Origin of the sequence: Gracilibacillus ureilyticus, from assembly GCF_900111195.1 — a bacterium.
Taxonomy (GTDB): Bacteria; Bacillota; Bacilli; order Bacillales; family Amphibacillaceae; genus Gracilibacillus; species Gracilibacillus ureilyticus.
Genome location: NZ_FOGL01000001.1, coordinates 115343 through 173013, shown reverse-complemented (window position 1 = coordinate 173013; position 57671 = coordinate 115343). Strand labels below are relative to the sequence as shown.

56 protein-coding genes (2 of these 56 running past the window's edge) are annotated in these 57671 nt (G+C 37.0%); all 56 read right to left on the bottom strand.

Going from position 1 to position 57671, the window contains the following annotated elements; all coding sequences use genetic code 11:
• A protein-coding gene (gene mutS, locus BMW36_RS00870) for a DNA mismatch repair protein MutS (RefSeq protein WP_089738043.1) crosses the window boundary here: on the bottom strand, positions 1-2507 show its 5' portion. The gene continues 97 nt to the left of window position 1, outside the view; 2507 of the gene's 2604 nt are visible here — the first part of the coding sequence; its start codon is at positions 2505-2507; the stop codon falls past the left edge of the window.
• A 397-nt stretch (positions 2508-2904) separates the two neighbouring features.
• Positions 2905-3471 carry an outer spore coat protein CotE gene (locus BMW36_RS00865; RefSeq protein WP_089738041.1) on the bottom strand — a complete coding sequence of 189 codons (567 nt, stop codon included), beginning with the start codon at positions 3469-3471 and terminating at the stop codon, positions 2905-2907.
• A 210-nt stretch (positions 3472-3681) separates the two neighbouring features.
• Entirely contained in the window at positions 3682-4098 is a 417-nt protein-coding gene (locus BMW36_RS00860; protein ID WP_089738039.1) for a YlbF/YmcA family competence regulator, read from the bottom strand.
• Positions 4099-5676, bottom strand: coding sequence for a tRNA (N6-isopentenyl adenosine(37)-C2)-methylthiotransferase MiaB (gene miaB, locus BMW36_RS00855; RefSeq protein WP_089738037.1), 1578 nt, complete (start codon positions 5674-5676; stop codon positions 4099-4101).
• Between the two features lie 79 nt (positions 5677-5755).
• Positions 5756-6673 carry a dipeptidase gene (locus BMW36_RS00850; RefSeq protein WP_089738035.1) on the bottom strand — a complete coding sequence of 306 codons (918 nt, stop codon included), beginning with the start codon at positions 6671-6673 and terminating at the stop codon, positions 5756-5758.
• Between the two features lie 73 nt (positions 6674-6746).
• Complete coding sequence (locus BMW36_RS00845; protein ID WP_089738033.1) at positions 6747-7007, bottom strand: stage V sporulation protein S; 261 nt, start codon at positions 7005-7007, stop codon at positions 6747-6749.
• 218 nt (positions 7008-7225) lie between these two features.
• Positions 7226-8023 carry a TIGR00282 family metallophosphoesterase gene (locus BMW36_RS00840; protein WP_089738031.1) on the bottom strand — a complete coding sequence of 266 codons (798 nt, stop codon included), beginning with the start codon at positions 8021-8023 and terminating at the stop codon, positions 7226-7228.
• A gap of 62 nt (positions 8024-8085) precedes the next feature.
• On the bottom strand, positions 8086-9648 hold the full coding sequence (rny, locus tag BMW36_RS00835; RefSeq protein WP_089738029.1) for a ribonuclease Y: 1563 nt from the start codon (positions 9646-9648) through the stop codon (positions 8086-8088).
• 297 nt (positions 9649-9945) lie between these two features.
• Entirely contained in the window at positions 9946-10992 is a 1047-nt protein-coding gene (recA, locus tag BMW36_RS00830; protein WP_089738027.1) for a recombinase RecA, read from the bottom strand.
• Between the two features lie 176 nt (positions 10993-11168).
• Positions 11169-12425: a competence/damage-inducible protein A gene (locus BMW36_RS00825; protein ID WP_089738025.1), complete on the bottom strand. Its 1257-nt coding sequence runs from the start codon at positions 12423-12425 to the stop codon at positions 11169-11171.
• Positions 12422-13000: a CDP-diacylglycerol--glycerol-3-phosphate 3-phosphatidyltransferase gene (pgsA, locus tag BMW36_RS00820; protein ID WP_089738022.1), complete on the bottom strand. Its 579-nt coding sequence runs from the start codon at positions 12998-13000 to the stop codon at positions 12422-12424. The genes BMW36_RS00825 and pgsA overlap by 4 nt, the downstream gene beginning before the upstream one ends.
• A 131-nt stretch (positions 13001-13131) precedes the next feature.
• Positions 13132-14028, bottom strand: coding sequence for a helix-turn-helix domain-containing protein (locus BMW36_RS00815; protein WP_089738021.1), 897 nt, complete (start codon positions 14026-14028; stop codon positions 13132-13134).
• Positions 14029-14323: 295 nt separating this feature from the next.
• Positions 14324-14581 carry a DUF3243 domain-containing protein gene (locus BMW36_RS00810; RefSeq protein WP_089738019.1) on the bottom strand — a complete coding sequence of 86 codons (258 nt, stop codon included), beginning with the start codon at positions 14579-14581 and terminating at the stop codon, positions 14324-14326.
• Positions 14582-14666: 85 nt separating this feature from the next.
• Positions 14667-15386, bottom strand: coding sequence for an elongation factor P 5-aminopentanone reductase (ymfI, locus tag BMW36_RS00805; RefSeq protein WP_089738018.1), 720 nt, complete (start codon positions 15384-15386; stop codon positions 14667-14669).
• A 15-nt stretch (positions 15387-15401) separates the two neighbouring features.
• The gene (gene yfmH / locus BMW36_RS00800) at positions 15402-16688 is read right to left on the bottom strand and encodes an EF-P 5-aminopentanol modification-associated protein YfmH (RefSeq protein WP_089738016.1); all 1287 of its coding nucleotides are present in this window, start codon (positions 16686-16688) and stop codon (positions 15402-15404) included.
• Positions 16689-16692: 4 nt separating this feature from the next.
• A complete protein-coding gene (gene yfmF, locus BMW36_RS00795) occupies positions 16693-17952 on the bottom strand; it encodes an EF-P 5-aminopentanol modification-associated protein YfmF (RefSeq protein WP_342707237.1) in 1260 nt (419 codons plus the stop codon).
• A gap of 211 nt (positions 17953-18163) precedes the next feature.
• The gene (locus BMW36_RS00790) at positions 18164-18886 is read right to left on the bottom strand and encodes a GntR family transcriptional regulator (RefSeq protein ID WP_089738011.1); all 723 of its coding nucleotides are present in this window, start codon (positions 18884-18886) and stop codon (positions 18164-18166) included.
• Positions 18887-19005: 119 nt separating this feature from the next.
• Complete coding sequence (locus BMW36_RS00785; RefSeq protein WP_281242973.1) at positions 19006-21333, bottom strand: FtsK/SpoIIIE family DNA translocase; 2328 nt, start codon at positions 21331-21333, stop codon at positions 19006-19008.
• Between the two features lie 149 nt (positions 21334-21482).
• Positions 21483-21689 carry a YlzJ-like family protein gene (locus BMW36_RS00780; protein WP_089738007.1) on the bottom strand — a complete coding sequence of 69 codons (207 nt, stop codon included), beginning with the start codon at positions 21687-21689 and terminating at the stop codon, positions 21483-21485.
• Positions 21689-22414: a ClpP family protease gene (locus tag BMW36_RS00775; RefSeq protein WP_089738005.1), complete on the bottom strand. Its 726-nt coding sequence runs from the start codon at positions 22412-22414 to the stop codon at positions 21689-21691. The genes BMW36_RS00780 and BMW36_RS00775 overlap by 1 nt, the downstream gene beginning before the upstream one ends.
• Positions 22415-22521: 107 nt before the next feature.
• A complete protein-coding gene (gene dapA / locus BMW36_RS00770; protein ID WP_089738004.1) occupies positions 22522-23391 on the bottom strand; it encodes a 4-hydroxy-tetrahydrodipicolinate synthase in 870 nt (289 codons plus the stop codon).
• Between the two features lie 39 nt (positions 23392-23430).
• On the bottom strand, positions 23431-24666 hold the full coding sequence (gene dapG, locus BMW36_RS00765) for an aspartate kinase (RefSeq protein ID WP_089738002.1): 1236 nt from the start codon (positions 24664-24666) through the stop codon (positions 23431-23433).
• A gap of 13 nt (positions 24667-24679) precedes the next feature.
• The gene (gene asd / locus BMW36_RS00760) at positions 24680-25729 is read right to left on the bottom strand and encodes an aspartate-semialdehyde dehydrogenase (protein ID WP_175480312.1); all 1050 of its coding nucleotides are present in this window, start codon (positions 25727-25729) and stop codon (positions 24680-24682) included.
• Positions 25730-25834: 105 nt separating this feature from the next.
• Positions 25835-26419, bottom strand: a complete 585-nt coding sequence (locus tag BMW36_RS00755; RefSeq protein ID WP_089738000.1) for a dipicolinate synthase subunit B — start codon at positions 26417-26419, stop codon at positions 25835-25837.
• A gap of 99 nt (positions 26420-26518) precedes the next feature.
• Positions 26519-27397, bottom strand: coding sequence for a dipicolinic acid synthetase subunit A (dpaA, locus tag BMW36_RS00750; protein WP_089737998.1), 879 nt, complete (start codon positions 27395-27397; stop codon positions 26519-26521).
• A 135-nt stretch (positions 27398-27532) separates the two neighbouring features.
• Entirely contained in the window at positions 27533-27769 is a 237-nt protein-coding gene (locus BMW36_RS00745; RefSeq protein WP_089737995.1) for a YlmC/YmxH family sporulation protein, read from the bottom strand.
• Positions 27770-27790: 21 nt separating this feature from the next.
• Positions 27791-29005, bottom strand: coding sequence for a M16 family metallopeptidase (locus tag BMW36_RS00740; protein WP_089737992.1), 1215 nt, complete (start codon positions 29003-29005; stop codon positions 27791-27793).
• Positions 29006-29109: 104 nt separating this feature from the next.
• The gene (pnp, locus tag BMW36_RS00735) at positions 29110-31215 is read right to left on the bottom strand and encodes a polyribonucleotide nucleotidyltransferase (RefSeq protein ID WP_089737990.1); all 2106 of its coding nucleotides are present in this window, start codon (positions 31213-31215) and stop codon (positions 29110-29112) included.
• Between the two features lie 193 nt (positions 31216-31408).
• Entirely contained in the window at positions 31409-31678 is a 270-nt protein-coding gene (gene rpsO, locus BMW36_RS00730) for a 30S ribosomal protein S15 (RefSeq protein ID WP_089737988.1), read from the bottom strand.
• 133 nt (positions 31679-31811) lie between these two features.
• Entirely contained in the window at positions 31812-32747 is a 936-nt protein-coding gene (locus BMW36_RS00725) for a bifunctional riboflavin kinase/FAD synthetase (RefSeq protein WP_089737986.1), read from the bottom strand.
• A gap of 23 nt (positions 32748-32770) precedes the next feature.
• Complete coding sequence (gene truB / locus BMW36_RS00720) at positions 32771-33661, bottom strand: tRNA pseudouridine(55) synthase TruB (protein ID WP_089737985.1); 891 nt, start codon at positions 33659-33661, stop codon at positions 32771-32773.
• Positions 33662-33758: 97 nt separating this feature from the next.
• Positions 33759-34115 (bottom strand): 30S ribosome-binding factor RbfA, encoded by a 357-nt coding sequence (rbfA, locus tag BMW36_RS00715; RefSeq protein ID WP_089737983.1) that lies wholly within the window; start codon positions 34113-34115, stop codon positions 33759-33761.
• Between the two features lie 45 nt (positions 34116-34160).
• Positions 34161-34439 (bottom strand): DUF503 domain-containing protein, encoded by a 279-nt coding sequence (locus tag BMW36_RS00710; RefSeq protein ID WP_089737981.1) that lies wholly within the window; start codon positions 34437-34439, stop codon positions 34161-34163.
• Positions 34439-36490, bottom strand: a complete 2052-nt coding sequence (gene infB, locus BMW36_RS00705) for a translation initiation factor IF-2 (protein ID WP_089737978.1) — start codon at positions 36488-36490, stop codon at positions 34439-34441. Before infB ends, BMW36_RS00710 begins: the two co-directional genes overlap by 1 nt.
• A gap of 4 nt (positions 36491-36494) precedes the next feature.
• On the bottom strand, positions 36495-36815 hold the full coding sequence (locus tag BMW36_RS00700; protein ID WP_089737976.1) for a L7Ae/L30e/S12e/Gadd45 family ribosomal protein: 321 nt from the start codon (positions 36813-36815) through the stop codon (positions 36495-36497).
• Positions 36816-37085 (bottom strand): RNase P modulator RnpM, encoded by a 270-nt coding sequence (gene rnpM, locus BMW36_RS00695; protein WP_089737973.1) that lies wholly within the window; start codon positions 37083-37085, stop codon positions 36816-36818.
• 12 nt (positions 37086-37097) lie between these two features.
• The gene (gene nusA, locus BMW36_RS00690) at positions 37098-38246 is read right to left on the bottom strand and encodes a transcription termination factor NusA (protein ID WP_089737971.1); all 1149 of its coding nucleotides are present in this window, start codon (positions 38244-38246) and stop codon (positions 37098-37100) included.
• A gap of 18 nt (positions 38247-38264) precedes the next feature.
• A complete protein-coding gene (gene rimP / locus BMW36_RS00685; protein WP_089737969.1) occupies positions 38265-38735 on the bottom strand; it encodes a ribosome maturation factor RimP in 471 nt (156 codons plus the stop codon).
• A gap of 278 nt (positions 38736-39013) precedes the next feature.
• Complete coding sequence (locus BMW36_RS00680; protein ID WP_089737967.1) at positions 39014-43303, bottom strand: PolC-type DNA polymerase III; 4290 nt, start codon at positions 43301-43303, stop codon at positions 39014-39016.
• A 74-nt stretch (positions 43304-43377) separates the two neighbouring features.
• Positions 43378-45084 (bottom strand): proline--tRNA ligase, encoded by a 1707-nt coding sequence (locus tag BMW36_RS00675; protein ID WP_089738819.1) that lies wholly within the window; start codon positions 45082-45084, stop codon positions 43378-43380.
• Between the two features lie 138 nt (positions 45085-45222).
• The gene (gene rseP / locus BMW36_RS00670; protein WP_089737965.1) at positions 45223-46479 is read right to left on the bottom strand and encodes an RIP metalloprotease RseP; all 1257 of its coding nucleotides are present in this window, start codon (positions 46477-46479) and stop codon (positions 45223-45225) included.
• 26 nt (positions 46480-46505) lie between these two features.
• On the bottom strand, positions 46506-47660 hold the full coding sequence (gene dxr / locus BMW36_RS00665; protein WP_089737963.1) for a 1-deoxy-D-xylulose-5-phosphate reductoisomerase: 1155 nt from the start codon (positions 47658-47660) through the stop codon (positions 46506-46508).
• Positions 47661-47686: 26 nt separating this feature from the next.
• Entirely contained in the window at positions 47687-48469 is a 783-nt protein-coding gene (locus BMW36_RS00660) for a phosphatidate cytidylyltransferase (protein WP_089737961.1), read from the bottom strand.
• A gap of 13 nt (positions 48470-48482) precedes the next feature.
• On the bottom strand, positions 48483-49253 hold the full coding sequence (locus BMW36_RS00655; protein WP_089737959.1) for an undecaprenyl pyrophosphate synthase: 771 nt from the start codon (positions 49251-49253) through the stop codon (positions 48483-48485).
• A gap of 153 nt (positions 49254-49406) precedes the next feature.
• Complete coding sequence (gene frr / locus BMW36_RS00650; protein WP_089737957.1) at positions 49407-49964, bottom strand: ribosome recycling factor; 558 nt, start codon at positions 49962-49964, stop codon at positions 49407-49409.
• A gap of 2 nt (positions 49965-49966) precedes the next feature.
• Complete coding sequence (gene pyrH / locus BMW36_RS00645) at positions 49967-50689, bottom strand: UMP kinase (protein ID WP_089737955.1); 723 nt, start codon at positions 50687-50689, stop codon at positions 49967-49969.
• A gap of 156 nt (positions 50690-50845) precedes the next feature.
• Complete coding sequence (gene tsf, locus BMW36_RS00640; RefSeq protein WP_089737952.1) at positions 50846-51733, bottom strand: translation elongation factor Ts; 888 nt, start codon at positions 51731-51733, stop codon at positions 50846-50848.
• Between the two features lie 85 nt (positions 51734-51818).
• A complete protein-coding gene (gene rpsB / locus BMW36_RS00635; RefSeq protein ID WP_089737950.1) occupies positions 51819-52568 on the bottom strand; it encodes a 30S ribosomal protein S2 in 750 nt (249 codons plus the stop codon).
• A 150-nt stretch (positions 52569-52718) separates the two neighbouring features.
• Positions 52719-53204, bottom strand: a complete 486-nt coding sequence (locus BMW36_RS00630) for a DUF6115 domain-containing protein (RefSeq protein WP_089737948.1) — start codon at positions 53202-53204, stop codon at positions 52719-52721.
• A 12-nt stretch (positions 53205-53216) separates the two neighbouring features.
• The gene (locus BMW36_RS00625; RefSeq protein WP_089737947.1) at positions 53217-53525 is read right to left on the bottom strand and encodes a hypothetical protein; all 309 of its coding nucleotides are present in this window, start codon (positions 53523-53525) and stop codon (positions 53217-53219) included.
• Between the two features lie 25 nt (positions 53526-53550).
• Positions 53551-54906 (bottom strand): flagellar assembly protein A, encoded by a 1356-nt coding sequence (locus tag BMW36_RS00620; RefSeq protein WP_089737945.1) that lies wholly within the window; start codon positions 54904-54906, stop codon positions 53551-53553.
• Between the two features lie 32 nt (positions 54907-54938).
• A complete protein-coding gene (locus tag BMW36_RS00615; protein WP_089737943.1) occupies positions 54939-55691 on the bottom strand; it encodes a FliA/WhiG family RNA polymerase sigma factor in 753 nt (250 codons plus the stop codon).
• Positions 55692-55726: 35 nt separating this feature from the next.
• Complete coding sequence (locus BMW36_RS00610) at positions 55727-56227, bottom strand: chemotaxis protein CheD (RefSeq protein ID WP_089737940.1); 501 nt, start codon at positions 56225-56227, stop codon at positions 55727-55729.
• A complete protein-coding gene (locus BMW36_RS00605; RefSeq protein ID WP_089737937.1) occupies positions 56224-56859 on the bottom strand; it encodes a chemotaxis protein CheC in 636 nt (211 codons plus the stop codon). Before BMW36_RS00605 ends, BMW36_RS00610 begins: the two co-directional genes overlap by 4 nt.
• Complete coding sequence (locus BMW36_RS00600; RefSeq protein WP_089737934.1) at positions 56860-57327, bottom strand: chemotaxis protein CheW; 468 nt, start codon at positions 57325-57327, stop codon at positions 56860-56862.
• A 13-nt stretch (positions 57328-57340) separates the two neighbouring features.
• A protein-coding gene (locus BMW36_RS00595) for a chemotaxis protein CheA (protein ID WP_089737932.1) crosses the window boundary here: on the bottom strand, positions 57341-57671 show its 3' portion. The gene runs 1718 nt beyond the window's last position; only the last 331 of its 2049 coding nucleotides appear in the window; the start codon falls outside the window, past its right edge; it ends in the stop codon at positions 57341-57343.

The following is a 57671-nucleotide window of genomic DNA, read 5'->3' as shown; positions in this document are numbered from 1 at the left end:
ATTAATGCAACAACATTCTCTTCTGCTTTTGATTGTTTACGGGTGTTGTTTTTTTCTTCAACAAAAAACGTCATCTGCTCCTCCTGAAGGTTGGTTTCCCTCTTTTGTTGTGACTCGGTTGGTTCAACATTTTTTGTCTCCAGTTGTGTCAGAATTTGCTGCGCCCGATCGATAAGGGCATCAGGTAATCCAGCAAGTTTAGCTACATGAATACCATAACTCTCATCAGCTGCACCTTGGTGAATTTGGTGTAGAAATACAACTTCTCCATTGATTTCTTCTGCCTTGACATGGATGTTTTTCAAACCTGCCAATCTTTCTCCTAAACTGGTCAATTCGTGATAATGAGTAGAGAATAAAGTCTTGGCATGGATATGATCATGAATATATTCCATTATTGACTGGGCAAGGGCCATACCATCATAGGTACTAGTACCCCGTCCTATTTCATCTAAAAGAATCAAGCTATTATTTGTTGCATGATGAATAGCGTGGTTAGCTTCCAACATTTCAACCATGAATGTACTTTGCCCTGACACAAGGTCATCAGCTGCCCCTATTCTGGTAAATATCTGATCAAAGATTGCGAGCTCCGCATGTTTTGCAGGTACAAAGCAGCCAACCTGTGCCATTACGATTGTCAATGCTAATTGACGCATATATGTGCTCTTACCGGACATATTCGGCCCTGTTATTAACAGCATAAATTTATCTTCATCAAGCTGAATATCATTAGGTACAAATGACTCATTTTTCATTACTTTCTCTATTACAGGATGCCGGCTTTCTTCTAATCTGACTGAATGCGCCTTACTGAAAGTTGGCCTTACATAATTATTCTCTTCACTCACTGTAGCGAAACTTTGCAACACATCAATCTCACTTATTATATCAGCCAGTTTTTGTAATGCCGGAATGTATGTTTTTACCTTGTCACGAATTAACAGGAACAATCGGTATTCCAAATCAACACTTTTTTCATCAGCTTCCAAAATTAGTGCTTCTTTTTCTTTTAATTCACTCGTAATAAATCTTTCTGCATTAGTTAGTGTCTGTTTACGTTCATACCGGTCATCAGGGACAAGGTGCAGGTTTGCTCTTGTTACTTCAATATAATAGCCGAACACTTTGTTGTAACCTATTTTCAATGATTTAATATTTGTATTTTCCTTCTCTTTTCTCTCCAGTTCTGCAATCCAGCTCTTCCCATTTCTTGAAGTATGACGGTACTGATCCAGTTGTTCATCATAACCATCCTTCAAGAGACCACCATCTGTTATTGAGACAGGCGGATCTTCGGCAATACTCCTATCCAAAAGCTCTCTTAATTCCTCCAATGGATCAATTTTATCACCGAGTTCCTGTAAAGTTGTATGATTAAATTGTTTTAGTAATTGTTTAACATAAGGAATTTTTGATAATGAATTTCTCAATTGCAAGAGATCCCGTGCATTTACATTACCAAAGGAAACACGGCCTGATAAACGCTCTAAATCATAGATTGACCGGAGTGATTCACGAACACCTTCTCTTTCCATAAACTGATCATACAATCCGGTAACCATCTCTAGCCTTCTGTCAATTAACTGACGGGAAAGCAGTGGCCGCTCCAGCCATTTCTTTAATTTTCTTGCCCCCATTGCTGTTACAGTTCGATCAATTACCCATAGGAGACTACCATATTTTTCATTTCTCATCATCGAGTGAGTAATTTCCAGGTTCCTTTTAGAATACATATCTAATGTCATATATTCTTGTAACTCGATCACTTGCGCTTTCTTTAAATGGTCGATCGAACGCTTCTGCGTATGATATATATATTGAAACAATAATTTACAAACATATTGTAATAATGGTTCATTAACACTCTCATTTAAATAATCCATCTGGTCAGGAATTTCCTTAGAATGAATCGCAGACGACACTGTTAATTGCATTTTTTCTTTCAGATCATCTCTGAATGATTCATTAATACTGTCATCAATCACTATTTCTTTGATCGGCCGATTATAAATCTCGCTCAAAACAGAAGACCAATCATTTTCAATCTTCATAACAAATGTATCTCCTGTCGACATATCCGTATAAGCAAAACCAAACATTTGTTCATCACTTGCATGCAATACCGCCAGATAATTGTTTTCTTTATCTTCTAGCATTTGGCCTTCCATTATTGTTCCAGGTGTAATTAATTGGACTACTTCCCTCTTAACTACCCCTTTGGCGGTTTTTGGATCCTCTACTTGTTCACAAATTGCTACTTTATATCCTTTTTCTATCAGTGTTTTTATATAGTTTTCTGCAGAATGATGAGGAACACCACACATCGGTATACGATCATCTTTTCCAGCATCTCTGCTTGTTAAAGTGATTTCCAGTTCCTCAGCAGCTTTTACCGCATCCTCGAAGAACATTTCATAAAAATCACCTAAACGAAAAAATAAAAAGCTGTCTTTATACTCTGCTTTTATCTTTAAGTATTGTTGCATCATTGGCGTATAACCCATTATCTTTCCTCCAAAATCTATAACTATTCATCGACCATTATAACATATCAGTTATGATATATATTCTACAGTGACTTTTGTTTTGTTACACTATTTGATACATCCAGTGCTGTACCCAACAGCATTTCCATTCATTCACTGGATTGATATTTTTCATCATCTTCACTAGTCAATATTTCCGATCATTAATTTGCATCCCGAAACTCTCCCTTGTTCTAATCTCAATCTGTTATTCTTTATTTTATCACAGCGCTCCACACACTTAATACTCACCGAGTAATAATCTCAATTTATTTTCTTAAAATTACTGATCCTTATTTAAAGACTAACATTCTAGAACTTTTCATAACTAAAATCGATAAAAAAATACAGTGTGGTCTTCTCCACACTGTAAGTATTATTCCTCTTCATCTTTATTTGCCAGGAAATCTGGATCTAATGACTCTAATTCTTCATCAGAGATTGACAAATCCCAGTCATCATCCTCATAAACTTTCCCTTTTGGATCTACTTTTACGCAAATTTTAGTATCACCAATCACTTCAACCAGGAATTCTCGTTCAACATCTACTTTAATTTTGTTTCCTCTTGTATCAATTGTACATTCCAAACAGTTTGGCTGCTGAATTACTTTGGCAACTACATCACAATCGTCACCTAATTGATGTTTGTCACGGATAGAGAGCGCAACTGTATCACAGTATTCTACTCGTTCTGATACTACTTCTGTTTTAGTATTATCACTGAAAGCATACCATACATTCGCTTCATAGCTGCCATGAATCTCTACTACGTCCTTTTTCACTAACTTTGCCTGATAGTTATGATTAATAATCCAGCATCCTAATATACTTGATGGTCTGTGAGATGGTGTAATGGTATTCGTTTCCTGGCTGAACTTTCTCCCTTTACCTATCACCGCTTTTGTAATAATCTCCCTGTATTGCTGGTCAAGAAAAGACATTGAATGTTAACCTCCCTTTCATTTCAATCCATCATATGCGAGATATTCACCTATAGTGCCTAAACTTTCTTAAAAGTTAACAGGCTATAGATTCTAATCCATCCTATGCAAATGCCTAGAATTGTGTACATAAATGAAAGAGAAGTTCCATATCATTCGATTAGCTTACCATTAAATGAATATTCTCATAAAAAATTAGCGGAGTAAGGATTAACAGTGATGTCCTTTGCTGGAACCTGTTTGTCCAGCCAATACATCTCCGCCTGTTGAGCGGATCACTTCATTGGTGATTTCTCTTGCAATGGTGTTAGACACAAGTTGTAATAAATCATTGATAACTACCTGTGATTCTTTAAATTCCTGCACCACTGGAATCTCATCTATTTCCGCTTGCAGTCGATCTATTTCTTTTTCAACACGTTTTAACGCTTCTTCTTTTCCGTATGCCTGGAAGTTGACTGCCTGTTTCTGTAATGCTTTAATTTTTTTAATCGTTGCTTGAATTTTATTATTATCATTTAATTTTGCTTCTAATTGTTTAAAACGTTCTATCTCCTCAATATTTGCCATCATTTTAGCTAAATTATGTGCTTCAGCAATTACTTCATTTCTTGTATACTTTGCCATTTAGTTCACCTCTACTACTGACTCAACCAACTCACCATCTAATGTCCAAGTCTTTGTATTTGTAATTTTCACTTCTACAATTTCTCCAATAATGGATTTCGGCCCTTTGAAGTTTACCAGCTTATTGCGTTCTGTATAACCTGATAAAACTTCCGGGTCTTTCTTACTTTCACCTTCAACTAATACTTTTACAATTTGACCTTCATATTTTTTCATTGCTTCTGCTGATTGTTTATTTACAAGCGCATTAAGACGCTGCAGCCGTGCTTTTTTCACTTGCATAGGAATATTATCTTCCCATTTTGCAGCAGGGGTGCCTTCTCTTGGTGAATAAATAAATGTATAAGCACTTTCGAATCCAACTTCTTCCACAAGTGACATCGTTTCTTCAAATTGCTCATCCGTTTCATTTGGAAAACCGACAATAATATCTGTAGTTAATGTTGCATTCGGCATCGCCTCACGTATTTTTCGGACTAATTTGAGATAATCTTCTCTCGTATATCGTCTTGCCATTACTCGCAAGATGTCTGAACTTCCGGATTGAACAGGTAAATGAATATGATCTAATAAGTTTCCGCCTTGAGCAAGAACTTCAATCAAGCGATCATCAAAGTCACGAGGGTGTGATGTAGTAAATCGAACTCTAGGAATATCGATTTTATGAATCTCGTCCATCAAATCACCAAGACCATAGTCAATATCCAGATCCTTGCCATATGCATTTACATTCTGACCAAGAAGGGTGATCTCTTTATAACCTTGTGCTGCTAAATGACGAACCTCCTGAATAATATCTTCCGGACGTCTGCTTCTTTCTTTACCACGGGTATATGGCACAATGCAATACGTACAGAATTTATCACATCCATACATAATGTTTACCCATGCTTTTATTTTTCCATTTCTTACTTTTGGTAAGTTCTCAATGATGTCGCCTTCTTTGGACCATACTTCTACAACCATTTCTTTTCCAAACATAGCTTCATTGATTAATGTTGGTAAACGGTGAATGTTATGTGTACCAAAAATCAAATCAACAAATGGATGTTTTTTCAGAATACGGTTTACCACTGACTCCTCCTGCGACATACAGCCACAGACACCCAGAATCAAATCTGGCTTCTCCAGTTTAAGTGGTTTTAAGTGTCCAATTTCACCAAATACTTTATTCTCCGCATTCTCACGGATTGCACACGTATTTAATAAAATAATGTCCGCTTCATTCGTGTCATCTGTTGATTCATATCCCATATTAGTTAGAATACCTGCCATTACTTCTGTATCATGTTCATTCATTTGACAGCCATAAGTACGGATTAAAAACTTTTTCCCTTTTCCCGCTGCTTTCATTTCCAGCGGAATATCAAAATCATAATGTATATCAACGTCTTTTTTTCTGCGGCTTCTTGCTTTTTTTAAATTTGGCGGTTCATATGTTGTTTGGAAATATTTTGATATCAATTCATCACTTGATAATTTTTTTAGACGGTTCAGGTTTTCATTCGTCTCGGATTTTACGTCCGGCGAATTTCCCTGTCTAATTTGCTGACTTTCTAATCTCTGTTTTTCGTTCATATTATGTCTCCTTTCTTACCCCTAATCAAACTACTTCATCTATTATATGGGATATGCCGGCGAATTACAAAGACATTCGCTAATTAAAAGGGGATTTTTTAATGAAATTATCACATGTTATCCTATTCAGTACACCCTGCGGCAGCTTCTTTTTCAGGTAGTCTATAAATATAGGATAATCAGAGATAGATGTAAGCCCATCAACAAGGTCATCGCTTCCATCAAAGTCTGATCCAAATATTATATAGTCTTCTAATCCTGATTCTATCAAATAGTTGATATGTAAGAAGAGATCCTCGAAATTTGCATAGTTTTTGTCTGTTACAAATTCACGAACAAAATTTATACCAATTAAACCTTCTTTATTGATTAAAGCAAGGATTTGCTGATCATCTAGATTTCGTGGATGTTGAGTAACAGCATGGACATTGGCATGTGAGACAATCGGATATTCAGCAATTTCAAGAGCATCAAAAAAACCTTTATAAGACGCATGAGCAAGGTCTATCCAAATCCTTTCCTGATTTGCCAATTGAATTACGTCCCGGCCAAACTCTGTTAGACCGGATCCACGACTTTCCATAATCCCGTCAACAACAAGGTTAGGCACATTCCATGACAGACCAATCATTCGAACTCCTAAACGAATCAGTGTCCGCAATTTAAAAAGGTCATAACCGATTAAGTCAAGTCCTTCAACTGTGAGCATCGCTCCCTTTTCCGCTTCCTCCAGACCATGGATATCCCTTTTATTCAGTATCAATTTCACATTGGGATAAGGCTTTATTATTTTCTCGAAAAAAATATCAGTCATCTGCAAGGCAGCTGCAAATTTAGCTTCAGAGGGTACAGTTGGCGGAACAAAAATAGCAAAACATTGGATTTTCACATTACTATCCATCCACTTTGAATAATTTACTGCAAGTCTCGGGTCATTATGAAAGTCATATTGATTTTCCCAGATTTTCCATAATGCATCGCAATGGCAATCTATCAATCTGATCCCCCTCTTTTATTCCAATTAAAAACCTGTTTGTCCAATACAAACAGGTTACTTAACAAAAAACAGGTTATCTCGGTTCGACAATTAGTTTAATCGCTGTACGTTCTTCATTATCAATCATAATATCAGTAAAAGCTGGAATACAAATGAGATCATCTCCGCTCGGAGCCACAAAACCACGTGCGATAGCAACTGCTTTCACTGCCTGATTTAGTGCACCCGCACCAATTGCCTGAACTTCTGCTGAGCCACGTTCTCGTACGACATTTGCAAGTGCGCCTGCTACTTTATTCGGATTTGATTTTGCTGAAACTTTTAATATGTCCATTCCTGGTACCTCCTTCAATTCCTATTGTTATCCCACTTTTACTATATTCTTCTATATGAAAGATATTCCTTTTTATTATGAACGATTATTAGTAAAAATTCAAATTTTATCACAGTGCGAGGCATTCTGAAAAGCTGCTAATCATCATGCGGGGATCTGAAACTAAAACTGACCAAAAGTCTCCTTTTAACATTAGTATAGCATGATCTAAATAACATTCATGAAAAGAAAGGATGGTCGTCATTAATTTGGATTCTCTCTATGTTGCTTGCATTTCCAGTAGTGGAATCCACATCTATAATTACTGCACTCAATTGCTTCCTTCCATCTTTCGGTACTTCGAATCTTACAGGTAATCCTGTCAAAAATTTCTTCAAAACTGCATCTTTACTTGTTCCTAATATTTCGTCATAGGGTCCTGTCATTCCTACATCACTAATATACGCTGTTTGATTTGGCAAAATTCGGTCATCTGCTGTTTGTACATGTGTATGAGTGCCGACTACTGCACTTACTTTTCCGTCTATATACCATCCAAATGCCAGTTTCTCACTGGTTGCCTCAGCATGAAAGTCTACAAAAATAATGTTTGTTCTCCTTTTTGCAATCTCAATTAATTCCTCTACTTTTCTAAAAGGATCATCTACAGGGTTCATAAAAGTCCTGCCAAGAAGATTGATAACTGCTATCTCTTTTCCATTGGATTTGATAAAAACTATCTCATTACCCGGGGTCCCTTCAGGCAAATTTCCTGGTCGAACCATATAAGGAGCATCATCAATAAATTGAAATATGTCTTTTTTGTCCCAAGTATGATTGCCCATTGTTATGGCATTTGCTCCCCACTCAAGTAGATTTTTATAAATCTTTTCCGTGATACCTTTTCCGCTCGCGGCATTTTCTCCATTCACTATGGAAATATGGGGCTGATACTTTGCTTTTAACTTTGGTAAATATTCCTGCACCATATCCCTGCCTGGTGAACCTACAACATCTCCGATAAACAAAATTCTCATGTAACATACCCTTTCTATTTAAAAACATCTGATAATAAATAAAGTGACCAAAAATGGCCACTTTATTTAGCATATTCGACAGATCTTGTTTCCCTGATAACTGTTACTTTAATATGACCCGGGTAATCCAGTTCATCTTCGATCCGCTTTCTAATATCTCTGGCAACTTTCGATGCTTCCAGATCATCAATCTCGTCAGGTTTGACGATAATTCGAATTTCGCGTCCTGCCTGAATAGCAAAAGACTTCTCTACACCAGCATAGGATTCAGAGATTTCTTCAAGTTTCTCTAATCGCTTAATGTAGTTTTCAAGTGTTTCACTTCTGGCACCAGGTCTTGCTGCTGATAAAGCATCAGCTGCAGCAACAATTACAGAAATAACTGATGTTGGCTCCTCATCACCATGGTGTGACGCTATTGCATTTACGACAACATCATTTTCTTTGTATTTACTTGCAAGCTCCTTACCAATTTCAACGTGACTGCCTTCCACCTCATGGTCGATTGCTTTCCCAATATCATGAAGTAATCCAGCTCGTTTTGCAAGTGTTTGATCTTCGCCAAGCTCAGCAGCCAACAGTCCGGATAAATAGGCGACTTCCGTTGAGTGTTTTAGAACGTTTTGACCATAGCTTGTTCTGTATTTTAAACGGCCGAGAATCTTTACTAAATCCGGATGGAGTCCGTGGACACCAACTTCAAAAGTAGTTTGCTCACCAAAATCTCGAATATATTCATCCACTTCTCGCCTGGACTTATCTACCATTTCTTCGATTCTTGCCGGGTGGATTCGTCCATCCTGAACTAGTTTCTCTAATGCAATTCGTGCTATTTCTCTACGAATCGGATCAAAACCAGATAGAATGACTGCTTCCGGGGTATCGTCAATGATTAGATCTATCCCTGTAAGTGTTTCAAGTGTTCGAATGTTTCGGCCTTCACGACCAATTATGCGCCCTTTCATCTCATCATTTGGAAGATTTACTACAGAAACAGTTGTTTCAGCGACATGATCTGCAGCACAGCGCTGTAAGGCAAGTGAAAGAATATTTTTGGCTTTCTTATCTGCCTCTTCTTTTGCTCTGTTTTCGGCTTCTTTAATAATTAGTGCAGTTTCATGAGTGACTTCTTCTTCGACACGTTGTAAAATAACATGCTTAGCCTGGTCAGTCGTATATCCAGATATCCGTTCTAATTCTGCTTGTTGCTCGCTTAACATTGCTCCAACTTTGCTTTCCATTTCTTCAATTTGTTGTTGTTTTTCTGTTAGCGAACTTTCTTTCTTCTCTAACATCAGCTCACGCTTATCCAACGTTTGATCTTTTCGGTTAAGATTTTCTTCTTTTTGCATGAGACGACTTTCAAGCTTCTGAATTTCCAATCTTCTCTCACGAAGCTCTTGTTCTGCTTGTTGACGAATTTTATGGTTTTCATCTTTCGCTTCAAGTAACGCCTCTTTCTTCGCTACTTCCGCATTTCTATAGCCTTCTTCAACAATTTGTTTTGCTAATTCCTCTGCACTCGAAATCTTCTTCTCTGCAATTCTTTTTCGAATCAGATAACCAACAACAATACCGACAAATGTAAGCAAAATGGAGATGATAATTGTTAACAATGTATCCATACTTTCACCTCCTCTTGCTATAAACTTGTACAAATTTTTTCAGTCGGCATGTACAATGAATACTTAAATTTAAAATATAATGTATAACAATTTTTTAAATTATACATTATAATTTTAATCTCCAATACATGTGATGTCAAGGATTGTAAGATTTTATTCCTTATTCATATATAAAGGAGAATTCTAATACAGTCAAAAACAAGCAAACCTTACTGTAAGCGCCTTATTTTCACTTAGTAAAAAAGCTGGATATGGATATCTATAGATACCAGACCCAGCTATCATAATCAATATTTCTTACGCTTCTTCATCCAAAAGAGACCCTTGCTCGTCAAATTCCTCATTTACGGGTACTTCTTCGTCTAAACCATAATGTGCTCGAATAGCCAGATAGATCTCTTCAGCCATTTCCGGGTTTTCCTTTAAAAATTGTTTAGAGTTCTCCCGTCCCTGACCAAGACGTTCTTCATTATAGGAGTACCATGCACCACTTTTTAGCACAATATCTAAATCTGAAGCTATATCGAGTATCTCACCTTCTCTTGAAATTCCTTCCCCGTACATAATATCCACTTCTGCCTGCTTAAATGGTGGCGCAACTTTATTCTTCACTACTTTAATTCTTGTTCTGTTACCTACCATTTCATTGCCTACTTTTAGTGTTTCTGCTCTACGTACTTCCAGTCTTACAGAGGAGTAGAACTTCAGTGCCCGTCCACCCGGAGTAGTTTCCGGATTACCAAACATTACTCCTACCTTCTCACGAATCTGGTTAATAAAAATAGCTGTCGTTTTTGATTTATTAATCGCACCTGACAGTTTTCTCAATGCCTGAGACATTAACCGCGCTTGAAGACCAACATGGGAATCTCCCATTTCTCCTTCAATTTCTGCTTTTGGTACTAATGCTGCAACCGAATCAATTACAACCATATCAATCGCACCACTGCGAACTAATGCTTCCGCAATTTCAAGGGCCTGTTCTCCGGTATCAGGTTGGGATAATAACAGTTCATCAACATTTACTCCCAGTTTTCTTGCATACACGGGATCCAAAGCGTGCTCTGCATCAATAAATGCTGCCTGCCCGCCTGCTCTTTGTGCTTCTGCAATGGCATGAAGTGAAACAGTCGTTTTACCAGAAGATTCCGGACCATATATTTCTACTACTCTACCACGTGGATAGCCGCCAACGCCTAATGCAACATCCAAAGTAACAGATCCACTGGAAACAGTAGCTACCTTTTGTTCTGCCGACTCTCCCAGTTTCATAATTGAACCTTTACCAAATTGTTTCTCTATTTGTTTTAACGCCTGATCCAAGGCTTGTTTTCTATCACCCATTCAATTATTCCTCCTTTATATCACTAGTTCTATCTTACAATGTTTTCACACATTTAACAAGCAATAAACGAATAAATGTTCCCTTTTTTTAATATTAAAATTGATTGAAATCTACTAAACTCCGTTTATAAAAAAGCACTTTCCCTTATTTTGAAGAAGGAAAGTGCTTTTTTTGCTTATTTTAAATTTATTAAAAGATAGTACAATAACTCAAAGGCTTTCTTAACTGACCTTCTACGGATTATATCTCTGTCTCCGCTGAAGTGCATCTTGTACTGATGGACCCTTTGCAAATGGTCGTTTATTGATATATATACAGTTCCTGCATCATTATCTTCATGCTTACCTGGTCCTGCTACTCCAGTAAAACTTATTCCTATATTACTTTTATATAACACTTTCACTTGTCTGGCCATAGCCTCCGCACATTCGTTACTGACAGTACCATGCTGCCGGATTAATTCCTCTGAAATATGAAGTACGTCCGTTTTTGCATCTGCCTGATAAACGACTGCTGCTCCTTTGAATATGGCTGATGAGCCTTCCATATCAACAATTGATGATGCAAATGCACCGCCAGTTAAGCTTTCAGCACTAGCTATTGTCAGCTGATTATCTTTTAGTAAATTAAATACTTTATTTTCAATAGTCTCGCTATCATACCCATATAAATATTGACCGACTCGTGCAGTAATTTTCGCTTCTGTTTCATCAATTAGCCTGCTCGCCTGTTCTTTAACTGGTGCGTTAGCCGAAATTCTAAGTGCCACTTCTCCGTCGGAAGCAAGAGGAGCGATGGTCGGATTTGTCTGATTTGATATAACATCCTGCAATTCATGCTCCAATTGAGATTCCCCAATACCAATAAATCTTAAAACCTTCGAAAATATTACATTACTTAATGCAAATTTATTCATTAAAAATGGCAGCATGTGCTCCCTCATTAAGGATTTCATCTCTCTTGGTACACCTGGCATAAACAAGTAAATCGTATTATCATACTCCACAACTATTCCTGGAGCGATACCAGTTGAATTTTGGAAGACTTTTGATCCGGTAAATACATTTGCCTGTTTCCGATTATTAGGAGTCATCAGGCGGTTGGTCTTTGCAAAATATTCTTCCATTTTTTTAATTGTTTTCTGATCTTCTTTTATCTCTAGTCCAGTCATATTCTGAAAAGCTTCGCGAGTAAGATCATCTTCAGTGGGCCCTAACCCGCCTGTTACAAAAACTATGTCTGACCGGCTGTGTGCCAGAGTAAATACACTTGTCAACCGTGCTAGATTATCACCAACAACACTATGATAATATACAGGTATCCCGCTGTCAGCCAGTTTCTCCGACATCCAGGCAGCATTTGTATTGGAAATTTGCCCTAATAATAACTCTGTTCCAACTGAAATAATTTCCGCTTTTAACTGCCGTGTCATTTTGAATCCTCCATAACATGCCAGTTCTTAGCAAAATATTCTGCTCCTGATATCACGGTAATAATTAATGCAGCATACAGCAATATATCGTCAATAGGAATACCTGCTCCATTGAAAGGGAAGTTGTGCAGTAATAAGATAATAATAGCAAGAATCTGAATCACTGTTTTTAATTTCCCCATTTTACCTGCTGCCAGAACGATGCCTTCACCTGCTGCCACAAGTCTCAGTCCGGTTACTGCAAACTCCCTGCTGATAATAATAATTACAACCCAGGCAGGAGCCATTTCTAATGCAACTAATAAAATGAAAGCAGCAGAAACTAATAGTTTATCTGCCATTGGATCAAGAAATTTCCCTAGATTTGTCACAAGGTTATACTTTCTTGCATAGTAACCATCTAACCAGTCAGTAGCAGAAGCAACTGCAAAGATAATAACAGCAACAAAATGTGACAAAGGGATTTCAGCAGCTCCAGCTGATACAGTCCCCCAATCAAATGGAAATGATAGCATAAGGATAAAAAAAGGTATTAACATAATTCTTGAGAGCGTAATCTTATTTGGTACATTCATGTCTATTTCACTCCTAAAAGATTAAATATTACTGCCTGTAATGCAGAAACAATTATTTCATTCTACACTCATCGGTTCTTTCAGTAAAAATACCCTCTTTATTCTCCAGACAAAGAGGGCAATGACACCTATTAATTAATATTAACCGTCATATTCTGCGGTGTTGTACTATCACTAAGTTCCTGCGGTAACTCAATCGGATTTCCGTTTACATTCATACTGATAGAAAAAGGTTCCCCAAACACAACATTAACTTGCTGTAACTCCGTAATAGCTACTTCAATAGGGCTATTAGAAGTAGTTAACATCTCAAATACAAGTCGTTCACCACTCTCATTGTATACTTCCAGCCAGTTTTGTCCGGTAGTTTCAAAAGATAATATTAACTCCTCGTCAGTTGATTCCACATTATAGATTAACTCATTATTATTAAAAGACTCCAAGGAAACATTAGTCGCAGGCTCTTCCTCATCCTCCTGATCCTCATTGTTCTCATCGCTTTCACTATCTGTATTTTGTTCCGTATCACTTTCATCAGGCTGGTCATTATCTGAGTTTTCCGGAGGCATTCTTACCTCATCACCAGGTCCCTCTCCTGTTTCAGCCGGCCGATCTGCTGTATTATCATTACCATCAAAAAATCCCTGCTGAAATAACCATACGACAACACCTATACCTATCACAAGTAATATAACAATGATAGAGGGAAGGAAAGAAAAAACAGCTGGAGTTTTTGTTATCGCCTTATTCTTTTTGCTGCTATTCACACGTGAAAGTACTACTTTTTCCTCTTGATCAAAGGGTAAGTCTTTTTCATACTCACTCATTAATGCTTCCGGGTCTAAATCGAGTACTGTCGCATACTCTTTTATAAAAGCACGAACATAAAAGGAACCTGGCATTACATTAAATTTCTCTTCTTCAATCGCATTTAAATAACGTGTCTGAATCTTTGTTTGTTTCTGGATATCATTCAATGTGAGATTTTTCGCTTCACGTTCTTGTTTCAGCCTTTCTCCAATTCCCATTTATAACACCATCCATCAATCTATTATCTTAGTTATCAAAATTCAATATACACAATTTTCGAGCTTTACTGACATTCACTTAGCATATGTCTATGTATGACTAATATTGTTTATTGAAATTGTTAAATTATCACATATGACAATCATATCTTAAATTGGTCTTGATGAAAAGAGAAATCCCATGAGAATTTTATAAAAATTCAAAATTATTCTTCCGAAGATAAATATAGAAAAAGCCCTAAATACACAACAATAAAGCTATGCTATCTAGGGCTTATTTCACATTTGTTTCTTACTACTTTGATCCTTCGTTTTGAACAAGCTTCACCATAATATTGGCAATGGCATGCTGCTCATTCTCATCTGCAGCGTTCCAGAGATCCCGGAGAATTCTTTCCTGGTCATTCTTTGCCTGAACCTCTGTTGATAAGTAGTTACCAATGTCATATGCTAATTCGGATACTGCTTTATTACTGATTCCATTACCTTGCGCCTCGTGTAATCTGTCGCCTAAAAAGTCTTTCCATGATTCAAAATTATCAATCACAGACATGTTCATACCTCCTTTTTTAGATGCAATTATATTTTTCGTTAATTACAGAAAAATATGCGCCTAATTTAAGGAAATATCACAGCATTTAACTCCAGCCTCCGTTTACCCGCAAGATCTCCCCGGTAATGTATTTCGCTCTATCGCTCAATAGAAAGGAAACAGCATCTGCGACATCTTCCGGCTGTCCGGATTTTTGCAGAGGAATGTCGGAAACAAGCTCTAATTTTTCCATTTCAGATAAATGGTGATTCATCTTCGTATCAATAAATCCGGGACTAACCCCATTTACATGAATCCCGCTTGGGCCGGTCTCTTTGGCTAACGCTCTGACAAATGTATTCTGGGCACCTTTTACTGTCGAATAGGCGACTTCACAGCTTGCTCCCACTTCTCCCCAAATGGAAGTAATTAATACAATATGCCCTGTCTTAAGGGTAATCATTCCAGGAAGGACATGCTGCGTAATCCGCCATAATGCTTTCACATGTAAATGTAGAAGACGATCCATGTCCTCATTGCTAAGATCCTGAATTAATCCAATGGTAGAGGTGCCGCTAGCAAAAACCACTTTATTTATATCCATGTGCAATTGGGACAAAAAAAACTGTAATCCTTCTTGTTTGCTTAAATCAGCCCGTATTAATTTAATAATCTGATCTGCATTTATTTCATTGATCAAATTCCTTATCGAAGCTTCATTTTGGTGATAATGTAATATTAATTGGCAGCCCTGACCTGCTAACTTTTTTGCAATCGCTGTACCAATCTCACCACTAGCTCCTACAATTAAACACGTATTCCCCAATTTTTATCACCTGTTCTATTCCTCATTCTGCACAAAGCAAAAAGAAATTCTTTCCTCATCAATCCATGTTGAAAGGAAGGTCTGTAAATCTTCATACCTTAATTGCTCTAACCATTGTATGCTTTCGAACAAATCAATCCCTAATAACTGGTAATGGGAATACTGATTCGCAATAAACTCCAAGGAATTCAAAGACCTTAATAAATGTCCAAGTTTTTTCCTTTTTATTCTCTCAAATGTTTCCTGATCCACTTTTTGCTCATTGATTCCAAGCAACTCTGCTTTGATAGTTTCAGCAAGTTTTTCAGGTTCACTTGTGTTTCCGCCGATAATAGAAAAACCAAAACCTTTTTCTAAATGTGTTTCACAACTAAATGACTGGTCAATCAGTCCTTCTTCATAAAGCTTTTCATAACTTACACCACTTCTAGAAAATAATGCATCCATCAAGATATCCATTAACCATTCTTTTTCCATAAATGCTTTCGGATCTGATGGTATGTCTGTTTCCTTCACACCAACCAGTGCTTTTGGTACATTAACAGGCATTGTGACATGTAATTCCTTCTTTGCTACTTCTGTCGGTTCTTCAGGAAAGTTTCTTTTGATCGGTTCAGGTTGTTCAAATGTCTTAGCTGCCTGATTTTCTTTAATCAGTTCCATTGTTTCCTTCACATCAACATTTCCTGCAACGAATAACACCATGTTACTTGGATGATAGAATGTATGGTAGCATGTATATAAATCGTCCTTCGTAATATCCTTGATTGATTCAACAGTTCCTGCGATATCTATTTGAACAGGATGCTGTGAGAACATACTTTTGATTGTACCGAAAAATGCCCGCCAATCCGGCTGGTCATCATACATTTTAATTTCCTGTCCAATAATGCCCTTCTCTTTTTCCACAGACTGCTCTGAAAAATAAGGATCCTGGACAAAATCAATTAATATTTTTAAATTCTCCATTATCCGTGATGTAGCGGAAAATAAATAAGCTGTTTTAGTAAAAGAAGTAAAAGCATTCGCAGATGCACCTAATTTGGAAAAATCATGAAAAACATCCCGGTCTTCTTTTTCAAATAACTTATGTTCAAGGAAATGAGCGATCCCGTCTGGGACTGTAATATAATCACTTTCTCCTAATGGCACGAAACTTTGATCGATCGAACCATAATTTGTGGTAAAAATAGCAAATGTTTTCGCCATTTCATGCTTTGGTAAAATAAAAACACGCAATCCATTTGGGAGTGTCTCTGTAAAAATCTTTTCATCAATTTGTTCATAAGATAGTTCTTTCATTTTCTTATACCCCCTCACTTGTTAATAAATAGATCATATCTAATTTTATTTTTTCCGCAACTTTTAATACATCCTCTTTCGTTACCTTTTTTACATTTGCAATTAATTGATCAGGTAACAGAGAGGACTTAGCTAATACTCTTTGGTAATGTAATTCGATCATTCCTTGAGGATTGTCTAATGTTTCTTTTAACTGGTTAATTGTCATTTCTTTCGTTTCATCAACTTGCTGATCAGTAAATTCACCTTGTTGCATCTGATCCATTTGCTCTAAAATTATCTCTTTTGCCTTCTCATATTGTTCGGGTGCAATACCGCTAAAAACAAATAATAATCCTTTATGGCTTTCAATTCTCGATGCTGCATAATATGCCAGGCTGTGCTTCTCACGGACATTCATGAACAGTTTGGAACTTGGGAAACCTCCAAAAAGGCCATTAAACACATGCAAGGCAGCATAATCAGTATCATCATATAAGATATTTGTCCGATAACCAAAATGTAATTTTGCTTGTTGAATTTTATCCGTTTCAATCAACGTATCTGCTTGGCTATTTTTTGAATAAGGGATAGTCTTTTCCAAATTAGGCTGTTTCTCCCGTGATACAATCCTGTCAATTTTACTATCCATTGGCAGATTCTCTATATCCCCTACGACAAAAACATCTAAATGGTCATTTTGTAACATATACTGATAATACTTATAGAGATCAGCCGGTGTAATGTCAGCTAAATCTTCCTCAAAACCGTGCACTCTTAATCGGTATGGCTCGTCTGCACACATTTCTTCAATCAATCTGGTATTGGCGAGGCTCATTTTATCTTCAGTTAACGCGTCCATTTTGCTTTTTAATGTCTTCTTCTCCCGGTCGAATATCTTAGGATCAAATCCACCATCTTTCGTTTTCGGTGAATAGATTACTTCCTGAAGCAGAGCCAAACTATCGTCCAGTAAAGAAGTCTTATTGGAAAGATAACGTTCATTTGCTAATTCCATCCGGATTGTTGTTATACTTTTTTCTCCTTTTTTGCTGCTATCAATATGTAAAATAGCACCATACAGTTCATCTAACTTCTGTCTCAGCTTGGTTGCCGTCGGATAATTCTCAGTACCCTGCTGCAATACATATGGTAACAGTGCACGCTTTGTTACAGTATCTCTGTTTAAATTTGCTGTGAATTTAAAGGATATATTTATTGTCTTAAACTTTTTTGTATGTAACAAATGTAAGTCATAACCTTTTTTTTGAATAAGCTTTTCCATTACCATGCTCCTTTTTAATTTATCTTTAAAATAACTTACCTATATTGTATCATCTTATCATTTATATTATGCTTATGCGACGAATACACTTTTACAGCTGACAAACCGCAACAGTTACTTTAAAATAAACCATCTCTTTCACAAAGTAAGGTTAGTACAGATATTTTCTCCATTTAAAAAAATCCGGCTGTTAACCGGATCTTTTCATTTTTTATTTTCTTTTTCTTAATACATAAAAACTGAATACATCAGCGCGAAAGAAATTAGCTGAATAAAGTACAGGTTCATTATCTTTAGTGTAGTGCATCTGTCTTAATAACAACAACGCCTGATCAGGCTCACAATGCAGTAATGGTGAGATTCTTTCATGATAGCCGATTGGTTCGATATATGCTACCGCATAGTCGATATCTTTTTTTGCATATGCCTTTAAGGCAGCAAAGATGGATTCTTGTGAGTGAATTAGTTCTAAAGGCAGCAATCGATGATCCACCCGATCAATACAATAGACAACAGGATCACCATCTGCCGTTCTCAGTCTTTCTAATTGCGCAAATGTATCAATTTCTAATGGAGCGAAACGTTTTCTATCTTCATCAGTAGGTGCTGTTAATTCTGCTGAAATATACTGGACACCCGGTTTCTTACCAGATTGCCTAATCATTTCGGTTACACTGCCAAGTTGTTCGATACCGGAAGACAAGATAGGTTTCGAATGGACAAAAACCCCGACACCTGGCCGGCGAATGATAATATTCTCCCGTTCTAAAATAGTGAGTGCTTCTTTTACATCCTTTTTCGACACACCAAACTGTTGAGCTAACTCATATTCAGATGGTAATTTCTCTTTTTCTTTATAATGACCTTCTTCAATTAATGATTTAATTTGATTCAAAACTAAAGTAGATGATCCATTATTCGTATTAGATAGCATAGCTTCCCCCAACCATTTCAAATCCACTTAAAATTTGTTATTACAAACAAATATAACACTTTTAATTAGAATAATAAAGAAAAAATTAGTCAGAAAGAATTGATTCTTCCGGAATATAGTCAGTCGGCAGCGGGCTGAGAACTTTCCGTATCACTAACCAGGACTGTTCTTGGCTTCGATCCTTCGTATGGCCCTACAATACCTCTTTGTTCCATTGCATCAATTAATCTCGCCGCTCTCGTATACCCTACACGAAACCTCCTTTGCAGCATGGAAACACTTGCACTCTGCATTTCAACTACAAGAGAAACTGCCTCTGGGTAAAGATCATCATCAACCTCTTCTGATACTTCATTCTCTTCTTCTGGGATCATTTCATCCTGATACTGAGCTTTTTGCTGTTCAATACAATGATCCACTACTCGTTCTACTTCATCATCTGACAGGAATGCTCCCTGGATTCTCAATGGTTTCGATAAACCGACAGGTATAAATAACATATCCCCTCTGCCTAACAGCTTTTCAGCTCCTCCTGAGTCTAAGATGGTTCTGGAATCTGTTTGCGAGGAAACACTAAATGCAATTCTGGAAGGAATGTTTGCTTTAATTACCCCTGTTATTACATCAACAGATGGACGCTGTGTAGCAATTACGAGGTGAATTCCTGCAGCTCTTGCCATTTGAGCTAACCGGGTAATCGCGTCTTCTACATCACTTGATGCAACCATCATTAAATCTGCCAATTCATCAACGATGACAACAATATACGGAAGTAACGGCTGTTTGTTTTCATTGTCCTGATTGTATCTTATTATATAATCATTGTACCCTTCCATATTCCTTGTACCTGTATCTGAAAACAAGTCATATCTTCTTTCCATCTCTGCAACAATCTTCTTCAATGCTCTGGAAGCCTTTTTAGGATCTGTTACAACAGGTGATAACAAATGCGGAATTCCATTGTAAACATTCAGCTCTACTTTTTTAGGATCTATCATCATCATTTTCACTTCGTGAGGTTTTGCATACATGAGGATACTTGTAATAATCCCGTTGATACAGACACTTTTTCCACTCCCTGTAGCACCAGCAACAAGAAGGTGTGGCATTTTATTTAGTTCTGCAACAACTGATTCTCCTGAAATATCTTTACCCAAGGCAAAAGCAAGCTTATTCTGTGATAAAGCCTTTTTGGATTCTAATACTTCTCTTAATGTGACCATTGCTGTTTCTTCATTTGGAACTTCTATTCCAACAGCAGATTTCCCTGGTATCGGGGCTTCAATCCGTATATCTTTTGCTGCTAATGCCAGTGCTAGATCATCATGTAAATTAACAATTTTACTCACTTTCACTCCTGCTTCAGGATATACTTCATATTTAGTCACAGATGGTCCAACGTGCACTTTGGTTACCCTTGCTTTCACTCCAAAGCTTTGAAAAGTTTTTTCCAATTTCCTTACAACCCTTTGGATATATGATTTTTCCTGTTGTTTGCCTTGATGTTTGGGTGCCTCTAATATTTGAATTGGTGGTAATTGATAGTCTTCGTTTTCAAAATTAGATACTGCTAAAGGTTTATCAGTAACTGATACTTCCTCCGGCGAATCACCATTTTCAGGCTCTCTCTTCGTATCCTCAGCTTCCTGATCTTTCTCTTGTTCTTTGTCCTGGTCCATCACAAAAGAAACTTCCTCAATCGGATCATTGTCCAAATTCGGATTTGTTGCATATGCAATTGACGGGTAAATTTCCTTATCATCAACTTCTTCCACTATTTCTTCGCTTTCCTGTTTTTTTTGTTTTCTACTATTTTTATTCTCTGACCAGTTTTCCCACTTGCCTGAAAAATAACTACGTGTTTTCTTTGACAACTTAATCAGCAGATCTCCGATTGATAGGTTTATAAACAGAATAATTCCGACAATGATGAGGAAGAATGCAACGATTTTGGAGCCAATATTCGAAAACAGAAAAAATGATACGGCAAATAGGATACTTCCTGCTAATCCCCCGCCTAAATAATCTGCAGTTTTTTCACCATCAGTGTATTCAAAGAAGGTAGTAAAAGTCTTACCAATTACAGAGGGATAATCTTCCGGATAAGTATATAATGCCTCAAAAAGCTGGATATGTGTCATTAATAATAGACCTGATAAGATAATATATGTACTATACCACCGTCTTGTATTAATATTTGGCCAATTCCGCTTTATCATAAGGTAAATACCTAAATACAGTAACATTGCAGGTACAACAAAATACCAGTTCCCTAAGAAAAATCGAAAGGAATTAGCTAATAATTTTGAGATAGCCCCATTTTGAATGATCGCAGCGCCACTTCCAAAAATAGCCAGAAAAATCATTAACAATCCAATTAACTCTACTTTTATGTTGTTTTTTAATTTCTGTTTTTTTCTCGATTTTTTCTTACGGGCCAATTTCATTCACTCCTAAAGCTAGTTTAATAGATTATCTGCAAGTAAAAAATTCGCTCAACGCCACTGGTTGATGGCGAGAGCAATGAATTTTCGTAATATATTCTATTATAACATATTGCGCCAGGATAGAACGAACATTCTATCGATAAAAAACCTTACATTTGAATGACCGTACCTGGCAGAAATTCTTCTAGTAAAAAGTCATTAGGATTTGTTGAAAGCAGCTGAGCAATTCTCCAGTCACCATTTTCTAATTTTTCGACTATACATTGCTTATTATTATAGGTAATGTACTGGTAATTCTCCCACATGTTTTGTTTTCCTGGGAATACTTCGTCATGCATTAGCGGAGTATAGATCATTACTGAATCAACTCCTCTGGTCCATTTAACTGGTTAATCAGTTCATTCAGCTTGGCCATTGCGCCGCTAATCCCGCCTACTTCATTAATTAGTCCATATTCGACTGCATCCTGACCAACAACATTTGTACCAATATCACGGGTTAAATTTCCTTTTTCAAACATTAATTCTTTAAATTTTGATTCTTTTATATTGGAATGACTTGTCACAAATTGTATTACCCGTTCCTGCATTTTATCTATATATTCAAATGTTTGTGGAACACCAATAACTAATCCAGTTAACCTTACTGGATGGATCGTCATTGTTGCTGAAGGAGCAATAAATGAATAATCTGTTGCTACAGCAATCGGAACTCCAATTGAATGACCTCCACCTAACACGATTGATACAGTTGGCTTGGACAATGATGCTATCATTTCAGCAAGCGCCAGCCCTGCTTCTACATCTCCACCGACCGTATTGAGAACAACTACTAACCCCTCAATTTTAGGATTTTGTTCTACTGCAATTATTTGCGGAATTAGATGTTCATATTTTGTTGTCTTGTTTTGTGGCGGGAGTTGTATATGCCCTTCTACCTGGCCAATAATGGATAAAACATGGATATTAGAATCTGGTGCCTGAGGAATGTTTGATTGGCCTAGCTGCTGAATTTTCTCAACTAAAGAAGAAGAGGTTGAACCATCTTTTTCTTTTACTGTTTCCTGCTTGTTTGTATTCATAATAAAAACCCCTTTCACCTAACTATTTCTAGTATGGTCAAGGGGATTTGTTTCATACACCTATATTACAAAGTTGTTTAAAACACAAGCAGGAAAAGCCGGTATCACTAAAAACTGTCCAACACACGGTATAGGTTCTGTTCCTCAAAAGGTGACAGCGGGACTAATGGTAACCGGACTGATCCGACATCAATTTGTTTATACTTAAGTGCAGATTTTACAGGTGAAGGAGATGGCGCCATGAATAACGTTCTCATCACAGGTAATAATTTGCGGTGGAGGCTGGCTGCTTGTTTTACTTTGCCTGCTTCAAATAATGTCATCATTTCTTTCATTTCGTTTCCAATTATATGAGAAGATACAGAAACAATCCCAGCACCGCCAATTGACTGGATTGGCAATGTCAAACTGTCATCCCCACTGTAGACTGTAAAGCCATTGTCTGTTTGATCCAATACAGAGGCAATCGCATCTAAATCGCCTGTTGAGTCTTTAAGTGATACTATATTTTCTATTTGCGATAACGCAACTATTGTTTCCACGTTCAGTTTCACTACGGCTCTTGAGGGGATATTATACAACATAATCGGCAGATCCGTTTCCTCTGCGATTGATTTATAATGTTGAAATAATCCATCCTGGTTAGGCTTATTATAGTATGGAGTTACTAGCAATACAGCATCAGCACCGAGTTTTTCTGCTTCTTTTGTTAGATGTATTGATGCATTGGTGTTATTACTGCCGGTTCCTGCAATAACTGGCACCCTTTTATTGACAACTTTTATAACATGCTCAAAGAGAGCTAGCTTTTCCTGTAAAGATAAGTTGGGAGATTCTCCAGTTGTCCCGGCAACTACTAGCCCATCTGTTCCGTTTCTAAGTAAATATTCAATTAACTCGGTTGTTTTTTCCAAATCCATTTGATTATTATCATCAAACGGTGTAACCATGGCAGTAAGCAATCGGCCAAAATCCATGTTACAACCAGCTCCTTTCCGAACAACTAATACTGATCATCAATTCTCATTTATACTAACATTATTATCTAATTGAAATGCTAAGTGTAAAGCATTAATAGCAGTCTGTAAATGTTCACTCTTTATTAATACCCAAATAGTCCGGTGACTATCTGCTGATTGGAATATCGGAATATGGTGACTTGACAATGTTTGAACAATAGTCGATGTTGCTCCGGGAAGACCTGACATGCCAGCACCGACCAATGAGATTTTCGCACAGTTACGTTTCAGCATTGGCTCTATATCCAGTTTCTTTAGAACATTTAATGCTTTATCCTCATATTTATTAAAAATCGTATACATCATACTGCCTGGTGAGATATTAATAAAATCAACTGAAATACCGGCCTCAGCCATAGCTTTAAATACACTGACATGCAATTGTTCAGATTCCATTTTATTATCTATTTTAATTTGTGTAAGGTGATCAACATAGGCTATTCCTGTTACGAGCCGGTCTGTAACTGCATTTGTATGTTTCTCTATTTCAACAGATGTAATTAACGTACCTGGATCCTTCTCCCGGGTAGAGCGTACTCTAATCGGTATGTTCGCTTGCATGGCAATCTCAACCGCTCTTGGATGAATAACTTTTGCACCCTGGTATGCAAGATTACATACTTCATTATAACTGATTTGTTCGAGCTTCCGTGCAGACGACACAAGTCGCGGATCTGCTGTCATAATTCCATTGACATCTGTAAAAATATCGACATATTCTGCCCCAATTGCAGCAGCTAAAGCAGTGGCAGAGGTGTCACTACCGCCTCTGCCAATAGTTGTTACTTCATATTGATCATTTCTGCCCTGAAAGCCTGCAACGACTACTACCTGATATTCATTTAATAAAGATGAAAGATGGTGTATATTCATTGTTTTTATTTGCGCATTAGTAAATTCGCTTGTTGTAATAATACCTGCTTGTGCCCCTGTAATGGCAATTGATTCAATATTTTGGCTTAATAGTTCATGAGAAAAAACAACGGAAGAAATGGTCTCACCACATGATAGCAATAAGTCTTTTTCCTTTGCAGATAGCTTTGTCGTATTTTCACCAACCAGATGTAACAATGAATCTGTTGCATATGGGTCGGGATATCTTCCCATAGCTGATACTACGACAATCACTTTATATCCATCATTAAGAGCATCTTTTACATGGTCTACTGCATGCTGACGGATTTTTTCATCTCTAACTGACGTTCCGCCAAATTTTTGAACCAGTACCTTCATAGGCTCACCTCAATTATTTTTGTAGCCAGTTATTTTTAATTAGTGATTCTGCAATTTGCACAGAGTTCCATGCAGCACCTTTTAGCAAGTTATCAGATACTACCCATAAGTGGAAACCTTTACTGTTGTCTAAATCTTTTCGTACACGACCAACAAATACATCAGGTTTACCTGCTGCAGACAATGGTGTAGGATATACTTGGTTCGTAACATCGTCTTCCAGTACTACGCCATCCGCATTTTTTATTACTTCCTGTACTTGTTCCACACTTATATTGTCTTTATCCACCTCTACATACACACTCTCTGCATGTGATGTAAAGAACGGTAGTCTTACACAAGTTGCTGCAACCTTAATTTCAGAATCGTGCATAATTTTCTTTGTTTCATTAATCATTTTCATTTCTTCAAAAGTATATCCATTTTCCTGAAAAACATCAATCTGTGGCAGCGCATTAAATGCGATCGGATAATGCTGTTTTTCTCCACTGACTGGCAGAATTTCCGGTTCAAGCTCTTTGCCTTCTAAGAATGCTTGAGATTGAGCCTCTAATTCATTAACAGCTTTTGTTCCGGCACCTGATACTGCCTGGTATGTTGACACAATTACTCGTGATAATCCGAATTGATCCTGAATTGGTTTCAGAGCTGCTACCATTTGAATTGTTGAGCAATTTGGATTAGCGATAATTCCATTATGTTCTGCAATATCTTCTTCGTTTACTTCCGGTACCACTAGCGGAACATCCGGATCCATACGGAATGCACTCGTATTATCAACAACTACCGCTCCTCTTTTTACTGCTTCATGGGCTAATGCCTTTGAAACAGATCCCCCGGCAGAAAATAATGCAATTTGAATATTTTCAAAACTTTCAGGAGTTGCTTCTTTAACGGTATAGGTTACACCTTTAAAGTTAATTTCTTTACCTGCAGAACGTTTTGATGATAATAAATGCAGTTCATTTATAGGAAAGTTCTTTTTCTCTAACGTTTCCAGCATCTTTTCTCCTACGGCTCCGGTAGCACCTACTACCGCTACATTATATCCTTGTGTTGTCATTGTTATTTTGTCCCCTTCCCTTATTCTGTACAATAGTTAATTTGATTATCTCTTCTATATTAACATATATTATTGCATACTTTAATTATTTCACCACATTTACAGCTATCTTGCAATAATAACAGGTTGAATTTGTTTATTTTCCAGTGCAAATTTTATCGTGTCAGGGATTAATGTCATATCTGAAACTAATGAATTTGGTTTTTTTACAGGATCATCCTGACCATATGGAACAAAATACATTAGTTTGGTTGCCATTAAACGCATTAAATTGACCCCATTTAAGCCTAATGCGTCATTCGTTGACACACCAATCACTACTGGTTTTCCATTTCTGATTGTTGCTTTAGAAGCCATTAAAACAGGGGAATCAGTTATTGCATTTGCTAATCTGCTCATTGAATTTCCCGTAAGAGGGGCTAAGACCATACAATCTAAAGGTTCGACAGGTCCCAACGGTTCTGCATCAACAATAGTAGTAATCGGCTCTCTTCCGGTAATTTCTCTCAATTTATCCATATGTTCACTTGCATTTCCAAACTTTGAATCGGTTGATTGAAAAGTATAAGAAACGACAGGTACGATTTCTGCACCCATTTCGATTAATCTTTCAATTTGTGGAAATACAGCAGCATACGTACAGTGGGACCCTGTAAGGCCGAATCCGATTTTTTTACCAGCTAAATCCATTATAAAACCTCCCAAATTAACAATCATTTGTTCTGTGCTAATGCCCATTATATGTTGGGAGGTAATTATTGTGACACACTTGGAAGCGCTGAGTGGAGGTTAATTTTCCTGCAATCTGTTGACAATAATATTTGCCAGTATTTCCCCTGCGGTCTTCGGTGCAACAAGACCTGGTAACCCAAGTGCATGGATTGTTTGAATCCCACGCTCTTTAGCAAACTCGAAATCAATGCCTCCTGGCTTAGATGCTAAGTCAATGATAAGTTTATTATTCTCCATATTATTGAGAACTGGCCTTGTGATCACTAAAGCAGGAATAGTATTGATGAGGATTTCACATTGATCAATGTATTTAGTACTGTCTTTTATTAAAATACCCCTGTACCCTTGTTCAAAAGCCCTGGAAAGCTCCACCTCACTCTTCGAGACAATGGTTATGTTTGCGCCGAGACCTGCGAACTTATTAGCGGCCGTTTGTCCGACCCTGCCAAAACCATAGATAAATATGTTAGCATGGTGGATAGTAATATCTGTATGTTGAATTGCTAACATGATTGCACCTTCTGCCGTTGGGATTGAATTATAAATGGCAGTATCGTCCCTTTCCATCAATTCTTCTAATTTATAGTGATATTTTTTCACCCAATAGTCCAGTGTCTTACTAGTTATCCCTGTGAAAATAATACAATGATCTGGTAACTCTTTAAACCATTCTTCTGTGATCTTCCACTCTTTATTTGAGAAAACAGTCTCAATTTTTCCATTATCCTGAATGCCCGGAATAGGCAGTATTATAGCATCTAATTCTCCTGGAGTTAATTCTTCAAGTGAAGATTGCTTAACCCCTGTATAACTCTGTTCGACTTGATCAAATCCAACTAATACAACATCTAGCCAATCTATTCGCTGTAATGCATGGATTAATCGTAAATATCTCGCATCTCCACCTAGAATAGCGATTTTCATCCTTTTATGCATTCTTTCACCTCACAAATCCCCATTAATTTGTCATCTAAACCATCTTATGTTTACTGTATCGTAAAGTGAATTGATTCGATATTTTTGAATAAACAATAAGGAAAACACCTAATGATCTATTAGGTGTTCTCCTTATTACCTATCTGTTTCCACTATAATCATGTCATCACCAATCTTCTTAATTTGTTTCCAGTCAATCCGTGAATAGGTTTCTGATTTCTTCAAACCGAACATTCGGTATTGAGGGATAGTAAAGCTGATAATTTGACCTGTTTTTTCATCAATTTCCAGATCTGTTTGACCTAATAATCCAAGCCGGGTGCCTGTAGACAAATCAATCAACTCTTTATTGCTCAAATCCTGAAAGCGCAATCTACTCACCTCATTTCCAAATCATTTAGATGTAATCACCGTACTGGCGCCTTTATCTATAGCAAATTGATCTATGACTTGAGCAACCTGGTCCATTTTCATCTGATCTATTTCATCTATAACATCATCCATTGTCGGATGTTTCTCCAAGAGTAATTCATTTCTGGCATTTCGACTCATACGGCTATTAGTGCTTTCAAGGCTTAATAAATACAATCCTTTTAACTGTTCTTTACTATTCTGAAATTCTTTCTCCGTTATTCCGTCTTTTTTTAACTCAAGCAATGTCTGGTTAATTAGCTGCTGAACATCATCAAGCTGGTTCGGGGATGTACCTGCATAAATCGTTAACATACCTGTATCTATAAATGAACTATGATAGGAATATATCGAATAAGCCATTCCGTATTTTTCACGGATCTCCTGAAACAGACGGGAACTCATACTACCCCCAAGTACATTGTTTACTAACATGAAGGAATAAATGTTCTTATCCGTTATTCCAACCCCTTCAAACCCTAAACATAAGTGCGCCTGTTCTGTATCTTTGCTTTTTTTCAGATTGCCCGGGTGAAACACTGGCTTTTTAATCTCATCTTGTACCTTACCTGATGGAACGTCTGAAAATCTTGCAGACAATTGATCTAAATAACCTGCAGAAACATTTCCTGCAACTGATACGACAATGTTTTCTGCGGTATAATGATGATGGTAGTACTGCATCAGCTTATCTCTCGATAAAAGCTGGATATTGGCTTTACTACCTAGTATCGGATTGGCTAATGGATGGGAAGTGTAGGCTACCTCTGCCAAATAATCATGGATAATATCATCCGGCGTATCTTCCGTCATATTTATTTCTTCCATAATTACTTTTTTCTCACGGTCTAATTCTTCCTGCAAAAAAGTAGAATCAAATAACATATCTGTTAAAATGTTTAAGGCAAAATCTATATGACTATCCAACACTTTTGCATAAAGACAAGTATATTCTTTTGAAGTAAATGCATTAATTTCACCACCGATAGAGTCAAAAGCTTCCGCTATTTGTTTTGGACTATAATTACTAGTTCCTTTAAACAGCATATGCTCTATAAAGTGGGATATGCCGTTTTCTTCATTATTTTCATGCCTTGAACCTGTTTTAATCCATATCCCTACAGCAACCGATCTCACTGTTGTAATCGGTTCTAAGACAATTTTCAGTCCGTTCCCTAATATTTTTCTATGTATCAAAAAGTTTTCCTCCTACTTTGAATAATTCTGCTTAGTTTATCTACGGGCTGATCGAAGATTTACTGGATTGAAAAAAGAAACTGGGTTTCCAGCTTCTTTTTGATTTATTGCTTTTCTTTTTGTTCAGCCAATACTGCTTTACGGGACAGATTAACTCGGCCTTGACGATCAATCTCTTTCACTTTGACCATAATCTGATCACCAATTGCTACAACATCTTCTACCTTACCAACTCGTTCTTCTGCAAGTTCCGAAATATGGACCAAACCTTCTTTACCTTTAAACAGCTCAACAAATGCTCCAAATTTCTCAATTCGTTTAACTGTACCAAGATACATTTGTCCAACTTCTACTTCACGAACTATATCTTCAATGATTTGTTTTGCTTTTTGATTCATTTCGTTATCTGTTGACGAGATAAAAATATGACCGTCTTGTTCGATATCAATTTTTACTCCCGTTTCCTCAATAATCTTATTAATCTGTTTACCGCTCGGTCCTATAACATCACGGATTTTATCTGGATTGATGTCCATTGTTAAAATCTTCGGCGCATAATTAGAAAGTTCATTTTTCGGTACACTGATTGTTTCAAGCATATGTGACAATATATGCATTCTTCCTTTTTTCGCCTGGATTAACGCTTCCTCCAGAATTTCTCTTGATAGACCTTCAATTTTAATATCCATCTGCAGAGCTGTTACTCCATTAGCAGTACCAGCGACTTTAAAGTCCATATCACCAAGGAAGTCTTCCATCCCCTGAATGTCTGTTAAGATTGTATAATCGTCACCTGACTTGACAAGTCCCATTGCAATCCCTGCTACCGGTGCTTTTATCGGTACACCTGCATCCATCATCGCCAATGTACTTGCACAAATACTAGCCTGTGAAGTAGAACCATTCGATTCTAATACTTCCGATACAAGACGGATAGTATATGGAAATTCTTTTTCTTCTGGAATAACGACTTCTAATGCACGCTCACCTAGGGCACCATGTCCAATCTCACGACGTCCTGGTCCGCGGATCGGTCCTGTCTCTCCAACACTAAAAGATGGAAAATTATAATGATGCATAAAACGTTTCGATTCTTCTGCATCCAGCCCGTCAAGTATCTGTACATCTCCTAATGCCCCTAATGTACATACACTCAATGCCTGAGTCTGACCACGGGTAAATAATCCTGAACCGTGAGTTCTCGGCAATACTCCAATCCTTGAAGATAATGGCCTGATTTCATCAATTTTCCTTCCGTCTGGACGGACTTTTTCTTTTGTAATTAATCTCCGGACTTCTTCTTTCACGATCTTGTCCAAAACATTGGCAACTTGTTTCAGGACATCAGCTTCTGCCTCAGCTTCTTCATAGCTTGTTATTACCTGTTCTTTCACAGCATTAATTGCTTCCTCACGGGCATGTTTTTCCTGTACCTGAATTGCTTCGATAAGAGATTGCTTTGCTTTTCCTTCTACTTCAGACACAATTTCTTTATCTAATTCAAATAGCTTTACATCCATTTTTTCCACATTTAATTCTGAAATTATTTCTTCCTGGAATGCAACTAACCGCTTAATCTCTTCATGTCCAAACATAATAGCTTCAAGCATTACTTCTTCAGGGACTTCATTTGCACCTGCTTCAACCATATTAATAGCATCTTTAGTACCTGCTACGGTTAAATCAATGTCACTCCGTTCCCGCTCTTCCAACGTCGGGTTAATGACAAACTTACCATCTACACGACCTATTACAACACCAGCAATTGGACCGCTAAACGGAATATTGGATATGCCAAGCGCAATGGAAGAACCGATCATTGCAGCAATTTCTGAAGGTAAATTCTGATCGACACTCATTACAGTACTTATTACTTGTACCTCATTTCTAAAACCATCTGGAAATAACGGACGGATTGGACGATCAATTAATCTCGATGTTAAGATAGCTTTTTCACTTGGTCTGCCTTCTCTCTTAATAAAGCCGCCAGGTATCTTACCCACTGCATATAGCCGCTCTTCATAATTAACGGTTAACGGGAAAAATGGTAAATCTTTTGGCTCTTTAGAAGCTGTTGCTGTTGCCAGAACAGCTGTATCGCCATAATGAACCATACATGCACCATTTGCCTGTTTTGCTAACTCACCTATTTCTACACGGAAAACCTGGCCTGCTATTTCCGTTGAAAATACTTTTTTTTCATCTGCCATTTATATCCTTACTCCTCTCAAAAAGCAACTGAGCTTTCCATAAACTATTACCTATTTTACCATGATGTGCTTGCATATGTAACTATTTCTATCATTCATTAGTTATATGGTTTAGTATTGACAATTTCAAGTTATTTTATCATCTTTTTTTACATACAGAAAAAGCGGGATGACTCCCGCTTTTTGTAGTGGCTTATCGACGTAAACCTAATTTTTTGATTAAATCACGATAACGTGATACATCTTTGTTACGTAAGTAGTTTAACAAGTTACGACGTTTCCCTACCATTTTCAATAGACCACGACGTGAGTGGTGATCTTTCTTATGAATACGTAAGTGGTTATTCAAATTATTGATTTCCTCTGTAAGGACAGCAATTTGAACCTCTGGCGAACCAGTGTCACTATCATGTGTTTTGTATTCATTGATGATTTCATTTTTACGTTCTTGTGTGATAGCCATCCTATTCACCTCCTGTTAATATGCTTGAAACCCCAATCCCCTAGCAAACGTCGGAGAATCGATTTGCCAAGTGGATGGTTCCGTATTAAAGATTACATCTTTTTCAGGTAGATTGCAAGTGTTTTATCGTATTTTATGAAAAATATTGACGAATATTCCGTTCGTCTTGCTTTAGTTGATTAATAAGCTGGTCGATACCTGAGAATTTCACTTCTTCACGGATAAATTGTTTCCAAATAATTTGTATTTCTCGACCATACAAATTTTCGTCAAAATCGAAAATGTGTACTTCAATCTTTGGATCTAATCTCTGATCAGAGAAGGTTGGCTTATACCCTAGATTTGCCATTCCGTAATATGTATTACCGTCAATGATTACTTCCACGGCATATACACCGATTTTAGGAAGAAAATGAGGTTTAGTCAACGAGAGGTTTGCAGTAGGATAGCCAATCGTTCTGCCTCTTTTATCCCCATGTACCACTTCCCCGTTGATCTGCACAGATCGGCCAAGCAATTCTTCTGCTTCAGTGATGTTGCCAGCAAGCAATGCATTGCGAATTCGTGTTGAACTGATTTTTTCACTTTTATAGTTTAATTTATCAATCATCGATACTTCTACAGGTTCTTGTAACATTTGGTGAATGTTTTTCATATTGCCTGCACCTTTAAATCCAAATGTGAAATCATAGCCTGCGACGAGGTGATCGATATTTAACCCTGTGATAAAGTGTGCTAAAAAGCCCTCAGGAGACAGCTGAGCTAACTTACGGTCAAATCTAATAATGTACAGTCTGTCAATTCCGATCTTTTCGATAAGTGCCGCTTTTTCATCCAATGGGGTTAAGTATTGAACATCTTCCATTTTTCCTTGTAAAACAACAGAAGGATGAGGGTCAAATGTAATTACTGCTGATTGTTTATGTCCGTTTTTTGCGATGTTCAAAGCTTGATTAATGACTTTTTGATGTCCTTTATGTATACCGTCAAAAAAACCAATTGCTGCAACAGTTTGCGGTAAGTCTTCTTTATTCAATTCATGCGGGTATGTCAATGAGATTATTTCCATATGTTGTCACCTACTTTCTTTAATCACTTCACAAATACACGCGCAGGTTTAATTTGTTGTTTATTTTCATGAAGATGGTAGATCGCTAATAATTCAGATTCATACTCCATTCGGAAATACGCTGTTTTTGGCAATTTATCAGGTCTCGGTAACTTTTGCCCGTTTTTCACTTTTTGTTTATCTTCTTCATTCACTTTTATTGTATCTAAATGGGTCACCCCTGAACAGATAGGAAGTAACTCTATGTTTTCAAGCTCTGCTTCCAGCTGGGTAAATGTAATACTTTCTTTTTTTGAAAAATGCCCGCTTTTAGTTCTGACCAATTTGGACATATGTCCTGGGTATCCAAGATGTTTTGCAATATCCACACAAAGTGTTCTTACATAAGTCCCCTTGGAGCATTCCACTTCGAAAGAAATATCCTGAGTACCATTTCCGCCAGAGAATTCTGTTGAGATATACGCCAATCGGCGAATAGTGATTGTTCTTTTCGGTCTTTCTACATGTTCGTTATTTCTGGCATATTCATATAGCTTCTTTCCATTTACTTTCACTGCTGAATATAAAGGCACCTGCTGAATAATATCACCAACAAATGATTGTAGTGCCAGTTTGATTTCCTTTTCATTTATTTCTTTAGTAAGAGAATCCTTACGAATAATTTCCCCTGTCTGATCCTCCGTATCTGTTGCGAATCCTATAGTAGCAGTAGCCACATAAGTTTTATAAGTATCAGTAAGAAATGGAACAATCTTGGTTGCCTCACCAATGCAAATTGGTAACATTCCTTCAACTTCAGGATCTAATGTACCAGTATGTCCTACTTTTCTAGTCTTTAAAAGTTTCCGGACTTTTATGACACAATCGTGCGAAGTCATTCCTTTTGGCTTCCATAATGGTAAGATTCCGTTCATAATTACCCCCTGAATTCCTTTTACTAGTATATATTGAATGATTAAAAATATCGAAAGAAAACCCTTGTTGAGATATACAAGGGTTTTCTCCGTTAAATTATGGTGTTTCGTTATCATCATTGATTTGACGCAAAAGATCTTCAATTCTGTTTCCACGTTCCATTGCATCATCAAAATCAAATGATAATTCAGGTGTTTTTCGCAGTCTTATCCGTTTTCCGATTTCAGACCGGATAAATCCTTTTGCTTTCGCCAAACCAATTAGTGTATCCTGCCTTTTTTTCTCATCACCTAAAACAGAAATAAAGACTTTTGCTTGCTGTAAATCACCTGTTACTTCTACATCCGTTATGGTAACAAACCCTACCCTTGGGTCTTTAATCTTTCTGGAAATTATATCACCAAGTTCTTTTTTCATTTGTTCTGCTACTCTGCTTGCACGTAATTCATTCATGTCAGACACCTCTTTCTACCAGTCGAACAAAAAATCATTTTATAATTAGCGCACTTCCAAATTGGTTGCAGCTCTTTCCAGTTCAGGAAAAGAATCGATAAGTGAGAGGGATTGCTGTAATACCTTCTCATTTATTACCTTTGAATCCGATACTGTCACAACAGCAAGTTTAGCCCGTTGCCACAAGTTCTGATAGTCTATTTCGGCAACTGCAATATTTAATTCCTTTCGAAGCCGATTCTTTAATTTTAGAAGTATCGACCGTTTATCTTTTAATGAATGGCATTCATAGAGAAAAACTTCTACTTCTGCATAGTAAATCATTAAACTTCGATTTCCTCCATTACATAGGCCTCAATTATATCGCCTTCTTTAATATCATTATAATTCTGGATGGTGATCCCACATTCATAATTTTGCGCTACTTCTTTGACATCATCTTTGAAACGTTTTAATGTGTCAATTTCACCTTCATAAATAACTACACCGTCACGAATTAATCGAACACCGGCATCTCTTGTAATTTTACCATCTGTAACATAACCTCCGGCAATTGTCCCAATTTTTGATACTTTGAAAATTTCCCGGACTTCTACCTGGCCAATTACTTTTTCTTCAAACTCTGGGTCCAGCATCCCTTTCATTGCTGCTTCCACTTCTTCAATTGCTTTGTATATTACTCGGTGTAAGCGGATTTCCACATTTTCTGAATCTGCTGCTTTCTTAGCGTTAGTATCTGGGCGCACATTAAATCCAATTACAATTGCATTGGAAGCTGATGCTAAATTAATGTCTGTTTCTTTAATTGCCCCAACACCTGTGTGGATAATATTTACTTTAACACCTTCTACATCGATTTTCTGCAGTGATGCTGCCAATGCTTCCACAGATCCTTGTACATCGGCTTTGAGAATCACATTGATATCTTTAATTTCACCTTGCTTAATTCTTTCAAACAGGTCATCCAGACTCACTTTTGCTTTGTCACCACGTTTTTCTTCAATTTCTTTTTGCTGTCTCAATTCACCTATTTGTCGTGCCTGTTTTTCATCTTTAAATACAACAAAACGGTCACCCGCCAGAGGAACCTCATTTAGACCAGTGATTTCCACAGGTGTTGATGGACCAACCTGCTTTACACGCTTACCAAGGTCATTGACCATTGCACGTACACGGCCAAAGGTGTTTCCCACAACAATCGGGTCCCCTACTTTTAGTGTTCCATTTTGGACTAGTAATGATGCAACAGATCCTCGTCCTTTATCTAATTGTGCTTCAATCACTGTCCCATCAGCTAAGCGGTCGGAATTTGCTTTTAATTCTTCTACCTCAGCAACAAGCAGAATCATTTCTAACAGATCATCAATTCCTTCACCTTTCAGTGCAGATAACTGAACGAAAATTGTTTCGCCACCCCAATCTTCCGGAATTAATTCATACTCTGTTAATTCCTGCATTACACGATCAGGATTTGCACCTTCTTTATCTATTTTATTAACCGCTACAATAATTGGCACTTCTGCTGCTTTTGCATGGTTAATCGCTTCGACTGTTTGAGGCATTACTCCATCATCCGCTGCGACAACAAGGATTGCGATATCCGTAATCTGAGCCCCTCTTGAACGCATGCTTGTAAACGCCGCGTGTCCGGGAGTATCAAGAAATGTGATCTTTTTATTATTTGCTTCAATTTGATATGCCCCAATATGCTGGGTAATTCCACCCGCTTCCCCTTCTGTAACTTTTGTGTTACGGATAGAGTCAAGCAGTGTAGTTTTCCCATGGTCAACGTGCCCCATAATTGTAACAACTGGTGGCCGCTCTTTTAATTTTTCAGGATTATCTTCTTCTATATATGCAGAAAGGTCTGCTTGGTCAATTTCCACTTCCTGCTCTACTTCTACCCCATATTCACCGCAAATTAACTCAACAGCATCCTCATCCAAATCCTGGTTTTTAGTAGCCATAACACCTAAAAACATTAATTTTTTAATAATCTCATTTGTTTCTTTATTTAATTTTTCTGCAAGCTCTCCTACATTAATAGTACCCGAATAAGTAATCTTGGTAACAGGAGCTGATTCACTCTGTTTCGGTGATTGCTGCTGATTAGCCTGATTATTGGTTCCTTGTTTCTTTCTATTGTTGTTCTGTTTGTTATTAGGTTTTGCCTGTTTTTTATTCGTTGAATTTTGATTTTGCTTTTTATCCTGATTTTTAGGTTGGAAAGCAGCATCTAATTTTCCAATCATATCATCCGAAATCGTTGACATATGATTGGAAACAGGCTGATTTAATTCCTTAAGTTTCTCAATAACTTCTTTACTTGATTTGTTCACTTTTTTTGCATATTCGTATACCCGTACTTTTGACATACGTTCACCCCCGATTATTGTTAGAAAGCAGCTCAATTAATTTCTTTGCAAAACCATGCTCATTAACCGAAACAGCTACTCTTCCGATCTTACCAATTGCCTGCGATAACGTGTCACGATCATCAATAAAATAATATGGAATATGATAATAACTACATTTATCTGTTAACTTCTTTTTTGTCTGGTCACCAATATCGTTTGCGATGAGAACTACTTTTGACCTTTTTGACTGTATTTCTTTAATGATTTGTTCTTCACCGAATGTACACTTGCCAGCCCTTGTAGCTAAACCTAGAATATTTAAATATTTCTTAGAATCGCTCATTTAGTTCCCTTCTACTTCCGCAATTAATTGTTGATATATTTCACTTGGAATCGCGATATCCAGCTGTCTGTCCAATGCTTTTGTCTGCTCTGCTTTCTTGATTATATCCACATCTCTGGACAGATACGCACCTCTGCCATTCTTTTTGCCAGTAGGATCAACAAATATTTCTCCGTCTTTTGTTTTCACTACTCTTATAAGAGATTTTTTTGGGACCATTTCCTGTGATACTACACATTTTCTTAGTGGAACTTTTCTTTGTTTAGACATATGAAATCCCCCTTATTTAAATAAATCTTCGTCCATTTCTTCAAAGGATTCTTCATAGTCAGCGGAGTCATCGTAATCAAGAGTATCTATATTTTCTTCTCCGTCTTCCTCTGTCAAAAGACCTTCATCTTTTGCTTCTGATTCACTCTTTATATCAATTTTCCATCCCGTTAACTTGGCAGCTAACCTGGCATTCTGCCCGCGTTTTCCAATTGCCAGTGACAACTGATAATCTGGAACAATAACAGTTGTTGCTTTATTTTCGTCGTCTACAATTACCCGGACAACCTTTGAAGGACTTAAAGCATTGGAGACATATACTACCGGATCCTCTGACCATTCCACAATATCTATTTTTTCACCTTTTAGTTCATCAACAATTGTTTGAACACGCTGGCCTTTTTGGCCAACACATGAACCAACCGGATCTACTTCCTCGTCTCTTGCGAAAACAGAAATTTTAGAACGGTCACCAGCTTCCCTTGCAACTGATTTTACTTCGACAGTACCATCATAAATTTCTGGTACCTCCATTTCAAATAAACGCTTTAACAGTCCTGGATGTGTTCTTGAAACAAATATATTTGGTCCTTTACTCGTATTTTCTACTTTTGTAACATATACCTTAATTCTGTCATGAATATTATATGTTTCTGATGGAATACATTCTGACTCGGGTAATTTAGCTTCTATCTTTCCTAAATTCACATATATAAAGCGACCGTCCATTCGCTGGATCGTCCCATTCATAATATCATCTTCACGATCGATGTATTCGTTATAAATTATACCTCTCTCTGCTTCACGAACCCGCTGTGTAACTACCTGTTTCGCAGCCTGAGCAGCAATACGGCCGAAGTCTCTTGGGGTCACTTCAATCTCCACTACATCTCCAACTTCATAGGTTGGACTGATCTGATGAGCCTCATCTAACGACAGTTGCTGTTGCGGGTCATCTACTTCTTCCACAATTTCTTTTTGGGCAAAAACAGCCATCTTACCTGCTTCTTCATTTAAATCAACTCTGACATTTGTGGCAGATTTAAAATTTTTCTTATAAGCGGAAATAAGTGCAGCTTCTAATGCTTCAATAAGTATGTCTTTATTTATTCCTTTTTCTTTCTCCAAAAAATTAATTGCCTCAAACAATTCCTTATTCACAATTTCTCCCCCTTTTATTTAAAAAATGACAGCTAAATGCGCTTTAGCAATTTTCTCGTATGGTATTTCTACTTCTTTTGTTTTTGTTTTATCTTTATACGAAATTTTCGCAATATTGTTATCAAATTGAAGTAATTTCCCTGTAAATTCCTTTTCACCGTTTATCGGTTCATATAACTTAATATACACATTCTCACCAGTGTATTTTACAAAATCGTCCTCTTTTTTCAACGGACGTTCTACTCCCGGTGAAGACACTTCAAGAAAGTAAGCACCCTCAATTGGATCTTCCTCGTCCAGTCTGGCACTTAACTTTTCAGAAACAATCCCACATTCTTCAATATCAATTCCACCGTCTTTATCAAGATACACGCGTAAAAACCAGTTTTTTCCCTCTTTTTCATATACTACATCTACTAATTCCAAAGAAAGTTCATCTAAAATAGGTTGGAGCAGTTCTTCCGTCTGTTTTGCTATATTTTGACTCATTGCTAAGCCTCCTTTTATATCCACATTTTCACTGTTTTCTTCATTGGTGTTTTTATTTTTCCCTGAAAGGTTTATACCTACACCTAGTTGTTTAACCCAAGATGAAATATAAATCCCTTGCCAGAATTGGCAAGGGATTGTGTTAAACCCTATGACGTAGATGTACCTACGAAGAAAGAGTGGGGTTTTCCCACTCTTCGAAAGATCAATCAAATAAAATCTGTATAAAATATAACATGATTGGAGAAAAGATGCAAGAGTTTTGATTGAGCAGCTTTCTAGAATAGAGATAACTGATTCTTCTCTTCCATTCCTTCAAGACATCCGTGCTGATCTAAATATTCCAAAACAGTTTTGGAAATTCTGCTTCTTTCACGTAAATCTTCTTTTGATAAAAATTCTCCGTCTTCCCTGGCTTTTGCGATATTTATAGCAGCATTTGTCCCTAAACCATCAACAGCATTGAAAGGAGGTATGAGTGAATCTCCCTCTACGATGAATTCTGTAGCAGAAGATCTGTAAAGATCCACTTTTTGAAAATGAAATCCTCTTTCATTCATTTCCAGAGCAAGCTCTAAAACAGTTAATAAATTCTTCTCTTTCGGTGATGCATCATTTCCTTTGGCAATGATATCTTTAATTCTGTTTCGAATGGCTTCAGAACCTTTCACCATTGTATCCAAGTCAAAATCATCCGCCCTTACTGTGAAATAAGCAGCATAGAAGAAAATTGGATAATGAACTTTAAAATAGGCAATTCGAATTGCCATCAGTACATACGCTGCGGCGTGCGCTTTTGGGAACATGTACTTTATTTTTTTACAGGAATCAATATACCAGTCAGGGACGTCATGTTTCTTCATCTCTTCAATCCACTCATCCTGCAATCCTTTTCCTTTTCGGACAAACTCCATTATTTTAAAAGCAAGGGAAGGTTCCAGTCCCTTATGCATTAAATAAACCATAATATCATCACGGCATCCGATTACGTCGGGTAATTTGCAGATACCATCATTAATCAGGTCCTGAGCATTACCTAGCCAAACATCCGTACCATGACTTAACCCAGAGATAATTAAAAGTTCCCCAAAGGTTTTTGGTTTCGTGTCTTCAAGCATTTGCCGAACAAATCTAGTACCAAATTCGGGAACACCTAATGTTCCAGTCTTGCACATTATTTGGTCAGGAGTCACTCCTAGTACTTCTGGTCCGGAGAATATCTTCATCGTTTCCTGATCGTCCGTAGGAATCGTCTGTGGATCAATTCCACTTAAATCCTGTAACATTCTTATTACTGTAGGATCATCGTGTCCCAGTATATCTAATTTTAATAAATTATCATGAATTGAATGGAAATCGAAATGGGTAGTGCGCCATTCGGAATTCCTGTCATCAGCAGGGTATTGAATTGGTGTAAAATCATAAATTTCCATATCATCTGGTACAACAATAATCCCACCAGGGTGCTGGCCGGTAGTTCGTTTTGCACCAGTACATCCTTTTACCAGACGATCAACTTCCGCATTCTTAATTACCATGTCATGATCACCCGCATAACCTTTCACATAACCATATGCTGTTTTTTCAGCAACGGTCCCAATTGTTCCGGCACGGTAAACATTATCTTCCCCAAATAACACTTTCGTATAATTATGTGCTCTTGGCTGATATTCCCCCGAGAAATTCAAATCAATATCTGGTACCTTATCCCCTTTGAACCCTAGGAACGTTTCGAACGGGATATCTTGTCCATCTTTCTTATAAGGAGTTTGGCATTCAGGACAGTTCTTGTCAGGTAAATCAAATCCACTACCAACAGACCCATCGTTAAAGAATTCATTATGCTTACAGTTAGGACAAACATAATGTGGCGGCAAAGGATTAACTTCTGTAATCTCAGTAAATGTCGCAATTAATGAGGACCCTACAGAACCACGGGAACCAACTAAGTAGCCATCATTTAAAGATTTTTTTACTAATTTATGAGAAATTAAGTAAATGACAGCAAATCCATGGCCAATTATACTCTTTAGCTCTTTCTCAATTCGCTTTTCGACAATTTCCGGCAGTGGGTCACCATATATAGACTTAGCAAAATTATAGCTTAAATCACGGATTTCCTGTTCAGCACCGTCAATATTTGGAGTATATAAATCATCCTTTATCGGTTTCACATCGTCGATTTCATCAGAAATTAACTGTGGATTTTTGATAACAACTTCAATCGCTTTTTCTTGCCCTAAGAAGCTGAAGGCATCCAGCATTTCATTGGTAGTCCTGAAGTAAGTGTTTGGCAACTTCTGTCGATTTAATGGATTACCGCTTTGTGATGCAATTAATATTTTCCGATAGATCTGATCATTTTCATCCAAATGATGGACATTACCAGTTGCAACACATATTTTTCCTAAACGCTCAGCCATGTCAACTAGTTTCCTCAAAATATCGAGCAGCTGTGCCTCATTCTGAACGAGCTCCTTATCAACTAAATGGACATAATTGGCAGGTGGCTGTACTTCAATATAATCATAAAATTTTGCCACTTTTTCTGCCTGATCAGCAGATTTCTGCATCATTGTTTCAAACACTTCACCTTTATCACATGCCGTACCTACAAGAATTCCTTCCCTCAGCTGCTGTAATTTGGATCTCGGAATTCTAGGGACCCGGTAAAAATAATCAATGTGAGCAAGGGAAATAAGTTTAAAAAGGTTTTTTAAGCCGACTTCATTTTTTGCCAGCAAAGTAGCGTGAAAAGGACGAGATCTCTGATAACTGTTACCTTCGCCCATATGCTTATTAAATTGATTATGATTAGTTATTCCTTTCTCATGAGACAATTTGATAAATTTCCATAGGAGATAACTAGTTGCTTCTGTATCATAAATAGCTCGGTGGTGTTGTGTTAACTCAATATCGAGCTTTTTACACATTGTATTCAGACGGTGGTTTTTCATGTCAGGGAATAAAAAGCGTGCCAGTTCCAGTGTATCAATTACAGGGTTACTCGCTTCTTCCAGTCCTATTTTCTTGAAACCTGTATTAATAAAACCCATATCAAAATCAGCATTATGTGCAACTAAAATATGATCCCCCATCCATTTTTGGAAATCTGTTAACACTTCCTCTACTTCCGGAGCGTCACGGAGCATATCGTCTGTTATATTAGTTAAATTAATAATCGTTTCGGTCAGTGGCTTGTGCGGGTTTGCAAATGATTCAAAGCGGTCAATAATCTCTCCGTTTTTTATCTTTACTGCAGCTAATTCAATTATCGTATCATATACTGCTGAAAGTCCTGTTGTTTCCACATCAAAGACTACATATGTTTCATCAAATAACTCTCTGTCCTGCACATTATAAGCAATCGGCACACCGTCATCGACAATATTTGCCTCGACACCGTAAATCACTTTTACTCCATGCTTTTTCCCTGCACCATAGGCTTCGGGAAAAGCTTGTGCTACAGCATGATCAGTTATAGCTATCGCTTTATGTCCCCATTTAGCAGCTTGTTCGACAAGCTTAGATGCAGAAACAACAGAATCCATTTGACTCATAAGGGTATGTGCGTGCAGTTCAATACGTTTTTCACCGTCCATTCCATGATCTTCACGCGATTTGGCTTTTACTTCCTGAATATCTTTTGCCATCATTGTAAGCTCATTGGAAAACGTATCTGTTTGTATCATACCTTTTGTTTTTAGCCACATTCCTTGTTTTAACTGCTTAAACTTTTCAACATCCTGGTCACCTTTTGAGAACATTTTAATTTGAAAAGAGTCTGTGTAGTCAGTCATTTTCAGCATTAATAAATGCCTTCCTGAACGTAGTTCACGTATTTCTGCATCAAACAAATATCCTTGGAACACTACATTTTTCTCTTCCTCAATAATATCTCTCATTTGAACAGGCTCTTCTTTGACAGGATAGCCAATCATTACAGGGCCACTGCTTTTCTCGTCTTTATTATCCTTGGACCGCTCTGCTTGCTGCTTAAAAGCTTCCTCCACCCGCTTTTTATCCTCTAATGCTTTTTCCTGTTGGAATCTTTCAATTTCATCCTGTTGTTCAACTACATCTATTTGGATCATTCTCTTAGTTAAACCGACATGTCTGGAAAATTCATCAAACCTTTTCTGAAGATCTTGCATTAAAGATTGGCGTTCAATATCATTGCTTGTAGTTAACATAATATTATTATCGTTAAATAATGGTTTCTTATTCTCAAGAACTCTGTATTTTGGTGATTCATTAATAAGTTCAGACAAGAAAATGAACCAGTATTTTGACCATTCATTTTCTTCCAAAGCAGTATTTTCTGCAGAGAACTTCCATGAGACCTTTGCGATAGAGGAAAAAGCATCTGTTAGCTTTAATACAAATAACTGATAAACATCTGCTGGAAGTAACTTTTCCAGCCGAAATGAAAACTGCCAGACCTTTGTTTGTCTGAATACTTCAAGTTTCTCAATCATCCCATTCTGTAAATACTTATTTTTCATGTCATCTGGTATGCCAATTTGCTGCATCAGTAAATTAAATCTCTCTCTGTTCGTACTGTCCATTCGCTTCACCCCTTTACGAAATGGTAATTCCCTTGCCACATTAATAGTAGACAAGGGAATAAATTATTGGTATTTTACAGCTGTTCTGTTAATAACTGATTAATTTTATCAATTAATTCTGTTTCATGTACGTCGAATTGCTCGCCAGATTTGCGTAATTTACATTCTACATATCCTTCATTTGCCCGTTTTCCAACAGTAATTCTTAAAGGTAAGCCAATAAGGTCGCTGTCCGCAAACTTAACACCAGGTCTTTCTTTTCGGTCATCAAAAAGAACAGATATATTGTTAGCTTTTAATTTTTGATAAATAGACTCTGATAATGCATACTGCTCGTCATTTTTAGGGTTCACTGCAATTAAGTGAACATCATATGGTGTTACCTCTTTCGGCCAAGTGATTCCATTTTCATCATGGAACTGTTCAACAATTGCAGCAATTGTCCGGGATACACCTATGCCGTAGCAACCCATTATCATTATATCTTGTTTGCCTTGTTCATTTAAATATGCAGCACCTAACTTATCTGCATAAATATTTCCCAATTTAAAAACATGTCCAACTTCAATCCCTTTTGCAAATTGAATGGTACCCTGACCATCTGGAGAAGGGTCTCCCTCCTGGATAAAACGTAAATCCTCGTAACGGTCAATCTTAAAATCCCGCTCCGGATTCACATTAATATAATGCTTACCAGTTTCATTGGCACCACAATATCCATTTACTACAGCGGCAACAGCATGATCTGCTATTACATCAATGTCCTTAACATTAACAGGTCCTAAGGAACCAACCTCTGCGCCTAGCAATTGTTTAGCCTCTTCTTCTGTAGCCAGCTCGACATTCGCTGCATTGAATGCATGTTTTAATTTAATATCGTTTATCTCATGGTCACCACGGGATAATACTAATACAAATTGTTCGTCAACTTTAAATAATAATGTTTTAATCCCTTTATCTGTTGGCTGCTGAAGAAAATCAGAAACCTCCTGCATCGTTTTTGCATTCGGTGTATCTACTTTTTCTATTTCTGCTAAAGGCTCCGTACTTTTTTCATATTGTACATTTACCGGGGCCATCTCAATATTTGCGGCAAAATCTGAAGAATCGGAATAGGAGATTGTATCTTCTCCAATCTCAGATAACACCATAAATTCATGGGTATCCTTCCCTCCAATTGCACCTGAATCAGCGATAACCGCCCTGAAATTGAGTCCGCATCTCTTAAAGATGTTGGAATAAGCTGTAAACATTTTATCATAAGCTTCATTTAAACTTTCCTGTGAGTCATGAAAAGAATAAGCATCCTTCATAACAAATTCACGACCGCGGAGCAAACCGAATCTCGGTCTTTTTTCATCACGGAATTTTGTCTGGATTTGATAAAGTGTTAGCGGCAGTTTTTTATAACTCTTGACTTCATCCCGAATTAAACTTGTAATAACCTCTTCATGTGTTGCTCCTAATGCAAACTCCCGATCGTGGCGGTCATTTAAACGCATCAATTCCGACCCGTAGCTATACCAGCGACCTGTTTCCTTCCATAAATCTGCCGGTTGAAGTGCCGGCATTAACATTTCAACTGCTCCTGCTTTTTCCATTTCCTCACGAACAATTTTTTCAACATTTTTTAACACTTTATTTCCTAATGGCAAAAAACTGTACACACCTGATGCGGTTTGTCTAATATATCCAGCTCTAACGAGCAATTGGTGACTTTTTATCTCAGCATCTGCAGGTACTTCTTTTAAAGTAGGAATCAATGTTTGACTATGCTTCATTTCTGCATTCACCTCAAATTTTTTATATAAATAATATTCTTGGAGATAACCCTTGAATGGCAATATATTATACAAATATTACAACCTGGAATATCTCCTGTACATCTATACATATCCGATTAAACGTCCTGCTGTTTTCTATAAGAAGAGACGCTGAATATCATTCCATGTTACAACAATCATTAATAACATAAGTAAGGCAAATCCGACAAAGTGGACAACCCCTTCTTTCTGCGGGTCAATTGGTTTGCCTCTGACAGCTTCAATCCCCACAAAGAGCAGCCTTCCGCCATCCAGTGCTGGCAATGGAACTAAATTCATTATTCCTAAGTTCACACTCAGAATCGCAGTCCACATCATAAAATTCAGAAAGCCGGTCTGGACTACCTGATCTGTAGCATCATAAATACCAACAGGCCCTGAAAGCATGTCTATGGAAAATTGACCAGTGATAAGCTTACCTAAATTTGTTATGATTAATGTTGACCATTCATATGTTTCCTGTATGCTATATGGAAATGTTCGTAGAAAGGATTTTTCCAGTGCCAACGTTACACCTGCCTGGCCAATCTCCCCTTGTTCTGTTTCGATCGCTGCTGGAACAATTTCCAAGGAAACTTCTTCGCCATTTCTTAAAACAACCATATCTACCTGCTCATCAGGACTAGACTGAACAAACCTTTCAAAGTCATTCCACTCACTAACGCTTTGACCATTAATTTCAATTACTGTATCATCCTTTTGAAATCCAGCTTCTTCTGCAGGACTGTTCTCAATAACCGAACCAATCTTTATCTCATCTGCCGGTATACCTTGAATAAAGCCAAGAATTAGAAATATAACGATCGATAAAACAAAATTCATCATTGGACCGGCAAATAACTGCATCCCGCGCTGGCCAAGTGTTTTTGATGCAAACTGACGATTATATGGAGCGATTTGCGTAGCCTTTTCATCCATTATAAAATGAGCTTTTTCATCAACCTGGAAGGAGTACGGGCGTTCCTCACCCACTTCATAACCTTCAATCATAAGTTTATGATCTAAATCAATATTTTCTACTTCAATTACTAGGCAATCAGGATGTTTATCTTTATTGTTTACGATAATTTGATTAACCTTCTCATCCTCATTAAACGTAACACCAATATGCTGTCCTGGTTTTAATTCAATAATTTCCGGATCTTCTCCAGCTACTCTGACATATCCGCCCATAGGCAGCAGTCTGATGGTATAAAGTGTTTCATTTTTAACTATTGAGAATATCTTCGGCCCGAAACCTATCGCGAATTCTCTTACTAACATCCCAGCTTTTTTTGCAAAAATGTAATGACCAAACTCATGGACGAACACAAGCAGGCCAAACATCAAAATAAAAGCGATAATTGTATTCAAATAAGCACACTCCTCCCAAATTTACTTCACAAGCTACCGGAAATATTCCTAGCTTTCATTCTAGTTTCCTTGTCAATTGACTGAATCGTTTCTAAATCAGGGTTTGTAATTACATCATGGTTCTCCAGCATTTTTGCAACGAGATGCTCAATTTCCAGAAAGTTAATTTTTCCTTTTAGAAATAACTCTACTGCCACTTCATTAGCCGCATTCAGGACTGCAGGCATTGTACCACCCGTTTTCCCTGCCTCATATGCATACTTTAAACATGGAAATCTGCTAAAATCCATTTCTTTAAAATGTAATTTACTTATCTTTGCTAAGTCCAGATGCTCAGATTGCGGCAATTTCATTCTCTCAGGGTAGGTTAAAGCATACTGAATCGGCACTCGCATATCCGGTGTTCCTAACTGTGCGATCACACTATAATCGACAAATTCCACCATTGAATGGATAATACTCTCCTTATGCTGAATAACCTCAATCTTCTCATAAGGTATATTAAACAGCCAATGGGCTTCTATTACTTCCAGCCCTTTATTCATCATTGTTGCAGAATCGATTGTGATTTTTGCACCCATACTCCAGTTAGGATGGTTTAATGCATCCTCTACTGTAACGTTTTTAAGCTCGTCCCTGGATTTATCACGAAAACTCCCACCAGATGCTGTTAGTATAATTTTTTCGATTTGTTGTCTGGATTCACCATTTAATGCTTGAAAAATAGCAGAATGTTCACTGTCAATTGGAAGTAAATTCACCTGATGTTCTTTAGCCTTATTCATTACTAAGTGACCTGCAGTTACCAATGTCTCTTTATTGGCAATGGCAACTTGCTTCCTTTGTTCAATTGCAGACAATGTCGCTTTTAAGCCAACACTCCCCATCACCGCATTCACCACAACGTCGGTCTTGTGGTGTGTACTTATTTCCTCTAGAGCTGTCTCTCCTGCAATTATATTATGGTTACCTGAAAGGAAGGAGTTTAAATGTTGTTTAACCTGATCGTTTTTAACTACAATCCATTCTGGTCGAAACTTTTTAATAATCGGCAAAGCTTTTTCAACATTTTCTCCAAAAGAAATCGCAAATAAACGAAACTGTTCAGGATGCGCCTCTATTACATCTAATGTCTGAACCCCGATTGAACCTGTAGCACCTAATAGTGTTATATTTTTCATTAATCAAACGCCCCAATATAAGTAGTCTATGAGATAAATTGAATAAAATGCAATAAGGGAAAAACAAATAGCCAGCTGTCAAAACGGTCTAATATTCCGCCATGACCTGGAAGAATTTTTCCTGAATCTTTTACATCGTAATGCCTTTTAATTGCAGATTCCACCAGATCTCCAATTTGACCAAAAATGGAAGCTAACACTGTGACAATAATCACTACAACTAATGATTCATGAACGGGGTAAAAGATTTGATAAACAATTGCTACAATACAAGCAACTGCAATGCCTCCAACAGCTCCTTCTATTGTCTTATTCGGACTGATTTGAGGCCAAAGTTTATGTTTCCCAATTGCCCTGCCAAAGAAATATGCACCTGTATCTGTTGCCAGTATGATTAGAATAGCATAAAAAATATAGACAAGACCACTCTCTACTGCTCTTGTTTCCATAAAGTAATAAAAACCAAGCCCCACATATATCGAAGACAATAACAGAAATCCCGCATCCTCAAAAGTGAATTTGTTTTTGACCAATACAGTATATGCCAGTAATAATAAGACAAAAAACATAATTAACTCTAATCTTTTAGAAAAAAAGATGCTCTCACCTTGATAAAGCAATCCCCATAAGAGGAAAATGGTCAGAATTGTCGGTATAGGGTACGATGTTGTCTTTCGCATATGTAATAACTCGACTAAACCAATTGTCGCAATAACATACATAATAATTTGAAATGGCCAGTTTCCTATAAATACAATTGGAAAGAAAATTAATATCGCAAGAATTGCTGTAATTATTCTAAGTTTCAAAATTATTCACACCTTAAATTCCGCCATAACGACGTTTTCTTTTCTGGTAATCATTAATTGCTTGCTCAAATTCATCTTCATTAAAATCGGGCCAGAGTGTATCAGTAAACCACAATTCCGAATAAGCAGACTGCCACAGCAGGAAATTACTTAACCTTAATTCTCCGCTTGTTCTGATCAACAAGTCCGGGTCTGTTAAGTGGGAAGTATATAAATGTTCAGCAATCGTATCCTCCGTAATTTCATCAATGGAATAATTTCCATGTATTACTTCTTTATAAATTGATTTTACTGACTGGACAATTTCAAATTTACTGCCATAATTTATGGCAATATTAAGAATTAACCCGGTATTACTCTCTGTTTGTTCAATTGCTCTCATTATAGCCGACTTAGTATTACCAGGTAAATCATCGACCTCACCAATTGTCTGGATTTTTACATTTTCCTCCATCAACTCCGGTAGGTAATGCTGAAGAAAATCAATAGGTAATTTCATTAGAAAATCAATTTCTGATGTGGGCCTTTTCCAGTTTTCTGTAGAAAAAGCATAAAGTGTTAATATTTTTATACGAAAATGATTAGCGATTTTAACAATTCTTTTTATGTTATCCATACCTTCACGGTGTCCTGCAATTCTGGGCAAACCTTTCTTTTGAGCCCAGCGTCCATTACCATCCATAATAATTGCAATATGTTCGGGTATCTTTTCGAACGAATTATGTATTTCTTTTGAATCTTTATTTGTACTTTTATTAGTAAAAGGAAGTTTAAACAAAGCCATAAATATTTCCTCCAATGGTTCTCTATTTTATAGTTATCATATAGAGACTTTCTGTATAGTATTCCTGCTAAACTATTAACACCATTTAAAGTGGAAAAACCCTCTTCTGAAAGAGGGTCTGTTTCACTCAACTTCATTTTACATGTTTTTTGTTTAAACTTCCATAATTTCTTGTTCTTTTTCTTTTGTTAGCTGGTCAATCTTTTTAATATTATCATCGGTTAATGTCTGTACATCATCTTGAAAACCTCTTAATTCATCTTCTGTAATGTCCCCGGATTTCTCGTTCTTCTTCAATTGGTCATTTGCATCTCTACGAATATTTCTAATCTGGACTTTGGATTCCTCCGCAAATTTACCAACAACCTTTACCAGTTCTTTTCTTCTCTCTTCTGTTAATGGCGGGATGTTCAATCGAATAACATTCCCATCACTTGATGGAGATAAACCTAAATCAGCTTTTTGAATTGCTTTTTCAATTTCTCCAATTGAAGATTTATCAAATGGAGTAATTAATAACAATCTCGCTTCCGGAACAGAAATGGAAGATAGCTGATTAAGTGGAGTTAATGCGCCATAGTATTCTACTTGCACACTGTCTAAAAGTGCAGGATTTGCTCTCCCTGCTCTGACTGTTGCTAAGTTCTTCGAATACGCTTTAACTGCCTGATTCATTTTATCTTTTGCTTCATTTAATACAGCTTGTGACATAATCAATTCCCCCTAATAATTGTTCCTATATTTTCACCTGTTACGGCTTTTTTAATATTACCTTCTTCTGATATAGAAAATACCAGCAATGGAATGTTATTATCCATGCACAGTGAAGAAGCAGTTGAGTCCATGACACCTAAACCTTCATTCAATATTTCCAGATAGGATAACTGGTCATATTTTGTTGCGTTTTTGTCAATTTTCGGATCTGCTGTGTAAACACCATCTACATTGTTTTTAGCCATTAAGATAACATCTGCCTCAATTTCTGCAGCTCTTAGAGCAGCTGTTGTGTCTGTTGAAAAATAAGGATTTCCGGTACCAGCTGCAAATATAACTACGCGTTTCTTTTCCAGATGTCTAATAGCTTTTCTGCGGATGTATGGTTCTGCAACTTGGCGCATCTCAATCGATGTCTGAACTCTTGTTGGTATACCCTGGTTCTCCAGACTATCTTGTAATGCTAAAGAATTCATGACCGTTGCTAACATCCCCATATAATCAGCATTTGCACGATCCATCCCCATTTCACTTCCAACCTTGCCGCGCCAGATATTTCCACCGCCGACAACCACTGCGACTTCCACACCTAATTCCACCACGTCTTTTACTTGTTTGGCAATCGATTGGATAACGGATGGTTCTATACCAAATCCCTGTTCTCCACTTAACGCTTCACCACTTAATTTTAAAACAATTCTCTTGTAGTTAGCACTAGTCATAATTACCTCCATTTATGTATTAATTATAATAAAAAACATCTTTACCTGTCTATTAAAAACTAAGAATACCGTTCTATTCCCTTAGTATTTACCAGTTCAGCTATATTTTTTCAAAGAAAAGGGACACAATGTGTCCCCTTTTCTTTGAAAGTATAATTACTTTTGATTAACTTGGCTCATAACTTCTTCAGCAAAGTTATCTTCGCGTTTTTCAATTCCTTCGCCAACTTCATAGCGAACAAAAGCAGTTACTTCTGCATTATTATTTTTTACAATTTGCTTTACTTTTTGATCAGGATCTTTAACGAAGCTTTGCTCTAATAAACAAATCTCTTCAAAGAATTTATTTAAGCGGCCTTCTACCATTTTTTCTACAATGTTAGCAGGTTTCCCTTCATTTAATGCCTGTGTTTTAAGTACTTCACGTTCTTTTTCAATATCTTCTGCAGAAACCGCATCACGTGAAAGATACTTAGGGTTTACTGCAGCAACATGCATTGCAACATCTTTCGCAATTTGCTCATCATTTGTTCCTTCAAGAACAGTTAATACACCGATTCTGCCACCCATATGAGTGTAGGCACCAAATGCATCATTATCAGATTTTGCAAATGTCGTAAAACGACGAAGTGACAATTTTTCGCCAATTTTAGCAATGTTGCTGTTGATGAATTCTTCTACAGATTCACCGTCACCGTTTAGAGGTTGTTTTAAAGCTTCCTCAACTGTTTCAGGTTTTTGACTGAGGATATGTTTAGCTAATTGCTTTAACAATGTCTGGAATTGCTCATTTTTTGTTACAAAGTCTGTTTCACAGTTAACTTCAAGAAGGACAGCAGTATTTCCGTCTACTTCTACATATGCAGAACCTTCTGCTGCAATACGGTCTGCTTTTTTAGCAGCTTTTGCGATACCTTTCTCACGAAGATAGTCAATTGCCTGATCAATGTTACCATCAGTTTCTTGAAGTGCTTTTTTACAATCCATCATTCCAGCACCAGTTTTTTCTCTAAGCTCTTTTACTAATTTTGCAGAAATTGCCATAATAAATTCCTCCTTGATTATTGTATATCATATATTGCTTAAAAAAAGGTGATAAAAGGTCCCCCTCTTATCACCCAAAACCTTCTTACTCTTCTACCGCTTCAACTTCTGCTTCTTCAGCAACTTGTTCTTCAGCTGCTTCTTCCGTAACTTCACCTTGTTTCACTTCTAAAATAGCATCAGCCATTTTAGCAGTCAACAATTTCACAGCACGAATAGCATCGTCGTTAGCTGGGATTACATAATCAATTTCATCCGGATCACAGTTCGTATCAACAATACCTACGATAGGGATGTTAAGCTTGTGTGCTTCTGCAACTGCAATACGTTCTTTTCTTGGATCGATAATAAATAGAGCATCAGGAATTTTGTTCATATCTTTAATACCGCCTAAGAATTTAACAAGTCTTTCTTTTTCCTTCAAAAGACCTACTACTTCTTTCTTAGGAAGTACTTCAAACGTTCCATCTTCTTCCATTTTTTCAATATCTTTCAAACGATTAATACGTTTGCGAATTGTTTCGAAGTTTGTTAGCGTACCACCTAACCAGCGTTGGTTTACGAAGTACATTCCTGAACGAATCGCTTCTTCTTTTACAGATTCCTGAGCTTGTTTTTTCGTACCTACAAATAACACAGTTCCATCGTTTTGAGCAATTTCTTTAATGAAATTATATGCTTCTTCAACCTTTTTCACTGTTTTTTGTAAATCGATAATATAAATGCCGTTACGCTCAGTAAAGATGTATTTTTTCATCTTTGGATTCCAACGGCGAGTCTGATGTCCGAAATGCACACCAGCTTCCAGTAGTTGTTTCATTGAAATAACTGCCATGTTTCTTTTCCTCCTAATATTGGTTTTTTTATCCTCCATTTACATCATTAGATAAAAGGACTAAAGTTAGCACCTCTCTCATCTTCAGTAAACGTGTGTATTTAACACCGTTAACAAATATACCATATTGAAACTGGTCAATCAAGCAAATTATTGATTTTTTTGTTGAAATTTCAGCAATAACTCAATTTCTGTTTTGCCTTTGTCCAACTTTCTGGCAATTTCATCAGTTGTATAACCATTTTTAGACAAATGCAGGATCTTAGCTGTATCTGATTGCTCCATAACATCTTCCTGTTCTACATTTGTAAGCGGGGTAAACTTCGCGTAGTTATTTTCTTTCGTAATAGTTTTTTCTTCCTTGAAGGCATTTTTATTTAAATTCTCATCTGAGGGTGCTTGATTATTATATTGTTCCCGTTTTTCCTGGATTGCAAGCAATTCCTTGGTAAAATGTTCATTTTCTTCTCGCATTTCTACTAAATATAAAGCTAATGTGTTTTCCATCTTGTCAATTTGTTCATAAACATTCGCTTCAATATCTTCCATACTCTTCTGCTTTATTTTCATCTGGCGTATAATAATAAGGGTAACGACATGAATAATAAAACTGAATAATAGCAATAAGTTGACCATAATTTACCTTCTTTATCCTGAAAAATCGATTTTATTTCCTAGAAAGGGGTGTTGAACAGTTTCCTGCTCCATTGAGCTCTCTTTCTCATGATCCCCTGTTTCCATATGTATTCCCATGCCTTTTTCTTTTTTGCCATTTTTTAATTGTTCACTGGCCTGCTGTTCAAGTATTCTTTTCCTCTTTTGTGATTCTTCAACTGCTGCCATGTGAGATAACTGCTCTTGTGCTAACCGGCCCTGTTGTTGTAATAAGTCTTGAAGTTTTCCGGCATCCTGTGTTCTTGGTAATGCGACTTGCATTTCAACGGATTTCCAACTCATAAAGATGCCCCCTCATTTTAAAGGACTATAAGGAATCGATCGTAATTTCCATCTCTTTAATATAAGATTTGAAATACTTATATTCTCGAGTTAATTTGCGCGAATATTTACCAAATATAAACTCTACATTATCGAACGCTTTCCCCTTAACTATTACTTCCAAATCTGTATAATTTCCGATGCTATATTGCATTTCATCAATTTCTGCCTGGATATTATTGATTTGTTCAACCGATTTATCATACATATTTCGCTGTTTTAGTAACATAATACGTTCTTTTGCATTAAGATTTCCCAGCTTTTCCTTTTTATCATGTAACTGTTTTCCCAGGAATTGCAATTTCTTTTTATTTTCTGTTAACTTTGCTAATTCCTGTTTGAGAGACTCTAGTTCTTCTCGTTTGTTTTTATTTATGCCGAGAGCCAAAACCGTCTTTGTGTTGGCAAAATTCCCGAGATTGTTGACTACAATCTGCTTTCCGGCTGAACAGGTACCACCAATAATACTACCATTTTCACATAAAATGGATTCCTGGGCAACACATTGACTGTGGAGAATTGATTTTGCTGCAATGAGATTGTTTCCTGCTTCCACACTTGCCTGATTGATATAGTTTGTTTTAATATCACCATCAGCCTGGATGACCGCACTATCCATCCCGGAAATCCCCTCATTTATAAGGATATTTCCTCCTGCTTTCAAATAAGCCCCTTCAACAAGTCCGATAACATGGATGTCTCCCTGTGCTTTAACCTGATAGCCGCTTGGGACATTCCCGCGGATATACACCGAACCTACAAAGTCAATATTACCTGTTTTAAGTGTTATGTCACCATCCAGCTCAAACATATCAAATACTTGAATTAGCTTGTCTGTTACAGATAATTTCCCGTCTTTTTCTGCTATAAACTCGTTTTCATTCAGTTCAACATTTTTGCCGGCCTTTGTTGTCACTTTCTTCCCTTTTCGCTGTTTAATTATGTTACCATACACATCTAATCCGCTTGAACCTTCAGTGGGTGGAACGATTTCTGCTAAAATTGTTCCCTCTGTTACACTTGGGATTTTCTTAACATCTCTAAACGACGTTTTTTCTTTTTCACTTAATTGTGAATCGAATGATAATTTCCAGTTAATGTAGCCATCCTGACCATTTGTGGGTGAAATACCTTCAGCCACTTGAATCACCTGATGCTCTGTTAGTAATAGTTTCCAGTTGGTTTCATCCAGAACAATGAGGTCTGAACTGATTTTTTCTTTCTCTAATAACTGGAATAAATCTTCTATTTCCAGCTCATCCAGTAGTTCACGGTCTAGTAGTTCAATAAATACCTTTAATCGGTCTTTTGCTACCTTTAATCCAACTGCCATTTTTTCCATTTTATCAAGCCCCACTTATCCAAAAAATAATATCAATGCGAAACCATTTGGCGCAATTTAAAAATTGCTTGTTTGTGGATTTGAGAGATTCTTGATGTAGTTAATTTGAGAACTTTTCCTATCTCTGTAAAAGTTAATTCTTTATCATAAAACAAACTTAATACGAATTGTTCATTTTCACTCAGCTGTTCCATAGCTGTATAAACAAGCTGCATATTCTCCTGTTTGACAATATTAGCTTCTGGTGTTAATTCCTTTTCATCAGGAATGCTATACCCGATTCCTTCTTTGAATTCATCATTTGACCCTTTTTCTTCCATAGACAGCAAATTTGCAAAAAAGCTATCTTTTATTACTTCTTCCACTTCTTCTTGTGAGAGATCAAGGTATTCGGCGATATCTTCCGAACTGATTTCTCTCTGGAATCTCTGCTCGAGGAGTTCTGTCGCGTGATCAATTCTTTTCACTTTTTCCCGAGTGGATCTTGGCAGCCAATCTTCTTTACGTAAGCCATCAATTATGGCACCCTTTATTCTAATAGAAGCGTACGTATCAAATTTCAAGTCCCTGGTTGAGTCAAACTTTAACAGTGCATCATATAATCCGTATAATCCCAGACTTTTTATATCATCTTTATTTACGCTTTTCGGAAGGTTTGATGCGATTCGCTGGACATGATATTGAACAAGATACATGTAGTTTTCTATTAATTGATTTGTATTATCATCACTTTTATTCTTTTCCCAGTTTCTCCATAACTCCTCAATTGATGTATCTCTTCCCATCGAATCACCTTTCCATTTCTATTGTTATATCGGTTTTATATAACTGCAATTCCGCTATTAACTGTTCTGATCTCCAGCATACCTGTTTCTACATTGAATTCTATCGTTCTACCTTTGTTGCCACCAACGTCTTCTGCTATAATTGGTATTTTTTGTGCGGTTAAATGCCGCCTGACCGCTTCTACATTCCTGTCTCCAATCCGTAACATTTTGTTTTCGGATCGAAAGGAGAACATATGCGCCCCACCCGCCATTTTAGCTTTTAAAGCATATTTCTTTGCTCCAAGCTGGTACAATTCTTCTAGGAGAAGTTCTATAGCAGTATCGGCGTACTTCATTACATTGTTTGTTTCTCTTTTAGATGCAGTTGAATCAGGTAACATAATGTGAGCAAGTCCTGCAATTTTGTTTGTACTGTCAAATACTACAACACCGACACAGGAGCCAAGCCCTGAGGTTTTCAATAAATTGGGTGCTTTCGTTGTCTTCAGATCTGCTATCCCTACTTTTAAAATTGTTGATGTGATGGTTGTCATTTGTCCAGAACTCCTAATGTTGCGAATATTTTGTTAAAAGAGTCTGGATCAGGCAATAAGAAAAAGTGACCTTTGACAGAATGTGCCGAATTCCCGCCACCTTCAATCATTGTATCAATAATGATTGCATAATCACTTTCCTGCGATATCTCGACAAGACCTTCCATAAGGATCGCTGCTGCCATATCCATTACCAGTGTGGGAACAGTAGGTTGCATATTTATGGAAGTAAAATCAGAAAGAGCTGATAAATAGGAGCCTGATAAAATATTGCCAATTTCTGAAACTGCAGAGTGAGCTAGTTCATTTTCCATCAATTCTTCTGCCCTAAAATATTTATCGCTAAGTAATTGTTCTACTAATGAATTTGTTTCATCAGGTGACAATACAAAAAACATACTGCCGGGCGCTTCACCTTGAATTCTTAAAAATACGGCAACAATCAGTGTTTCCGGACCACCGACATACTCCATCAGTTCATTAAAATCGACTACATTAATTGACGGAATCGTCATATCAATTTTCTTGTTCAGTAAGGTAGACAGGGCAGTTGCCGCATTTCCTGCCCCTATATTGCCGATCTCCTTTAGTACATCCAGATGGGTTTGAGTTAATTGATCAATTCTTACCATTTATAAGTGTGTTCCTTCCCTTGCCTTTTCGTAAGATTCCAATGACAATACATTTTCTAATTGTAAAAGCATTATTAATCTTTTATCAACCTTTGCTACACCTTCAATATAATCGGCATCTACTGTTCCAATCACTTTTGGTGCTGGTTCGATAATTTCCTGAGGGATATCAAGTACATCATAAGCTGCATCGACAATAAACCCTACATCAAACTTCTCCATATGAACAATTATTATTCTTGTACTATCAGTCTGTGCAATTGGGTCCATTCCAAATCGCTCACGGAGATCTAAAATCGGTGTTACAACTCCACGTAAATTAATTACCCCTTTTACAAATTCCGCTGTCTTCGGTACTCGAGTAATGTGCTGCATTCTCTCAATACCACCAATTAATTCAACTGGTATGGCATATTCCTCTTTTTCGAGCTCAATTATAATGGATTGCTGATTTTTTGTTCCTTCCATTTTTTCACTCCTCCTAGTTAATTAATGTGTTAGTATCAAGTATTAACGCTACCTGTCCATCTCCTAAAATCGTAGCACCCGAAATACCGAATACATCTCCAAGATAATCTCCCAGCGATTTAAGTACTATTTCCTGTTGACCAATGAATTTATTGACAATTAACCCAGCCATTTTTTCACCTTTTCGGATAATGACAACTGAACACAAATCATCCTCTTCTTCCACTTCCGGTACCTCGAAAACTTCTTTTAAAGAGATGAGCGGAACAACTTTCCCTCTGAAGTCAATGACCTTTTTATTGTGTGCATTTAATATTTCTTTTCTATTTATTATTGCAGTCTCG

Coding starts and splice junctions, on each gene's coding strand:
- BMW36_RS00865 (WP_089738041.1), bottom strand. CDS start 3,471: ATGTCTTTTCTTGACCAGCAATACAGGGAGATTATTACAAAAGCGGTG.
- BMW36_RS00860 (WP_089738039.1), bottom strand. CDS start 4,098: ATGGCAAAGTATACAAGAAATGAAGTAATTGCTGAAGCACATAATTTA.
- miaB (WP_089738037.1), bottom strand. CDS start 5,676: ATGAACGAAAAACAGAGATTAGAAAGTCAGCAAATTAGACAGGGAAAT.
- BMW36_RS00845 (WP_089738033.1), bottom strand. CDS start 7,007: ATGGACATATTAAAAGTTTCAGCAAAATCAAATCCGAATAAAGTAGCA.
- BMW36_RS00840 (WP_089738031.1), bottom strand. CDS start 8,023: ATGAGAATTTTGTTTATCGGAGATGTTGTAGGTTCACCAGGCAGGGAT.
- rny (WP_089738029.1), bottom strand. CDS start 9,648: ATGGATACATTGTTAACAATTATCATCTCCATTTTGCTTACATTTGTC.
- recA (WP_089738027.1), bottom strand. CDS start 10,992: ATGGGTGATAGAAAACAAGCCTTGGATCAGGCGTTAAAACAAATAGAG.
- BMW36_RS00825 (WP_089738025.1), bottom strand. CDS start 12,425: ATGACACGGCAGTTAAAAGCGGAAATTATTTCAGTTGGAACAGAGTTA.
- pgsA (WP_089738022.1), bottom strand. CDS start 13,000: ATGAATGTACCAAATAAGATTACGCTCTCAAGAATTATGTTAATACCT.
- BMW36_RS00815 (WP_089738021.1), bottom strand. CDS start 14,028: ATGGGAATTGGAGAAAGGCTGAAACAAGAACGTGAAGCGAAAAATCTC.
- BMW36_RS00810 (WP_089738019.1), bottom strand. CDS start 14,581: ATGTCTGTGATTGATAATTTTGAATCATGGAAAGACTTTTTAGGCGAC.
- yfmH (WP_089738016.1), bottom strand. CDS start 16,688: ATGAAAGAACTATCTTATGAACAAATTGATGAAAAGATTTTTACAGAG.
- yfmF (WP_342707237.1), bottom strand. CDS start 17,952: ATGGAAAAGCTTATTCAAAAAAAAGGTTATGACTTACATTTGTTACAT.
- BMW36_RS00790 (WP_089738011.1), bottom strand. CDS start 18,886: ATGCTATCTAATACGAATAATGGATCATCTACTTTAGTTTTGAATCAA.
- BMW36_RS00785 (WP_281242973.1), bottom strand. CDS start 21,333: ATGAAATTGGCCCGTAAGAAAAAATCGAGAAAAAAACAGAAATTAAAA.
- BMW36_RS00780 (WP_089738007.1), bottom strand. CDS start 21,689: ATGATCTATACTCCGCTAATGCATGACGAAGTATTCCCAGGAAAACAA.
- BMW36_RS00775 (WP_089738005.1), bottom strand. CDS start 22,414: ATGAATACAAACAAGCAGGAAACAGTAAAAGAAAAAGATGGTTCAACC.
- dapA (WP_089738004.1), bottom strand. CDS start 23,391: ATGGATTTTGGCCGATTGCTTACTGCCATGGTTACACCGTTTGATGAT.
- dapG (WP_089738002.1), bottom strand. CDS start 24,666: ATGAAGGTACTGGTTCAAAAATTTGGCGGAACGTCAGTTAGAGATGAA.
- asd (WP_175480312.1), bottom strand. CDS start 25,729: ATGACAACACAAGGATATAATGTAGCGGTAGTAGGTGCTACCGGAGCC.
- BMW36_RS00755 (WP_089738000.1), bottom strand. CDS start 26,419: ATGGATTTAGCTGGTAAAAAAATCGGATTCGGCCTTACAGGGTCCCAC.
- dpaA (WP_089737998.1), bottom strand. CDS start 27,397: ATGCATAAAAGGATGAAAATCGCTATTCTAGGTGGAGATGCGAGATAT.
- pnp (WP_089737990.1), bottom strand. CDS start 31,215: ATGGCAGATGAAAAAAAAGTATTTTCAACGGAAATAGCAGGCCAGGTT.
- rpsO (WP_089737988.1), bottom strand. CDS start 31,678: ATGGCTATCACACAAGAACGTAAAAATGAAATCATCAATGAATACAAA.
- BMW36_RS00725 (WP_089737986.1), bottom strand. CDS start 32,747: ATGGAAATAATCTCATTGACATACCCGCATGAATTGAATAAAGAAGAC.
- truB (WP_089737985.1), bottom strand. CDS start 33,661: ATGAACGGAATCTTACCATTATGGAAGCCAAAAGGAATGACTTCGCAC.
- rbfA (WP_089737983.1), bottom strand. CDS start 34,115: ATGAATGAATTACGTGCAAGCAGAGTAGCAGAACAAATGAAAAAAGAA.
- BMW36_RS00710 (WP_089737981.1), bottom strand. CDS start 34,439: ATGATTTACTATGCAGAAGTAGAAGTTTTTCTCTATGAATGCCATTCA.
- infB (WP_089737978.1), bottom strand. CDS start 36,490: ATGTCAAAAGTACGGGTATACGAATATGCAAAAAAAGTGAACAAATCA.
- BMW36_RS00700 (WP_089737976.1), bottom strand. CDS start 36,815: ATGAGCGATTCTAAGAAATATTTAAATATTCTAGGTTTAGCTACAAGG.
- rnpM (WP_089737973.1), bottom strand. CDS start 37,085: ATGTCTAAACAAAGAAAAGTTCCACTAAGAAAATGTGTAGTATCACAG.
- rimP (WP_089737969.1), bottom strand. CDS start 38,735: ATGAGTCAAAATATAGCAAAACAGACGGAAGAACTGCTCCAACCTATT.
- BMW36_RS00680 (WP_089737967.1), bottom strand. CDS start 43,303: ATGGACAGTACGAACAGAGAGAGATTTAATTTACTGATGCAGCAAATT.
- BMW36_RS00675 (WP_089738819.1), bottom strand. CDS start 45,084: ATGAAGCATAGTCAAACATTGATTCCTACTTTAAAAGAAGTACCTGCA.
- dxr (WP_089737963.1), bottom strand. CDS start 47,660: ATGAAAAATATAACACTATTAGGTGCTACAGGTTCAATCGGGGTTCAG.
- BMW36_RS00655 (WP_089737959.1), bottom strand. CDS start 49,253: ATGGCTTTGTTTAAACTTCCTTTTACTAATAAAAGTACAAATAAAGAT.
- frr (WP_089737957.1), bottom strand. CDS start 49,964: ATGTCACAAGCTGTATTAAATGAAGCAAAAGATAAAATGAATCAGGCA.
- pyrH (WP_089737955.1), bottom strand. CDS start 50,689: ATGACTAGTGCTAACTACAAGAGAATTGTTTTAAAATTAAGTGGTGAA.
- tsf (WP_089737952.1), bottom strand. CDS start 51,733: ATGGCAATTTCTGCAAAATTAGTAAAAGAGCTTAGAGAAAAAACTGGT.
- rpsB (WP_089737950.1), bottom strand. CDS start 52,568: ATGGCAGTTATTTCAATGAAACAACTACTGGAAGCTGGTGTGCATTTC.
- BMW36_RS00630 (WP_089737948.1), bottom strand. CDS start 53,204: ATGGTCAACTTATTGCTATTATTCAGTTTTATTATTCATGTCGTTACC.
- BMW36_RS00625 (WP_089737947.1), bottom strand. CDS start 53,525: ATGAGTTGGAAATCCGTTGAAATGCAAGTCGCATTACCAAGAACACAG.
- BMW36_RS00620 (WP_089737945.1), bottom strand. CDS start 54,906: ATGGAAAAAATGGCAGTTGGATTAAAGGTAGCAAAAGACCGATTAAAG.
- BMW36_RS00615 (WP_089737943.1), bottom strand. CDS start 55,691: ATGGGAAGAGATACATCAATTGAGGAGTTATGGAGAAACTGGGAAAAG.
- BMW36_RS00610 (WP_089737940.1), bottom strand. CDS start 56,227: ATGACAACCATCACATCAACAATTTTAAAAGTAGGGATAGCAGATCTG.
- BMW36_RS00605 (WP_089737937.1), bottom strand. CDS start 56,859: ATGGTAAGAATTGATCAATTAACTCAAACCCATCTGGATGTACTAAAG.
- BMW36_RS00600 (WP_089737934.1), bottom strand. CDS start 57,327: ATGGAAGGAACAAAAAATCAGCAATCCATTATAATTGAGCTCGAAAAA.